Genomic DNA, 57,671 nt, shown 5'->3' with positions numbered 1-57,671 from the left:
CGCGTTGTGGACCCACTGCAACGTCGGCAGCAGCGGCACCAGGGCCGTGCCCGTGCAGTTGTCCGCGCAGTTCGGTCGATCAGTACTTAACATCGCAATCACCGTTGATCCGGCGAGGCCTGTCGCGTTTCGAGACGCCGGCGCCGGTGCGTGTCATGTACTCGCAAGGCCTATGCCGGCCGGGCCGGTTTGGTTCCGCGGGCCTGCGAAACATGGTTTCCAAATTGTTTATGAACTTTGCCTAGAGTCGGAGTCGAATCTGGCCGTATTCTGTGCCGACTCAGGACTCCCTGCTGTCCCGAAACGAGGCGATTTTGACCCCTGCATTGCCGCAAGCCTCCGACATCCTGGCCGCTCTTGGTCAGGCCGTTTTCGCCTGGGACATCGCCAGCGATTCCATCGTGTGGGGTGAGCAGGTCGCCAGCGTCTTTCCCGGCATCCCGGCCGAGCGGCTCGCGACTGGCGCCGAATTCGCCAAGCTGATCGAGCCCGCGCAGACGCTGCGGACCGCCGCGCTGGCGCAGACCTCGCCGGTGCACGGCGCCGACGGCACGCCCTATCGGGTCGAATATGGCGTGCGCATGAGCGCCGCCGATCCCGTGGTCTGGATCGAGGAGACCGGCCGCTGGTTCGCCGGCCCCGATGGCCGCCCGGTGCGCGCGATCGGCTCCATCCGCATCAACAATGAGCGCCACGCCCGCGACGAGGAATTGACCAAGCTGGCTCGGCTCGATCCGCTGACCGGTGAGCTCAATCGTTCCCACCTGATCGCGGCGCTGGCCGAGGCGATCGAGGAGACGACCCGCTTCCGCTCGACCGCAGCCTTCATGCTGGTCGGCATCGATCATCTCGCCCGCGTCAACGACGCTTTCGGCTTCGACGTCGCGGACGCCGTGATCCTCGACGTGGCCAAGCGCATCCGCGCCCGCCTGCGCGGCGGCGACGTGCTCGGCCGTTTCTCCGGCAACAAGTTCGGCCTGATCCTGAAGAACTGCACCGTCGATGACATGAACGTCGCCGCCGAGCGCTTCCTTGCCGGCATCCGCGACGAGGTGGTGCCGACCAAATCCGGCCCGGTCTCGGTCACGGCGTCGATCGGCGCGGTCAGCGTGCCGCGCTATGCCCGCAGCACCGACGAGGCCGTCAATCGCGCCCATGAGACGCTGGACGCGGCAAAACAACGCCGCGTCGGTTCGTTCGCGGCGTGGCGCCCGGATGCTGCGCGCGACGCACAGCGCCGCGTCAACATCCGTGTCACCGACGAGATCGTCACCGCGCTGAACGAGCGCCGCATCAAGCTCGCCTATGAGCCGGTGGTCGCGGCCGCCTCGCGCGAGTGCGCGTTCCACGAATGTCTGGTGCGGATGGACCAGGGCGACGGCCAGGTGCTGCTGGCGCCCGACATCGTGCCGGTTGCCGAACGGCTCGGCTTGATCCGCCTGGTCGATCACCGCGTGCTCGAGCTCGTGGTCGCCGAGCTTGCGGCCGCGCCCGACATCTGCCTCAGCCTCAACATCTCGCCTGATACGACGATGGATCCGGACTGGTGGGCTGGAATTGAGTCGCTGATGCTGGCCCATCCCGGCGTCGCCGAGCGGCTGATCGTCGAGATCACCGAGACGGTCGCGATCCAGGACATCGATGACGTGCGCGGCTTCGTCACGCGGCTGAAGAATTTCGGCAGCCGCATCGCCATCGACGATTTCGGCGCCGGCTACACCTCGTTCCGAAACCTGCGCAAGCTCGGCGTCGACATCGTCAAGATCGACGGCGCCTTCGTGCAGAACATCACCCGTTCCGCCGACGACCGCGCCTTTGTGCAGACCCTGATCGACCTCGCCCGCCGCCTCGACATCAAGACGGTTGCCGAGTGGGTGCAGGACGAAGAGGCCGCCGCCATGCTGCGCGACTGGGGCTGCGACTACATCCAGGGCCGCCTGATCGGGCTCGCCTCAGCCGACCGCCCATGGGGCACGCCGCCGGACAGCGCACTGCCAGCGGCAGGATAGAGCTGCGTCCCTTGCTTCGTCGGATAACGACGAGCTGCGCGGGGCTTTCCGCATGCTCGCTGTCATCGCCCGACTTGATCGGGCGATCCAGTATTCCAGAGACAGTTGTGTTTAAGCCGAGAGGCCGCGGCGTACTGGATGCCCCGGTCAAGCCGGGGCATGACAGCTGAGTGGGAGGCGCGCAGCTACGCGACGCAAATACCGGGCACCGCGATCTTCTGGAACAGATGCGGGCTTGCGACTGCGGATGCGGGGTAGGCGGCGATCTTTGCGCGGAATTCCGGGTGGGTGAAAGCGGCGCGGAAATGCGCGTTGGATTCCCACACTGCGTAATTCAGGTAGGTCGGGCTGTCGCCGACGGCGCGGTGAAGCTGGGTGGAGATGAAACCGGGCTGGCGCTTCATGAAGGCGGCGTCGTCCTGCCACGTCTTGAGGAAGCTCTGCTCATCCTCGGCGTCGAGCGTGAACACGTTGACGAGCACCACGGGGCCGGTTTCGAGCGCGATCTGACGGTCGATCGGGAAGGCAGGGTCGAGGGGACGCATGAGGGGCATGACATTGCTCCGGTCAAGTTGGTGTCATAATGTCAATTCGACAGTCCCGGATATAGGCAATTGACATCATGATGTCAATACGGAGCAGTGGTGCCAAATGACCAAGACCAAGCGGACCCCGGCGGGCGAAGCCCTGACCGGCCTCATCCTCGACCTGTTCCGCGCCAACAGCCTGCTTCTGACCGCTGGCGATCGGCTGGTGACATCGCTCGGCCTCACCAGTGCGCGCTGGCAGATCCTGGGGGCGATCGCCGACGCCGAGCGCCCGGAGCCGGTCGCCTGGCTCGCCCGCAATCTCGGCGCCAATCGCCAGAACGTGCAGCGCATCGTCAACGACCTCGCGCGGGATGGTCTCGTCGTGTTCGAGACCAACCCGCATCACCGCCGGGCGCAGCTCGTGGTGCTCACCGACAAGGGCAGGCAGGTCTACGACGCCGCCGGCCGGTTGCAGGTCCCGTGGGTCAACGGCCTTGCGGATGGATTGTCGGTCAGGGATATCGACGTGGCCCATCGCGTCGTGACCGCACTGCGAGCCGGTCTGAAAGACGCCGGTGAAGCGAACGAGTAAGCAAGCGAGGCGCCGGGGGACACGAGGCGTACATCGTGTGAGCCCATTTCGGACTCAAATCCGCCGCCGACTCAATCGATGTATCCAAATGCGGTTGGAGGCATGTCCTGAGTTGGGGAATTTGCCATGAGTGATGAAGATTTAATGCGTCATAAGCTGATTTCCACTGCCGAAGATATCGTGCGTGATGAGTCTTTCGAACTCTTGTCGCAGCAGCTCTGCGAAGGCGCTAGCTTTTCGGACGATGAATCCCCGTCGAACGACGTTTTTTTGCTTCTTGAGGAGAATGCGCGGCTTCGTGCGCTTGCCATCAGCCTTTCCAGCCTGGTCGGAGACCTCTCCGAACGGGAGTGGAGCAATGCGCTCGCATCGGCCGATCGTGCCACGCTCAATCGCCTGAGGTCGTGTCGGGCGTAACGATAGAGAGAGCGGCGAGGTGAAGCGGAGCGTCACGCCACGCGCCTGACCGCGTTCAGTCGCTCGATCGTGCGTCCGACCTCGGCTGCCGGGCACGGCCTGCCGAAATAGTAGCCCTGGACTGCGGTGCAGCCGCATTCGCGGACGAAGTCGAGCTGCTCGATGGTCTCGACACCTTCCGCCGTGGTCTCGACGCCGAGCACGGAGCCGAGGCTGGCGATGGTGCGGACGATGGCGACGCTCTCCGGGCTTTCGCCGAGCGTGCCGACGAAGGAACGGTCGATCTTGATGCGGTCGAACGGAAACTTGCGCAAATAGCTCAGCGAGGAATAGCCGACGCCGAAATCGTCGAGGCTGACGCGCACGCCAAGAGCGCGGAGCTGGTGCAGGATCTCGATCGTCGCCTCGCTGTCGTCGAGCAGCGCCGTCTCGGTGACCTCGAGCTCGAGCCGCTGGGGCGGCAAACCGGCTTCCGCAAGCGCGCTCGTGACCATCGCGACCAGTCCGCGCGAGCGGAACTGCACCGGCGACAAATTGACCGCGACGGTGACATCGGGCCAGGACGCCGCTGTCGCACAGGCCGTGCGCAGCACCCATTCGCCGATCGGGACGATCAGCCCGTTCTCTTCCGCGAGAGGAATGAATTCGGCCGGCGAGACCAAGCCGCGCGAGGGGTGTTTCCAGCGCAGCAGTGCTTCGAAGCCGGTAAGCTCGGTGGTGTCGAGCCGCACCTGCGGCTGGAACACGAGGTGAAATTCGCGGGCTTCAAGCGCGCTACGCAGATCGTGCTCCAGCGCGTGCCGGCCGCGCGCCTGTTCCTCCATCTCGGGCTCGAACAGCTGGTAGGCGCCGCGGCCCTTTGCCTTGGCCTGGTACAGCGCGAGGTCGGCGCATTTCATCAGCTCGTCGGCATCGAGCCCGTGATCGGGCGCGATCGCGATGCCGACCGAAACGCCGACATGGATCGACTGGCTTTCCAGCGGCGGCGGGTGGCCGATGATCTCGACCAGGCGGCGGGCGAGCCGTTTCGCCGATTGTGGCTGCGGTCCGCGCTGGAGAACGGCGAACTCGTCGCCGCCGAGGCGGGCGACGGTGTCATGCTCGCCGACATTCTCCTTCAGCCGCGCCGCGACCCAGCGCAGAAGCCGATCGCCGGCGGCGTGGCCGAGGCGATCGTTGACGGTCTTGAAATTATCGAGGTCGAAGCACAGCACGGCCATCGCTCCGCCGGCGATCGCGACCTGGTTCAGTCCCTCGCCCATTTTCTCGCGGAACAGCGTGCGGTTGGGCAGGTCGGTGAGTGAATCGTGCTGCGCCATGTGCGCCACGCGGGCCTGGGCCTTGTGGCGCTCGGTGACGTCCTCATAGGTGACAACCCAGCCGCCGTGCTCCATCCGCTTGTGATTGAGCTTGATGATGCGGCCGTCGTTCAGGTGACGGTGCAGCGTGTGTTCGCCCTCGCGCAGCCTTTCGACATAGTCGGCATAGATCCTCGCGGCGGTCGTGTTCGGATGGATGCCGAGGTCGCAGCTATGCTCCATGATCTCGCGCATCGAGACGCCGGGCTTCACGACATCGGGCGACAGCCCATACATCTCGATGTAGCGGCGATTGCAGACGATGACGCGCAGGCTCGCATCGAGCATGCACAGGCCCTGGCTCATGTTGTTCAGCGCCGCGTCGAAGCGGCGGTATTGCTCGCTCAGCTCTTCGATCGCGCGCTCGCGGTCGGTGATGTCCTCGTAGGTGGCGACGAAGCCGCCCTCGGGCAGCGCGCAGTAGCGCACCGAGATCACGGTGTCGTTCGACATGCGCCGGCGCATCGGCGAGGAATCGTGGTTCGCGATCCTCGCGCTGGCGGCTTCCAGCAGCTGTTGCGGACTGTATTCGGAAACGAACGCCCCGTTCACCATCGACCGCTCGATCAGCTCGCCGAGATGCGTGCCAGGCCTGGTTTCCTCCGGCGACAGCCGATAGATCTTGCGGTAGGTGGTGTTGCAGACGCGCAGGCGCATGTCGCTGTCGTAGAAGGCGAGCCCGTGCGCCATGTTCTCCAGCGCCGCATCGAGGATGAAGTTCTGTTGCCGCAGCGCTTCTTCGTACTGCAGCCGCTCGGTGACGTCCTCATGCACCGTCACCCAGCCGCCGTCGGGCAGGAAGCGGGACACCGCCTGCACCATCCGGCCGTCATAGCGCATCACCAGCAGGCTCTTCGCCTTTCTGCTGCGCACATCCTCCAGCCTGGTGTCATGGAACTCGTCGGCCGGCATGCCCGGCAGGTTGCCGCGCGACATCCAGTGTTCGATCACTGAGCAATGCGAGACGCCCGGCTTCACGATATCGGGGTCGAGATTGTAGAGGTTCAGAAACCGCTCATTGCAGACGACGACACGGCTGTCGCCATCGTACATGATGAGGCCGTGCGACATGTTGGCGAGCGCGTGCTGGCTGCGCTCCGTCTGCACGCGTAATTCCGCCTCGAGCCGGGCGAGGCGGCTGACGTCATCGCAGATCGTCATCCAGCCGCCGCCGGGAAGCGGCTTCAGCTCGAGCGCCATGACGAGTCCGCTCGCGAGTATCTGTTCGGTGCGGAACGGTTGACCAGCCGCGATCTGCTTCACGCGCCGGCCATAGAGCGCATCGAGTTCGCTGACAGGAAAGTTGCCGAGCGCCGCGCTGTGGGCGAGCACGTCGCGATAGCTGGTGCCGACCCGCACGATGTCGGCCGACATGTTGAACAGCGTGAGGTAGCGCTGATTGACCAGCACGATCCGGTTGTCGGCGTCGTAGACGCAGACGCCCTGCTCCATGTGATCGAGCGCAAGCTGGCTCAGCCCGACGAGGGCCTGCGGGCCCTCTGCGCGGCGTGCACCAAGCTCGTTATCGCGGATCGGCGTCATGGGATCGACGGGTCTCGGCCGGCAATAGACTTAACGCAACGTAGTTCAGCCACTGAGCGTAGCGAAGAGGCCGGAAAATTCCCTTAAGCGCAGTAGTTTACGGAGGGTGACTGGGGATGCGGAGCGGCGTGCGCCAAGCGCGCGAATGCCGAGATATCTGCAAGCCAGAGTTGGCCGTAAGCGCACGACAAACTCCGCTGTCGTCCCTGCCTAGTGCGCAATTGCGCACGGGCGCAGGGACCCATAACCCCAGGGAGAAATTTGGCGAAGACTGATCCTGAATGGTCTTCCCGCGGTACCGGCGTCTGGGCTCACAGGTAGATCACGCGGTATGGGTCCCTGCGCCCGTGCGCAATTGCGCACTAGGCAGGGACGACAGCGGATGTTTGGGTCGAGTGTCCCCTACGGCCCGTACAGCACGAGTTCCGTGTCCGTGAGGTCGCCGAGCTGCGGCCGGTGCGGACCCTTGAAATACTTGCGCCCGCGCCGCTCGGTGTAGATGCCGGCGAGGCCGGGAATCGGGCCATTGGAATCGATCGCCACCGAGATCTTGCCGAGTCGCAGCAGCAGCCGGCCGATGCGGCCTGCGCAGGCGGCGTATTCGGCGGCGCTGCGGCAATAGATCAGCTTCATCGCCGGCGGTGCGATGAAGCCGCGGCGGATGCGCACCGGCTGCAGGATGAAGGGGAACGTCCCCTTCGGCGTGCGGCAGACCAGGCTGAGGCAATTGTAGCGGGCATGCCGCGTGAGGAGCTGCGTCTCGTCGTCGGTCAGCCCTTCGATCGTCTTGGCGTGCTGCGAGATGACCTCGATCTTGCTCCAGCGCGGAGGGCGCGCGAGTGCAGGCACGGAGAAGAAGATGCCGTGGCAATAGGCACGAAAGCCCTGCGTCTCGATGATCGGCCAGGTCCACGGCGCCGGGCTGATGTTGAGATAGGTGACATCCTTGTGCCGCTGCGCGATCTTGGTCAGCAGCGGGGCGTAGTTGCGGTAGGCCGGATCGACATACCAGCTCGACAAATTGCACTGGATGGCGGCCTCTTCGCCGTGCTTTCGCGCCGTGTAGATCAGCAGCAGCACGCCGACGGGCGCGCCGTCATTGTCGAGCATGTAGCCGAAGCGCGGATAGCCCTCCGGCACGGGCCGGAAGGCCTGCCGGCGCAGACCCTGGATCCAGTAATTGCGCGAGCGGCCGACGAAGCCGCGCGTCAGCAGGTCCGCGACCGCATCGACGTCGGCCTCGGTGATCTCGCGGCATCGGACCTTGGTGTGGATCACGCTCGTTTTACCCGTGGAAATGGGAGGCCTCGTTCGCTCTATCGTTTCAGCACGATCTATTCGGAAAACCGACCCGCACTTTTCCGGATCATGCTCTAGCGCCAGCCTTCACCATGGGCATCGGCCGTGGCTAACGGCTGCATGCCCATGATCTCCCGCACCTTGGCGGGCCAAGCGGCGAGATCCGTGCCGTGGGTGTGGAACATGGCGACGGCCAGGCGGTCCATGCCGAAGGCGACGCAGCCGGTATGCGCGGGTTCGCCATTGGCGTCCTGGATGCCCCAGGTCGTGCCAAAATGTTCGCGGTGATAGTTGAAGCTCATGCAGGCGGTCGGCTGATCCTCCGAGCGGAGCGGGATCAGGAGCTCGAACTTGAGCTGCTGCTGCTTCTGGCTCACCGCCTTGATCTGGCCGACGCGGCCGAAGAAGGGGTCGCTGGCGTAGTCGACGCGGAAGGTCAGGCCGAGGTCGCGGGCGATCGCCTGCGCGCGCACCATCCAGCGCTCGCGGAAATCGGCGACGTCGTCGGGGCTGCCGATGCAGACATATTCGCGCATCCGGAACGATTGCAGCCGGTCGAGATGTTTCGACGGCTCGCGGCGGAAGCAGTCGGCAGCGACGTCGAAGCGCAGGCCGCCCTTCGGCAAAGGTCCGCGGCTCGCCGCGATCGGATAGACCGGGTAGCACGCGGCGGGCGACAGCACGAGGTCGGCCGGCGAGAGCGATGAAGTCCAGTCGCCGCCGGCATCGAAGCGGCTCACCGCCGCGTTGATCTCGCGTTCGGTGCCGTGCAGGCCGCAGACGCAGCCGAGCAGGTTCGGAAAGCTCTTGAGATAGCCGGATTTCTCGAGCTGGGCCCGGCTCATCACCGGCGGAAAGCGCATGACCTCGGTGCCGGTCTCGCGATGGTTCGTGATCAGCGCGGCCAGCCGCTCGACGACGCCCTCATAGAGCGCGGTGCGGGCGTAAACGCCGTCCGAGCCCATGGGGTGGAACAGCTTGTCGGCGAGATGATCGAGCGGATCTGCGATTTGCGGCGCGGTCTCGGGCGAGCTGGGGAGAACAGCAATGTTCATGTTCGACTTCCTGCTATCTGAAATTGTTCTTTTTGGCCGAAAGGCACGTCAGTCGCGAAGGCTTTCTAGTCTCGAAGGCTTGCCGGAATGCCGCTCATCAGCGTCGAAGTGGCGGCGTTGGCGAGAATGCGGTCGTTGTTGATCATGATCGGCGAGGACAGCACGTCGCGCAGGTGGCGGCCCATGGTGAACTCGCCATCGTTGCGGTAGCCGGAGAGGCCCGCGGTGCGCATCGCATGCATCACGGTCTCGACCGCGAGCTCGGAGGCTTGCACCTTCAACAGCGTGATCGAGGACTGGAAATCGAGCGAGCTCAGCGCGCGCTCGTCATGCTCGGCGCGGGCAAAGGTGTCGACATTGGCTGCGATCAGCGCGCGCAGCTTGGCCAGCGACATCTTCGCGGCAGTGAAATGCGCCGCGGCCGGCGGCATCTGGCCGCCCGAGGTGCGGGCCGCCTTGCGAACGAAAGCCTGAGCACGGGTCACGGCCGCGGCGGCGATGCCGGCCCAGGCCGAGGACCAGCACAGATGCGCGAACGGCGTCATGGTCTGGGCATGGATCTTGTCATAGGATTCCGGGAAGATGCGGTCGGCCGGGCAATCGACCTTCAGCTCGAAGCCGGTCGAGCAGGTGCCGCGCATGCCGAGCGTCTCCCAGCCCTGCGTCTGCTTCAGCGAATAATCGTCCTTGGCGAGCGCCAGCAGAACCTGGTCGGAGGCGGCGGCCTCGGTGGCGCGGCGGGCGATGGTGACGAGGCCGTCGGCCTCCGCACCGTAGGAGATCACGGTGGCGTCGCGCACCAGCGAGACTGCGTCGCCGGCGTGGTCGACTGCCGCGGCGCTGGCGCGAATGTTGCCGCCGTTCTGGCCTTCGGTGGTGGAGGAGGCGAGCAGCCACTGGTCGCGGGCGACCCGGCGCATCATCGTTTCCATCCAGGGGATGCCATGGCCGTGCCTGATGACACAGGCGACCTTGGTCGTGTGCATCGCATAGATCATCGCGGTCGAGGCGCAGGCGCGCCCGAGCGTGTAGCAGATATCGGTGACGTCGTAGATCGAGGCACCGAAGCCGCCGAACTCGACCGGGATCATGACGCCGAGCAGTTTCTGCTCACGCGCGACCTCGAAAGCCTTGTGGGGGAAGCGGGCGCCGCGATCGACCTCGTCCGCATCGGCAGCCGCCGCAGCGGCTGTCCGGGTAGCGCGTTCGATGAGGGAGGGGCCGTGTTCGAGAAAGCTCGTTTGCGTTTCGTCGACAGTGAGGACTGCTTCACGCACGTTCATACTCGTCCGCCTCCGGTTTGCCGTTCAGGATCGCCGGCATCATTCGCGATGCCGTGCAAGCGATCCTCCGACCATTTTGCTTGTGAGACGAGGCTACGGATTTAATTCAAATTCGTCGATGAAATAGAGGGTAAACAAAGCCAAATTCCGAACGAACAGTTAAGTTCGGGTTGTTTGCATCACCGACAATTCCGCGGTCGCGTTAGGGATCTGGAAGAACTCGGAATTCCAGACAATCTGAGTCATCGTTTACTAAGAAAGGCGAAGTAATGGTGGCGCCCATTGTGGGATCGGCCCGTCGCGCCCATCGTAGCCGGCAACCGGTCCGACCGTTGAATAGACAGATGGGAATTTACCGATGCAGGCCTTCGATACCGACGTGCGCGATCGCATCATCAAGCTGGTGAAGGGCATCCTCGAGCAGAACTCGCTCACCGCGGACATCACACCACAGGCGAAGCTCGTCGATGCGGGTCTGACCTCGATGGACATGGTCAATCTGATGCTCGGCGTCGAAGCCGAGTTCGACTTCACCATCCCGCAGTCCGAGATCACGCCCGAGAATTTCCAGTCGGTCGAGACGCTGGAGCGGATGGTCGCGACCCAGCTGCAGCTGGCGGCGGCGGCCTAATTAGACGTACCTATCACTCCCCGGGTCGTCCCTGCGAACGTCGGGGACGACACTGAGAGCGAGGCGAGCACTCCAGGCTCCTCACAGCACCGGCATCGCCCCACCGCCCCCGTTTCAAAATCGCCGCAAAACTGGCATAGCTTAACCATGTCGCACATAGCTGACAGGGTGGAGCAGGCATGACGCAGGCGGTATTGGGCATCATTGGTGGCTCCGGCATCTACGATCTGCCGGGTCTCGAGGGCGCGCGCGAAGAAGTGATCAAGAGCCCCTGGGGCGAGCCGTCGGCCCCTCTGCGGCGCGGCTCGATTGCCGGCCTGCCGATCGTGTTCCTGCCGCGGCACGACAAGGGTCACCGGCTCTCGCCCTCCGACATCAATTATCGCGCCAACATCGATGTTCTGAAGCGGGCCGGCGTCACCGACTTGATCTCGCTCTCGGCCTGCGGCTCGTTCAGGGAGGAGCTGTCACCCGGCACCTTCGTTCTCGTCGACCAGTTCGTCGATCGCACCCACAAGCGCGAGAGCTCGTTCTTCGGCAGGGGATGCGTCGCGCATGTGTCGATGGCGCATCCGGTCTCGCCGCGCCTGCGCATCCATCTTGCGGCGGCAGCTGAAGCCGAGGGCATCGCGTTTGCGCGCGGCGGCACCTATGTCTGCATGGAGGGGCCGCAATTCTCCACCTACGCGGAAAGCATGACCTACAAGACATCGGGCTATTCCGTGATCGGCATGACCAACATGCCCGAGGCGAAGCTCGCGCGTGAGGCGGAGATCTGCTACGCCACGGTCGCGATGGTGACGGATTTCGACTGCTGGCATCCCGACCACGACGCCGTCACCGTCCAGGACATCATCCGCGTGCTGACCTCGAACGCCGACAAGGCGAAGGCGCTGGTGGCGCGGCTCGCGACGGATTTTCCGCGCGAGCACGAGCCGTGCCCGATCGGTTCGGACCGCGCGCTCGACACCGCGTTGATCACGGCGCCCGAGGCGCGCGATCCCGAGCTCTTGAAGAAGCTCGATGCGGTGGCCGGGCGCATCCTGCGGGCGTGATACGAAAGGCAGAATGCCATGAAGGTTGACGGCAAGCATTTCCGCAGCATCTGGCGCGAGCGCGATGGCTGGTCGGTCGGCGCGATCGACCAGCGCCGCCTGCCGCATGAGTTCGTCATCGCGAAGCTGACTTCATGCGAAGACGCTGCGGTCGCCATTCGCGACATGCTGGTGCGCGGCGCGCCGCTGATTGGTGCAACCGCGGCCTACGGCATGGCGCTCGCCATGCGCGAGGACTCATCCGACGCTGGCCTCAAGCGCGCCTATGACACGCTGGTCGTGGCGCGGCCGACCGCGATCAATCTGAAATGGGCGCTGGACGAGATGCGCACGGCGCTCGCCCCGGTCGATCCGGTTGAACGGGCGGAGGCGGCCTATGCGCGCGCCGACGAGATCGTCGAGCAGGACGTCGAGATCAACCGCGGCATCGCCGGCAACGGCTTGAAGCTGATCGAGGCGATCGTCGCAAGGAAGAAGCCGGGCGAGACGGTCAACGTGCTGACCCATTGCAATGCCGGCTGGCTTGCCACCGTCGACTGGGGCACCGCGACGGCGCCGATCTATCTGGCGCATGAGCGTGGCATCAAGATCCATGTCTGGGTCGATGAGACCCGTCCGCGCAACCAGGGCGCCTCGCTCACGGCCTGGGAGCTCGGTCATCACGGCGTGCCGCACACGGTGATCCCCGACAACACCGGCGGGCACCTGATGCAGCACGGCATGGTCGACCTCGCCATCGTCGGCACCGACCGCGTCGCCGCCAATGGCGATGTCTGCAACAAGATCGGCACATATCTGAAGGCGCTTGCAGCACACGACAACGGCGTGCCGTTCTATGTCGCACTGCCGTCGCCGACGATCGATTTCGCCGTTGATGACGGCATCCGCGACATTCCGATCGAGCAGCGCAGCGGCACGGAGGTGACCGACATGACCGGCCGCACCGCGGATGGCCGGCTGGAGACGGTGCGCATCGTGCCGGAGGGCTCGCCGGTCGCGAATTACGCGTTCGACGTGACGCCGGCGCGGCTGGTCACTGGTCTCATCACCGAGCGCGGTGTGCTGAAGCCGGATAGAGCATCGCTGGCGGCTGCCTTTCCGGAGCGGATCGCCGCCGCGGCGGAATAGGCTGCCGTAAGGTGGGCAAAGGCGCGAAAGCGCCGTGCCCACCATCTGCTTGTGGTGGGCACGCTCCGCTTTGCCCACCCTACGGCTTCGTGCCTCGCAACGATGAGCCAGCCTACCCCAACTTCAGCCCCGTCGCCGCCTCAAGCTCCGCAATCGCCTGCGCCCCACTCGCCACCTTGATCGTGGTCATGCCCATCTCGCGCGCGGGTTTTAGATTGACGCCGAGATCGTCGAGATAGACGCACTTCTTCGGATCGACCTTCAGCGTCTCGACCATCATCCTGTAGATGCGCGGGTCGGGCTTGCGCAAGCCGATCTTGGCGGATTCGACGACGTGGTCGAACAGAACCATCACCTCGGCGATGTAGAGTGAGCGCCCGGTCATGCTGCCGATCGCGTTGGCAGGCAGATTGTTGGTGATGCAGCCGGTCTTGAATTGCGCCTTGATGCGCTTGAGGGCCTCGACCATCTCGGGACGCAGATCGCCCTGAAGCAGCGGCAGCACGTCGCGGCCGCGCACCTCCGCGCCGAGCGCGCGAGATTCCTCGGCGAAAAGCTTGTCGAAGGTGTCGATATCGACCTCGGCCCGCTCGAACTTGGCCCAGGCGTTTTCCAGATGATTGGCGGCGTTGGTGCGCCGGATGATGTCGACGGGGAGACCGCGCTCGGTCTCGTACCGCGCGAACGCCTCGAACGGCGAGCTCGTCAGCACGCCGCCAAAATCAAAGATCACAGCCTCGATCGTCAAGATCCCGCCCTCGTCAATTCCTTCCCAAGAGCGCTAGCATGCGCTATCGGCAAGGGCCAGTCTGAAGCAATCCCGCCGTCACCGATGCTGACGCCAAGGCGTGTTCCCATGAAGAAGCTTGCAACCCTCATCGCAGCCGCGCTGCTGCTCGCCACGCCCGCACACGCCATCGTCGGCGGCGGCACGCCGCAGGCCGATGGTGTCGCGCGCGCGGTCGTCACCATCGTCGGCTCGCGGGGCAATTTCTGCACCGGCAGCCTGATCGCCCCGAAGGTCGTGCTGACGGTTGCCCACTGTGTGCAGCCCGGCGCGGACTACAAGATCGTCGATCGCGGCGCTGACGGTGCGCCGCAATTGCTGAACGTGCGCACCGTCGCGATCCATCCCAACTTCAACATGCAGGCAATGCAGGCGCACCGCGCCACCGCGGACGTGGCATTGTTGCAACTGGAAATTCCACTCAAGGGAAAATCGACGGTGTCGGTCGGTGCGCCGACTATTCCAATCCAGGTTGGCAGCCGCTTCGTCATCGCCGGTATCGGCGTCACCGTCCGTGGCGACGGCAAGAGCGGCGGCGCGACGCGCGTCGCCGGGCTCGTGGCCACGGGCCAGCCCGGCACGTTCCAGATCCGGCTGGTCGATCCCGTAACCAACGGTGTTCGCGACGGAATTGGCGCCTGCACCGGCGATTCCGGCGGTCCGGTGTTCGAGGACAAGCCGAACGGCCCGGTGCTTGTCGGCGTCATCAGCTGGTCCACGGGGCCGAACGGCGCCGCCGGCTGCGGCGGATTGACCGGCGTCACGCCGCTCACGCTCTATCGCGACTGGATTTTGCAGACCGCGCGGAGCTGGGGTGCGGCGTTATAGTTTGACCGCGAATTGATCTATGTCATTTTGAAGTGGAAGCGCGATGGGTGACCATGCCCGTCGCGGAGGAAACGCGCCGTCCGGTCAAGGGCGGCCACAAAAACAAGCAAGGCATAGAAGCAACAATGAATGTCGCTGTCCGCAGTCACGCCACAACCAAGCAGGCCTCTGAACATTTCGACGTGCTGATCGTCGGTGCCGGCATCTCCGGCATCGGCAGCGCCTATCACATCGAAAAGCAGCTTCCCGGCACGAGCTACGTCATCCTGGAGACGCAGGCGACGTTCGGCGGCACGTGGAGCACGCATCGCTATCCCGGCATTCGCTCGGACAGCGATCTCCATACCTTCGGCTACAGTTTCAAGCCCTGGGTCGGACCGCCGATCGCGACCGCCGAGGAAATCCTCGCCTACATGAACGAGGTGATCGACGACAACGATATCGCCCGACACATCCGCTACAAGCACCAGATCAATTCCGCGAGCTGGTCGAGCGAGCAAAATCTCTGGACCATCGAGGCGACAACGACCGACACCGGCGAGGCGAAAACGTTCACCGCCAACTTCCTCTGGATGTGCCAGGGCTATTATCGCCATTCCGAAGGCTACACGCCGGAATGGAAGGGCATGGACCGCTTCAAGGGCCGCATCGTCCATCCGCAGAGCTGGCCCGACGATATCGACCTCGTGAACAAGAAGGTCGTCGTGATCGGCTCCGGCGCGACCGCGGCGACGCTGGTGCCGAACATCGCCGACGCCTGCGCGCATGTCACCATGTTGCAGCGCTCGCCGACCTATTTCCGGCTCGGCCGCAACGCCATCGAGATCGCCGAGGAGCTGCGCCGGCTTCAGGTCGACGAGGAATGGATCCACGAGATCGTCCGCCGCAAAATATTGTTCGAGCAGGATGCTTTCACAAAGCTCTGCATTGCCAAGCCGGAGCAGGTGAAGAAGGATTTGATCGACCAGATCCGCGCGGTTCTCGGGCCGGACTACGACGTCGAGACGCATTTCACGCCGACCTACCGGCCGTGGCGGCAGCGTATCGCCTTTGTGCCCGACGCCGATCTGTTCAAGGGCATCGCCAGCGGCAAGGCCTCCGTCGTCACCGATGAGATCGAATGTTTCGTCGAGAACGGCATCCAGCTCAAGTCCGGCAAGCTGCTGGAAGCCGACGTCGTCGTCACCGCAACCGGCTTCAATCTTGCGGCGCTCGGTGACATCGCCTTCGAGATCGACGGCAAGCCGCTCGCCTTCGGCGACACCGTGACCTATCGCGGCATGATGTTCACGGGCGTGCCGAACATGGTCTGGGTGTTCGGCTATTTCCGTGCGAGCTGGACGCTGCGCGTCGACGTCGTCGCCGATTTCGTCTGCCGGCTGCTCGGCCACATGAAGGCCAAGGGCACGAAGAAGGTCGAAGTCAGGCTGCGGCCTGAGGACCACAACATGCCGATCCTGCCCTGGATCGATCCGGAAAACTTCAATCCCGGCTACATCATGCGCAACATGGACCTGCTCCCCAAGCGCGGCGACAAGCCGGAATGGCAGCACAGCCAGGATTACTGGACCGAGAAGGACGAGATCCCGAAGACGGATCTGGACGACGGAGCGTTTGTTTACGGGTGAGGGGCCGTCGGAGTAGGGAACGTTAGAAGCCCCCCACACTCGGCTGTCGTCCCGGGGCGCGGAAGCGAGCCCGGGACCCATACTCCCAGGCAGTGGTCATAGGGTTGGCTGGTCACTCCGAGTCTTCACCAAACCACTTCCTGTGGTTATGGGTCCCGGGCTCGCTTCGCGCCCCGGGACGACACTGTTGGTTGGGTGAACGGCGCACCAACTCATCTGCAGTGCTGCTACGAATTCCTTCGCGTCGCATTCGTTGCAATCGCGGCCGCCGCGGTCCGGTTCTCCACGCCGAGCTTGGCGTAGATCTGCTCCAGGTGCTTGTCCACGGTGCGCGGGCTCAAGCCCAGGATCTGCGCGATATCGCGGTTGGTCTTGCCCTTGCTGAGCCAGGCCAGCACTTCGCCCTCGCGGGTGGTGAGGCCGAGCTCGCTGGTGAATTCGGGTGGCAGCGCAGTGCCGGACTCCTTGGACAGCCGCAGCAGGAACTCGTTCGGCGCGGTCTCGCCCATGTAGTAGAGCCGCAGTTGCGGATTGTCGGGCAGGGGAGCCGCCTGCGACTTCGAGCTGCCCTTGTCCTTCGCCTGCTCCAGCCATTGCAGGAGTGATGGCGGCAGGACGAAGTCGTCGGCCTGCGCGCCATGATGATCGGCCAGCAGTTTTTGCGCCTGCGGGGTGGCCCAGAGCACGTGGCCCTGGCGGTTGACCGCGAACAGGAAGCGGCCGGAGACGTCGAGCGCGGCACGCGCGCTCTGGGTCAGGCGGGCGTTGCCGAGATGGACGCGGATGCGCGCCAGCATCTCCTCGATCACAATCGGTTTTGTCACGTAGTCGACGCCGCCGGCCTCCAGCCCGCGCACGATGTGCTCGGTCTCGGCGAGGCCCGTCATGAAGATCACGGGCACGTTGGCAACGCCCGCATCGCGCTTGAGCCGGCGGCAGGTCTCGAATCCGTCCATGCCGGGCATCACGGCGTCCAGCAGCACGATGTCGGGCGTGATCTGGTCGACGATGCGCATCGCGGCCGCGCCGTCGAGCGCCACCATCACCGTCATCCCGGCGCCGTCGAGCGCGTCGGTGAGCAGCCGCAGCGTCTCCGGGGAGTCATCGACAACGAGCGCGACATCGCGCTTCCTCGACTCAATGCTCATGCGCATGCAACGTCTTCAATGTGGCCATGTACCGGTCGAGATCGAAGCGGTCGACCAGCGACCGCATTTCCGCGACGAAGTCGGCATGCTCGGGGTGCTCGCTGCCGATCTCGTCCAGCTTCAACTGGATGCCCTTGACGTAGCCGATCTGGCCCAGCCCCATCAGCGCCTCGATGTGCCGCACCGGTGGCCTTGATCCGCTCTCGAGCCGCCAGAACGGCACCGCGATCTGGTCCGAGCCGTACTGCCATTCGATCTTCAGGAGCTGACGGATCGTCTCCAGCAGCCGCGGGATGTCGATCGGCTTCATCAGATAGCCGTCGTGGAAGGGCTGCGCCAGCGGCGCGCCGTGAGCCTCCAGCGCGCTCGCCGACACCATCAGGATGCGCGCCTGGTGGTGGCCGCTCGTGCGCAAGGCCTCCGCGACGGCCCAGCCGTCCATGGCAGGCATCGAGATGTCGAGCAGGAACAGGTCGGGCCGGCAATGCTGCGCCAGCGCGAGGCATCCTGGCCCATCGGGTGCACTGAGCAGGATGAAGCCGAGCGGCGCCAGCACCTCGCGCAGGAGGTCGCGATGCACGGGGTCGTCGTCGGTGATGAGGATGGTCTTGCGTGCGCCCCGATAGCCGGAGACCGGCGCCTCTACCGGCGCGATGCGCAGCGGATTGGCGACTTCCGATAGCAGGATCTTGACCTTGAAGGTGCTCCCGGCGCCAACCGTGCTCAGGACCTTGATGTCGCCGCCCATGACGCCGGCGAGCAGCCGGCTGATGGTCAGGCCCAGCCCGGTGCCGGTCTGCGGCTGCGAGACGCCGAGCGCGCCACGCTCGAAGGGCGCAAAGATGCGTTCGAGGTCGTCGCCCTGGATGCCGGGGCCGGTGTCGATCACTTCGAACTCGGCAACGGGGCTGCGATAGTGCACGACGAACTGCACGCTGCCGGTCTGGGTGAACTTGATCGCGTTGGAGAGCAGGTTGATCAGCACCTGGCGGAGCCGCTTCTCGTCGGCGTAGACCACGACCGGCAAATGCGCCGGCCGCCTGAACACGAAGTCGATGCCCTTGGCGGCGGCCTGGAGACGGAACATGCCGACGAGCTGGTCGAGGAATTCGCTCAGGCGCACTTCGTCGCGCGACAGATACAGCCGTCCCGCCTCGATCTTGGAAATATCAAGAATGCCGTCGATCAGGCCGGAGAGGTGATCGGCACTGCGGCGAACCACGCGGACCTGGTCGCGCGGCTTGGTGTTGAGCGTTGCGTCCTGCTCCAGGAGCTGGGCATAGCCGCTGATCGCATTCAGCGGCGAGCGCAGCTCGTGGCTCAGCCCCACCACGTAGCGACTCTTGGCGAGGTTGGCAGATTCGGCGACCTCCTTGGCGCGCTGAAGCTCGGCGTCGGTGCGCTTGTGCGCGTCGATCTCCTGGATCAGCAGCGTCGTCTGCCGCCGCGTCTCGGCCTCGGCGGCGCGACGGCTCTGCTGCGCCAGCACGAACAGCCAGGCCACAACGCCGATGATGATGCTGAGCGAGAAGAACACCTTCCAGAGCACGTTCGAGACGAGCAAATTCTCGCCCGGCACGCTCGCCGAGGTCTGAAGATAGATCAGTCCCAGCACCAGCGCGACGAGGCCGGCGGAGACCACGAAGACGCCGATATAGTGGCCGAACTGCGAGTTGATCCGCCGGTAGATCGGTTCGGGAAGAATCTTGCCGAGCGCGTCGGCGAACTGCACCTGCGCCCGCGCATGCGGCTTGCAGAGGTCGTGGCAGCGTGCATCGAGCGAGCAGCACAGCGAGCAGATCGGGCCGGCGTAAGCGGGGCAGGACGTCATGTCCTCCGGCTCGAAACTGTGCTCGCAGATACAGCACTGGATCGACTCGATGTTGGCCCAGCTCCGCTTCGGCTTGCGCGCGATGTAGTACTTTCCGTCGGTGAGCCAGGCGATGACAGGCGCGGTGACGAAGGCGACCGTCAGCGCGACGAAGGCGGCGAGCGCCTTCATGGTCGGGCCGAACAGGCCGTAGAACGCCGCGATCGAGACGATGGTCGCGATCGTCATGGCGCCGACACCGACCGGATTGATGTCGTAGAGATGGGCGCGCTTGAACTCCATCTGCGGCGGGCGCAGGCCGAGCGGCTTGTTGACGACGAGATCGGCGACGAGCGCGCCGACCCAGGCGATCGCGACATTGGAATAGAGCGCCAGCGTCTGCTCCAGCGCCTTGTAGACGCCGATCTCCATCAACAGCAGCGCCACCATCACGTTGAACACCAGCCAGACCACCCGGCCGGGATGGCTGTGCGTCAGACGCGAGAAGAAGTTCGACCAGGCGATCGAGCCGGCATAGGCGTTGGTGACGTTGATCTTGAGCTGCGACAGGATCACGAACATGCCGGTGAGCGCCAGCGCCAGGTCCGGCTGCGACAGCACGTAGCGAAACGCTTCGAGATACATGTGCGCGGGCTCGGCCGCCAGCTCGCCCGAGAGGCCGTGGCTCAGCGCGAAGAAGGCGAGAAAGGAGCCCAGTAACAATTTCAGTGCGCCGAAGATGATCCAGCCCGGGCCCGCGATCAGCAGGGCGATCCACCACGACGTTCGCGACGTGCGGCGGTCGCGCGGCAGAAACCGGAGGAAGTCGACCTGCTCGCCGACCTGCGCCACCAGCGAGAACACCACGGAGGATGCGACACCGAACAGCAGCAGATCGAAATGCCCGCTCGGGTCGCCATGCTCGCCGGCGAACTTGCGCCACTCCGTAAACGAGTAAGGGTTGGCCCAGGCGATCGCGGCGAAGGGCAGGATGTGCAGGATGATCCAGATCGGCTGCGTCCAGAGCTGGAAGCGGCTGATCAGCGTGATGCCGTAGGTCACGAGCGGAATGATCGCCACTGCGCTGATGAGGTAGCCGATCGGGCGCGGAATGCCGAAGCACATCTCCAGCGCCGTTGCCAGGATCACCGCCTCGATGGCGAAGAAGATGAAGGTGAAGGAGGCGTAGATCAACGAGGTGACGGTCGAGCCGATATAGCCGAAGCCGGCGCCGCGGGTGAGCAGGTCAATGTCGATGCCGCATTTGGCTGCGTAATAGGCAATCGGCACGCCGCAGAAGAAGATGATGGTGGAGACAACGAGGATCGCGGCGCTGGCGTTGGTGACGCCGTAGTTCAGCGTGATGGTGCCGCCGATCGCTTCCAGCGCCAGAAAGGAGATGGCGCCGAGTGCAGTGTTGGCGACACGGGCGGCAGACCAGCGGCGCGCGCTCTTGGCGGTGAAGCGCAGCGCGTAGTCTTCCAGCGTCTGGTTGGCGACCCACTGGTTGTACTGGCGCCTGACGCGGTCTATTCGCTGCCGCCCTGCCACTCGTTACCCCACTCCCGATACGTCCCAGAGCCCTCGCAAATTCCGTACCAGAAGCCTACGTCGGTATTTTGCGGTGCAGTATACGCGATCTTGCGTATGCTTGCGCTGCACAAATTCGAGCCATCCTAACGGCACCAATCGCGTGTCCTCGAACAAAAGTGGGGTGCTCATGTCAGACGAAGCAAACAAGGGCCTGTTGTCGCCGCTCCGGCGCAAACTATTGATGGGAATGGCCGTCGTGCCGGCCATCACGATGCTGCCGCGGGCGTCTTTCGCGCAGGCTCCGGCGACCTCGGCGGTCAACACCACGGGCCTCGCGGTCACCGACACCGAGGTGACGGTCGGCATCCTGCACTCGGCGACCGGCACCATGGCCATCTCCGAGACCGGCTCGATCGAGGCCGAAAAGCTCGCCATCGAGCAGATCAACGCCATGGGCGGCGTGCTCGGGCGCAAGATCAAGTTCATCCAGGAAGACGGCGCCAGCGATTGGCCGACCTTTGCGGAGAAGGCCAAGAAGCTGCTCGTCAACGACAAGGTCGCGGCGATCATGGGCTGCTGGACCTCGGCATCCCGCAAGGCGGTGCTGCCGGTCATGGAGCAGTACAACGGCATGCTCTATTACCCGACCTTCTATGAGGGCCTCGAGCAGTCCAAGAACGTGATCTACACCGGCCAGGAAGCGACCCAGCAGATTCTCGCCGGCCTGAACTGGATCGCCAAGGAAAAGGGCGCCAAGTCGTTCTTCTTCATCGGCTCCGACTACATCTGGCCGCGCACCTCGAACAAGATCGCGCGCAAGCACGTCGAGAACGTGCTGAAGGGCAAGGTCGTCGGCGAGGAGTATTATCCGCTCGGCAACACCCAGTTCAACTCGGTGATCAACAAGATCAAGCTGACCAAGCCCGACGTGATCTTCACCGACGTCGTCGGCGGCTCGAACGTCGCGTTCTACAAGCAGCTCAAGGCCGCCGGCATCGACCTCTCCAAGCAGGCGCTGCTGACGATCTCGGTGACCGAGGACGAGATCGACGGCATCGGCGGCGAGAACATCGCGGGCGCCTATGCCTGCATGAAGTACTTCCAGTCGCTCGACAATCCGAACAACAAGACCTTCGTGCCGGCGTTCAAGAAGATGTGGGGCGAGAAGACCGTGATCGGAGACGTCACCCAGGCTGCCTATCTCGGCCCGTGGCTGTGGAAGTTGACGGTGGAGAAGGCGGGCTCCTTCGACGTCGACAAGATCGCGGCGGCCTCGCCCGGCGTCGAGTTCAAGGGTGCGCCGGAAGGCTATGTGCGCATCCACGAAAACCATCACCTCTGGTCGAAGACCCGGGTGGGGCGCGCCAAGCTCGATGGTCAGTTCGAGCTGATCTACGAGACCGCCGATCTCGTCGAGCCGGATCCGTTCCCCAAGGGTTACCAGTAAGTCGCGACGTCGCTCGCGCCTTTCCTCAACACCAAGCCTCTCCCTGGCGTGGACAGCAAATCCACGCCCAAGACCCCCGCGTCGCGAACCTGCTCGCGACGCGGGACCTTATCCCTGACGGAGGACATCGATGTTCGGCGACTATTCGCTTGGTGATCTTGGCTCCATCTTCGTCATGCAGGGGTTTGCAGGACTGATCCTGTTCTCAGTCTACGTCCTGATGGCGCTTGGGCTTGCGATCATCTTCGGCCAGATGGGCGTCATCAACATGGCTCATGGCGAGTTCATGATCCTCGGGGCCTACGTCACTTGGATGACCTCGAATTTCTTCCAGGCCTATCTGCCGAGCCTGTTCAGCGGCTACTTCTTCCTGGCGATGATCCTGGCCTTCGTCGCATCCGGCGCGCTGGGAATGCTGGTGGAGTGGGTGCTGATACGGCATCTCTACAAGCGCCCGCTCGATACGTTGCTTGCGACCTGGGGCCTCAGCCTGATGCTGCAGCAGGCCTATCGTTCCGTGTTCGGCGCGCGCGAGGTCGGCGTCGAGCTGCCGCAATGGATGCTCGGCTCGCTGCACGTCACCGACAGCATCGAGGTGCCGATCAACGGCGTCTTCGTGATGTGCCTCACTTTGCTGATCACCATCGGCGTCGCCTATGTCATGTACAAGTCGCGCTGGGGCCGCCAGGTCCGCGCCGTCGTGCAGAACCGCATCATGGCCGGAGCCGTCGGCATCAACACCGAAAAGGTCGATCGCTACACCTTCGGTCTCGGTTGCGGCATCGCCGGTGTCGCCGGCAGCGCCTTTACGATGATTGGCTCCACCGGGCCAACCTCCGGACAGCTCTACATCGTCGATACGTTCCTGGTGGTCGTGTTCGGCGGCGCCGCCAGTTTGATCGGCACCATCGCCTCGGCCTTCTCGATCTCGCAGACGCAATCGACCCTCGAGTTCTTCATGTCGGGCTCGATGGCGAAAGTGCTGACGCTGCTCGCGGTTGTCGGAATCCTGATGCTGCGGCCGCAAGGGCTGTTCGCCCTCAAGGTCCGCAAGTGAGAAACTGGGGCTGATGCAATGACCGACAATCGTTTCTGCAATCGATCGGAGTTCATCGGAATTCTGGTGCTCGCGGTCTTCCTGGTGGTGGTCCTGCCGCTCACACTTGATGTCTTCAGGCTCAATCTGGTCGCGAAATACCTGACCTATGCCTTCGTCGCGCTGGGGCTGGTGATCTGCTGGGGCTACGGCGGCATTCTCAGCCTCGGTCAGGGCGTGTTCTTCGGGCTCGGCGGCTACTGCATGGCGATGTTCCTCAAGCTCGAGGCATCGAGCGTGGAGAACACCAAGATCCAGTCGACGCCCGGCATTCCCGATTTCATGGACTGGAATCAGATCACTGCGCTGCCGCTGTTCTGGAAGCCATTCAGCAGCCTCACCTTCACGATCGCCGCCATCATTCTCGTGCCTGGCATCTTCGCCCTCATCATCGGCACCGCGATGTTCAAGCGCCGGGTCGGCGGCACCTACTTCGCCATCATTACCCAGGCGGTCGCGGCCATCCTCACGATCCTGATCGTGGGACAGCAGGGCTATACCGGCGGCATCAACGGCATGACCGACCTGCGGACGCTCAAAGGTTGGGACATCCGGCCCGACCATGCCAAGATCGTGCTGTACTTCTTCGAAGTGGGATTGCTGTTCGCCTGCATCATGATCGCGCAGTTCGTCCGGCACTCCAAGCTGGGACGCATCCTGGTCGCGATGCGCGAGAAGGAGGACCGCGTCCGCTTCTCCGGCTACAGCGTCGCGAATTTCAAGATCTTCGCCTTCTGCATTGCCGCCGTGTTCGCCGCGATCGGCGGCGCCATGTTCGCGCTCAATGTCGGCTTCATGTCACCGTCCTTCGTCGGCATCGTGCCGTCGATCGAAATGGTGATCTACACGGCGGTCGGCGGCCGGCTCTCGATCCTCGGCGCGGTCTACGGCACGCTGCTGGTCAACTTCGCCAAGACCAGCCTGTCGGAAACCTTTCCCGAATTGTGGCTGTTTGGCCTCGGCGGATTGTTCATCGCCGTGGTCCTGGCCTTCCCGAACGGTCTCGCCGGGATCTGGGGCGACTACGTGCAGCCGCGCATCGATCGCCTGATCTCGTCGCGCAAACCGAAACCCGAAGGTTGGACCGACAGCTCCGTCGCTGACGGCGCCCCGGCGGAGTGAGGAGATCGTCATGCTCGTAGGTCGCCACGATGCCGATGCCACGCTGGCAGTGAGGAGATAGATCATGCTCGTCGGTCACCAGCCCAAGGAATTCCTGCTCGCCGTCGAAGCGCTGACCGTGTCGTTCGACGGGTTCAAGGCGGTCAACGACCTCTCGTTCTACGTCGACGAGAACGAGATCCGCGTCATCATCGGTCCCAACGGCGCCGGCAAGACCACCGTGCTCGACCTGATCTGCGGCAAGACCAAAGCAACCTCAGGCTCGATCCAGTTCCGCGGCAAGGAGCTGACCCGGATGAAGGAGAACGAGATCGTCAAGACGGGCGTCGGCCGCAAATTCCAGAACCCCTCGATCTACGACGATCTCACGGTGTTCGAGAATCTGGAGATCTCCTATCCGCGCGGCCGCTCGGTATTCGGCGCACTGACCTTCACCCGCGACGCCGCCGTGCGCGACCGGGTGCACGAAGTCGCCGAAATGATCTTCCTGAAGGATCGGCTCAACGTGAACGCCGATCTGCTCAGCCACGGCCAGAAGCAGTGGCTCGAGATCGGCATGCTGCTGATCCAGGATCCGGATCTGCTGATGCTGGACGAGCCCGTTGCCGGCATGAGTGTGTCCGAGCGCACCAAGACCGCCGAGCTGCTCAACCGCATCATCAAGAACCGTTCAGTGCTGGTGATCGAGCACGACATGAAATTCGTCGAGGACATCGCGCACAAGGTCACCGTGCTTCACCAGGGGCAGATCCTCTCCGAGGGCACCATGGAAAAGGTGAAGAACGACCCCAAGGTCGTCGAAGTCTATCTGGGCCATTAGCACATGATCCCGGAAAGTGGCGTCCGGTTTCCGGACAAGATCATGTGCAAGAAGTAAGGAGCGCGCGACGATGCTGGCAATTTCCGATCTTCACGTCGCCTACGGCCAGAGCGAGGTGCTGCACGGGCTCAACGTCAAGGTCGCGCCCAACGAGATCGTTGCGATCATGGGCCGCAACGGCATGGGCAAGACCACGCTGATGAAGTCGCTGATGGGCATCCTGCCGGCGAAGAGCGGTTCGGTGACAATGGACGGCGCCGAGCTCGGCAGTCTGCCGAGCTACGAGCGCGTCGCCAAGGGCCTCGCCTATGTGCCGCAGGGCCGCATGATCTTCTCGACCATGACCGTGAAGGAGAACATCGAGACCGGCCTCGTCGTCTCCGGCGGGACCGAGGTGCCGGCCGACATCTACGAATTGTTCCCGGTGCTGCTGGAAATGAAGGGCCGCCGCGGCGGCAATCTCTCCGGCGGACAGCAGCAACAGCTCGCGATTGCGCGTGCGCTCGCGACCAAGCCGAAAGTGTTGCTGCTGGACGAACCGACCGAAGGCATCCAGCCGTCGATCATCAAGGAGATGGCGCGCACCTTGAAGCGCATCCGCGACGAAAAGGGGCTCTCGATCGTGGTGTCGGAGCAGGTCCTGAGCTTCGCGCTCGATATCGCCGACCGCGTGCTGGTGATCGAGAACGGCGAGATCGTGCGCGACGATCCGCGCGACGCCGTCGATGCCGCGCAGGTCTCGAAATATCTATCCGTCTAACCAACCGCAGTAAAAGGGGAGCATCTCGATGCCAGAGACACTGATCAAGGTCGATCTCACCAAATCGGCTTACGATAATGACATGGTGCACAACCGCTGGCACCCCGACATCCCGATCGTGGCCTGGGTCAATCCCGGCGACGATTTCATCATCGAGACCTATGACTGGACCGGCGGCTTCATCAAGAACAACGATTCCGCCGACGATGTGCGCGACATCGATCTGTCGATCGTGCACTTCCTGTCCGGCCCGATCGGCGTCAAGGGCGCCGAGCCCGGCGACCTCCTCGTCGTCGACCTACTCGATGTCGGCCCGATGAAGGAGAGCCTGTGGGGCTTCAACGGCTTCTTCTCCAAGCAGAACGGCGGCGGCTTCCTGACCGACCATTTCCCGCTGGCGCAGAAGTCGATCTGGGACATCAAGGGTCTCTACACCTCGTCGCGTCACGTGCCCGGCGTCAACTTCGCCGGCCTGATCCATCCTGGCCTGATTGGCTGCCTGCCCGATCCGAAGATGCTGGAGACCTGGAACAAGCGTGAGGCCGAGCTGATCGCGACCAACCCGACCCGCGTGCCCGGCCTCGCCAATCCGCCATTCGCGCCGACCGCCCATGGCGGCCGCGCCAAGGGTGACATCAAGGCCAAGATCGGCGCCGAGGGTGCGCGCACCGTGCCGCCGCGCGAGCACGGCGGCAATTGCGACATCAAGGATCTCTCGCGCGGCTCGAAGATCTACTTCCCGGTCTATGTGCCCGGTGCGGGTCTCTCGATGGGCGATCTGCATTTCAGCCAGGGCGACGGCGAGATCACCTTCTGCGGCGCCATCGAGATGGCCGGCTGGCTGCATCTGAAGGTCGAGGTGATCAAGGACGGCATGGCGAAGTACGGCATCAAGAACCCGATCTTCAAACCGTCGCCGATCACGCCGAACTACAAGGACTATCTGATCTTCGAGGGCATCTCGGTCGACGAGCAGGGCAAGCAGCACTATCTCGACGTCCACATCGCCTATCGCCAGGCCTGCCTCAACGCGATCGAGTATCTGAAGAAGTTCGGCTACTCCGGCGCCCAGGCTTATTCGATCCTCGGCACCGCGCCGTGCCAAGGCCACATCTCCGGCGTGGTCGACGTTCCCAATGCCTGCGCCACGCTATGGCTGCCGACCGAAATCTTCGACTTCGACGTGATGCCGTCGGCGGCAGGACCGATCAAGCACATCACCGGCGATATCCAGATGCCGATCTCGCCGGACAAATAGTCTCCCTGCGCGACGGGATGCGGGACGGCGCGACTTTGCAGCCCCGCATCCGCCGCGGGAATTCTCTCACAGGCAACAGCGTAGGGATGATGCGATGCCGGTCTATGAATATCTCTGTGACGATTGCGGGCCGTTCAAGGACCTGCGCCCGATGGCGGAATGCGACGATCCGCAAAGCTGTCCGCACTGCGAGACGATGGCGCCGCGGGTGATCCTGACCGCGCCGAATTTCTTCTGCATGCCGGCGGAGAAGCGCAAGGCGCACGCCGTCAACGAGCGCAGCACGCATGCGCCGCAGACGCTCGCGCAATACAAGGCCTCGCACGGTCCCGGCTGCGGCTGCTGCTCGTCGGGCAAGACCGTGAAGGACAAGAGCTCGACGGACAAGACAAAGCCCGCGCGGCTGATGACCAAGACCAGGAGTGGCGCCAAGGGCTTTCCGACCGCGCGGCCCTGGATGATCAGCCACTAACGCCACGCGCCAACATCAAACGAACAAAAGACAGGAGCGGCCCAAATGCTTCACGGTGACATTTCCAGCAGCAACGACACCGTCGGCGTCGCAGTGGTCAACTACAAGATGCCTCGCCTGCACACCAAGGCCGAGGTGCTCGACAACGCCCGCAAGATCGCCGACATGCTGGTGGGCATGAAGGCGGGCCTGCCCGGCATGGATCTCGTGATCTTCCCGGAATACTCGACCCAGGGCATCATGTACGACTCCAAGGAGATGTACGAGACGGCCTCGGCGGTGCCAGGTGAAGAGACCGCGATCTTCGCGGAGGCCTGCCGCAAGGCCAAGGTCTGGGGCGTGTTCTCGCTGACCGGCGAACGCCACGAGGAGCATCCGCACAAGGCGCCCTACAACACCCTGATCCTGATGAACGACAAGGGTGAGATCGTCCAGAAGTACCGCAAGATCATGCCATGGGTGCCGATCGAGGGCTGGTATCCCGGCAATTGCACCTATGTCTCAGACGGCCCGAAAGGGATGAAGGTCAGCCTGATCATCTGCGACGACGGCAACTTTCCGGAGATCTGGCGCGACTGTGCCATGAAGGGCGCCGAATTGATCGTGCGTTGCCAGGGCTACATGTATCCGGCCAAAGAGCAGCAGGTCATGATCTCCAAGGCGATGGCGTGGGCCAACAACGTCTATGTCGCCGTCGCCAACGCCGCCGGCTTCGACGGCGTCTATTCCTACTTCGGTCACTCCGCGATCATCGGCTTCGACGGCCGGACGCTCGGCGAGTGCGGCGAGGAGGACTACGGCATCCAATATGCCCAGCTGTCGAAACATCTGATCCGCGATGCGCGCCGCAACGGCCAGTCGCAGAACCATCTCTACAAGCTGGTCCACCGCGGCTACACCGGCATGATCAATTCCGGCGAAAGCCCGCGCGGCGTCGCGGCCTGCCCCTATGATTTCTACAAGAACTGGATCGCCGACCCGGAAGGGACGCGGGACATGGTCGAGGCGATGACCCGCTCGACGCCGGGGACGGAGGAATGTCCGATCGACGGCATCCCGAATGGGTCGGCCCCGAGCAATTACTGAGCTATTGCGGACGGCGCGCTTGCCATTCATGCGAATGCACCGAGGAATGGGGGCACGGGGCGCGGCCCTGGATGATCAGCCAAGATGTGAACAGCCGTACATGGAACGGACATTCTGACGCATGGGCGCATGCGCGGGGTAGGAATTGAGCCCGGCAAAACCGTGGCTCGGTTGCAACATGAGTTGTTGAATCTGCCCAAGTTGCGGTCCCGTTGGCTGATTCTCGAGGAACCGTAGTTCTACCGGCCAGCCTCATGGCCTAAGTTCCTCGCGGCGCCGCTGGGGAGCGCCGCGGGTGAGGGGAAGAGCGTGGGGGCTTGGTTGCCATCGAGCGGGCGGGGTTGCTCGCGTCGTGCCACCGCTGTTCGCGCGGCATTCTGGATCGGCCTCGCCTTGAGCGCGGCGGCGGCGGCGAGCCCCGCAGCAGCGCAGCAAATCTTCAACGGGTCGCAGACCACGCCGAACGGCGCCGTCAACGGCGGAGGCGGCGTCTGGGACACCACCACCACGAATTGGACGGACGTCTTCGGTTCGACCAGCACTGCTTACGATCCCTCGTCAGTCGGCACGGTGTTCGGCTACTCGGGAGTCTCGACGCCGGCAAGCGGTGGCACGGTGACGGTTACGCCAGGCGGCGTGCAGCTCACCAGCCTCGTGGGCTTCGACCTCACCGGCGACGGTTCTGTCTACACCATTCAGGGCGGCGATCTCAGGCTAGCCTCCGGGGGGACGACGTTCTTCACCAACGATGTCACCGGCACGACAGACCCATCGGCCGTCATCGCCTCGCGCATCACCGGCAGTGGTGGCATCTCCGTGCAGGGACCCGGCATCCTGGCGCTGCTCGGCGCCAACACCTATACCGGCGACACTTTCATCTGTTCGTGCGCAGCGCTGCAACTCGGTGACGCCACCCACACCGCGAGCATCATTGGCGCCGTCAACAACGAGGGCCTCTTCAATATCGTCAATGCCGATACGTCGGGAATTACATCGCTCCTGAACGCTATCTCCGGAACGACGATGTTCCTCAACGCGACCTCCGCCAGCTCTATGGTGATCACCAATAACGGCCAGCTGTACTTCGGTGATCCGCTCGGGGGCGGCACCGACACCGCCACGGCCGGCCGGGCGACCATCATCAATGACGGCGGCTTGACCGGCTTCTTTGGCCGGACCAATGCGGGCACGGCCAACATCACCAACCAGAATGGCGGCGGCACCGCGTTCCTCGATCAATCCTCGGCGGGCTCCGCGACCATCGTGAACAAGGATTTCAGCGGGACCGTGTTTGGTACGCTGTCCGGGTCCGATACTGCGACCGCCGGCAATGCAACCATTATCAACGAGGCCGATGGCCTGACCAATTTCGGTGCGTTCACGACGGCCGGCAACGCCACGATCGTCACCAAGGACGGTGGCAAGACCGAGTTCTTCGATAATTCCACCGGCGGCAATGCGCGCTTCATCACCACCGGCACAGGCGTCGTCGATTTCGGGATCAGCCTCGGCCCGAACGGCGACGGCCGCATCACGGCCGGTTCGATCGAAGGCAATGGCACCTACTATATCGGTGGCGGCAACACGCTCGTCGTCGGCAGCAATAACCGCTCCGCGCTGGTCGATGGCGTCATCGGCGACTACGATCCCTGCGGGTGTGGTTTCATCGGCTCCGGCTCGCTGGAAAAGGTCGGCAGCGGAACGCTGATCCTCTCCGGCACAAACACTTACACCGGTACGACGACGGTGAATGGCGGCATCCTGCGGGTTGATGGCGACATCTCGCAATCGAGCCTGACCACCGTGAATGCCGGCGGTGCGTTGTTCGGCGCCGGGATTGTCGGCAACACCGTTATCGCCACCGGTGGCATCTATGCGCCCGGCGACGGCGGCCCGGGCTCAAGCATGCAGGTCCAGGGCGGTCTCACCTTGCAGCCCGGCTCGGTCTATGTTGTGCAGGCCGGTAGTGGATTCAGCACGAGCCATGCGCTCGTCAGCGGCAACGTCACGCTGGACGGGACCGTGGGTGTCGCGCTGTATCCCGGCAGCAAGATAATGCAGCACTACTCGATCATGCAGTTTTTCGGCAGCGCCACCGGTAATTTCGCCGGCGTTGCCGCGCCGGGTGGCCTAGTCGGCACGACGACGGTCGGGTCAAACGAAGTGTTCCTCGATTTCACGCTGAACTATGGCGCGAAATACGCGCTCAACATCAACCAGCAGAACGTCGCCACGACGCTTCAGAATTTCTTCAACGCCAATGGCTTCCTTCAAGCCGAATTCGCGGGCCTCGGCCCCAACGGCCTGACCCAGGCCTCCGGCGAACCGGCAACGGGGTCGCAGCAGACGACCTTCAATGCGATGAACCTGTTCCTCGGCCTCTTGACCGATGTCTTCGGCTCGGGACGTAGCGGCACATCAGGTCCGACGCCCTATGCCGACGAGCCGGGCGCGAATGCCTATGCCGCGACCGGCAAGGGCGCGCGTGACAAGAACGCGCGCGACGCCTTCGCCTCGATCTACCGCAAGGCACCGGCCGCAACCTTCGAGCAGCGCTGGGATGTGTGGGCGGCCGGCTATGGTGGCTCGCAGACCACCGACGGCAATGTCGCGCTCGGTTCGAACAACACCACCAGCAGCGTCTATGGCACTGCCGTCGGCCTCGACTATCGCTTCTCGCCGTCGACGATCGCGGGCTTTGCGCTTGCCGGCGGTGGGACCGGCTTCAACGTCAACGGGCTCGGCTGGGGCCGCTCCGACCTGTTCCAGGCCGGCGCCTTCGTTCGTCACACGGCCGGACCTGCCTATATCACGGCCGCACTGGCCTATGGCTGGCAGGACGTCACGACCAACCGCATCGTCACGGCCGCCGGCGTCGATCAGCTGCGGGCGCAGTTCAACGCAAATGCGCTCTCGGGCCGTGTCGAGGGCGGTTACCGCTACGCTACGCAGTGGATCGGCCTCACGCCCTATGCGGCGGCCCAGGCCACCATGTTCAGCCTTCCGAACTATTCGGAGTTCGCGGTGGTCGGCAACAGCACCTTCGCGCTCAACTATGCCGCCAAGGACGTGACCAGCACCCGTACCGAGCTCGGCCTGCGCGCCGACAAATCATTCGCCGCGGCCGGTGGCCTGATGACCCTGCGCGGCCGCGTCGCCTGGGCGCATGATTACAATCCGGACCGCACCGTCGGCGCGGTGTTCCAGACCCTGCCGGGCTCGGCCTTCGTCGTGAACGGTGCAGCGCTGGCGCGCGATTCCGCGCTGACCACGGCGGCGGTGCAGATGAACTGGATGAACGGCTGGTCTGCGTCGGCGACCTTCGAGGGCGAGTTCTCGAACGTCACCCGCTCCTACGCCGGCAAGGGCGTTGTGCGCTACGCGTGGTAGGGCGTTGCTGGGGCGATCGCGCGAAGCGCGAGCGGGGTGGGGTGATCTCTCCACTCGGGCACTGCATGCTGGGAAGCACTTTCGCCTCACCTCGGATCGCATTTCGCTTTGCTGCATGCGATCCGATCCTCCCCCTCCAGGGGAGGATAAGAAAGAGCGTCACTGCTTCTTCTGCGGAGGCTTGCGCGGCGGGCGCGGGGCGGCGGCGGGCGAGGGCGTGCCAGCCATCTTGTTGGCGGCGTCACTGACGTCGAGCAGCGAGCGCCGGATGTCCTCGACGTAGGCAGCCGACTTCTTCTTCATGGCATCGGCGAGCTCGTGCAGTCCCCTGATCTTCTCGAACAGCTCGTCGGCCTTGCCGTCGACGAAGCCGGGGACCACGCCTTCGATCTTGGTGACCGCCTTGTCGAAGCCTGCGAAGGCGCTGTCGACCTTGGCCATGACGGAGTCGATTTCGCCGCCCTTGCTTCTGAGATCGGCGGTGTAGTTCTCGAACGTGCGCAGGCCGTCCTTGATCGCAGGGGCATTGCTGACGATCGTGCGATCGACGCTGTGCAGAGTGTCGACGATGGATTCGGCGTCGCTGAGATCGGCGATCAGCATGGGGACGCCGTCCGTATCCAGCGGCACCGGCGGCGCGGAGGGCGCGCCGCCGATCAACGAGATCGCGGCGACGCCGGTGAGACCCTGGAACTCGATGCCCGCAACCGTGTCCTTGCGGATCGGCGCGGTGTTGTCGAGCATCACCAGCGCCACGATCTTGCGCGGATTATCCAGCTTGATCGACAGGATCTGGCCCGCGGGAACACCGTCGAAATTGACCGGCCCGCCGCGGCGCAGGCCGCTGGCGGAGCCGCCCTCGAACACCACGCGCAACTGGCTCCGGCTCTGGGCGGTGCGCCATTTCTGCACGCCGAGCACGCCGCCGAACGCCACGGCGATGACCGCCAGCGTCGCCGTTCCGATTACGAGGTTGCTCGCGCGTGCCATGCAGGGCGATTTTACGGCCAAAGCGGGGTGGTTGGAAGGACGATGCTGCGGCCGCAATACTAGAGCGGGCGGGTTAACGACTTGTCCGCCGTAGCTCGAAGAGAAGGCGGAAGCGTAACCCGCCAATCCGCCTTAGGCGACATCAATGCCCGGCCGCGCGTTTTGCAGCAGCATTGTTCAATACGATCAGCGCGTCGACGGCGACGCCCGTTTTGGTGTTGATCAGGAACGGGTTGACGTCGATCGAGGCGATCCGGTCGCCGGCATCTGCGATCAGGTTGGACAAGCCGACCAGCGCTTTCACCGCGGAGGCCTCGTGCAAGGCCGGCTTGCCGCGATAACCGCGCATCTTGATACCGGCCTTGGTGCGGCCGATCAGGAGCCGGGCCTCGGCCTCGTCCAGCGGTGCGCCGGCGAGCGCGACGTCCTTCATCAGCTCGATGTCGATGCCGCCGGTGCCGAACAGCACGACCGGCCCCATCTCGGCATCGAGCGAGGCGCCGACCACGAGCTCGAGATCGGCCTTGACCTGCTGCGCGATCAGGATGCCGTCGAGCTTCGGCTTGCCCTTCAGCTTCGCCACCCGCGCGGTGATGTCGGCGAATGCCTGCTTCACCTCCGCGGCGCTGTTGAGATTCAGCACCACGCCGCCGATGTCGGATTTGTGCAGGATCTCGGCGCTGACGACTTTTGCCACGACCGGGAAACCGATCTGCTTCGCGATCTTCGCGGCGTCCGCCGCCGTCTGCGCAATCGCTTCCTTCGAGACTGGAATGCCATAGGCCTTCAGCAGCTTCTTCGAGGCGACCTCGTCGAGCGCGGCACCGCTCGCCGATTTCAGCGCCTTCTCCAGCACGGCGCGGGCGGCAGGCTTCGAGCTCGAGGCGATGTCGGGCACTGCCTTGCGCAGCTTCGCATAGTCGAGCAGCGATTTGATCGCGGTCACCGCGCGGTCCATGCCCTGCATGACCGCGAGATGCGGCAGCGATTTGCGCAAGCCTTTGGTGAATTCGGTGAAGCCGACCGACATCGCGCTGATGTAGATCACCGGCTTGCCGGCCCGGCTCGCCATCCCATCGACGATGCGCAGATTGCGCTCGCGCAACTCGTGCGGCGCCTTGGGCAGTTCGGCATCGATGATGACGATGTCGATATCGGGGTCGTCGATCATCAGCTCGATCGACTTCATGTAGACGGAGGGATCGACCACCGCGGCAAAGCCGGCATCGAGCGGATTGCCCACGATCGAGCCCGGCCCGAGCATCTTCGCCAGTTCGGAGCCGACGTGCGGGCTCAGCGGCGCAAAGTTCAGGCCTTCCGCATAGAAGGCGTCAAGCAGCATGCCGCGCTTGCCGCCCGATAGTGTGACCGCGGCGAGCCGGTCGCCCTTGGGCACGGCCGCGTGAACGAAGCATTCGGTGGTCTCGATCAGCTCGTCGAGCCCGCCAACCCGGATCACGCCTTCACGGGTCGCGATGGCGTCGAACGTCTCGATCGAGCCTGCGAGCGCACCGGTGTGCGCCATCGCCGCCGCGCGGCCGCCCTCGGACGAACCGAGCTTGAGTGCGATGACCGGCTTGCTTGCGGCGCGCGCGGCCTTGCAGGCGTCGCGAAACGCCTTGGTGTTGCGCACGCCTTCGAGGTAGACCACGATCACCTTGATGCTCGGATCCTCGGCGAAATAGCGCATCAGGTCCGGCGTCTCGAGCCCGGCCTCGTTGCCGGTCGTCACCATGTAGCCGACCCCGACGCCGCGATCGTCCAGCGCCTGCCGGATCGCCATGACGATGGCGCCGGATTGCCCGGCGATCGCCACCGCACCCTGTTCCATGGTGACGACGCGGTCGTCGATATTGGTGAAGAGCTTTTCGCCCGCGCTCAGATTGCCGAGGCAGTTCGGGCCGGTGACGGCGAGCCCCGTTTCGCGTATCGCGGCTTGCAATTCGGCAGCGAGCTTCTGGCTCTCCTCATCCTGTAACTCGCTGAAGCCCGAGGTGACGATGGTGGCCGAGCGCGCGCCGGCCGCGGCGGCGTCGCGGATCACCTGCACGGCAAAGCGCGCGGGCACCAGCACCAGCACGTGATCGGGCTTTTCCGGGAGGCTCGCAAAATCCTTGTAGCAGGGCACGCCCCAGACGGTGTCGCGCTTGGCGTTGACCGGATAGAGCCCGCCCTCGTAGCCGTACTTGACGAGGTTGTTCCAGATGCGCTCGGCATAATTGCCGGGCTTGTCGGTCGCGCCCACCAGCACGATGTTGTGCGGGTGCAGCATGGCGTGGATGCCCTTGACGACATCGCTGGCATCGGGCGCTGGAGACCATGGACGCGGAGAAACAGACGCAGCAGGTACCTGGGCTTCCATGGCGCTTTACCTCTTGTTCTTGTTGCAGCGCCCTGTCTTGCGCCGGCGTCTGGCGGGGCTGATCGTGATGGCTCCATGCCGCGTGGCGGAATGCTGCGTGCTTCGCGACAAGGCTAGCATCACCAGACTTTTGGCGAAAGTGCGAACGATCGGACGACGTGCCACGACTGCGTGACGCATTCTTTCAAATGGTGATCACGCCTCTGCTATCGTTCAGTAATGCAGCAGGCGCAGCTTGTAGGCGTAGTGATACGCCAACTGCTTCGCGAGATAGGAAGCGATGGCGCGCCGGATCTGCATCTGCGTCGGATCGAAGCCGAGAACGCGGCGCCGCAGGATGCCCATCTCCCTGACGCCGAGCGCGTAGGTCGAAGCCGTCTTCTGTGCATCATGGATGCGGAAGCAGGCGAGAAATCGCGGCAGGCGCACGAACTTGAATTCCGCGGCTTGCGCGCGCAGGATGAAATCCCAGTCCATCGCGTAGTGGAAGCTCTCGTCGATGGGCCCGATCCTCTCCCACACGCGCTTGCGCCAGAACATCGTCTCCTGCGGGATGTAGTCGGCATATTGCAAAGCCTTGCCGTCATGAGGCGGCAGCACGGCGCGTCCGACCTCGAGCCCCTCGCGATCGACGAAAACGCGATGGCCGTAGACGATGTCGACATCGGGATGCGACATGAAGTAGTCGGCGACATAGGCGAGCGCTCCGGGCAGCAGCATGTCATCGCTGTTGAGGTAAGCCATGATCTCGCAATCGGCACCGGCGAAGCCGAGATTGATGGCGTTCGACTGCCCCTTGTCCGGCTCGCTCGTCCAGCTGATGCTCTCACCTCGGCTCTTCAGGAGATCGATCGTGCCGTCGATCGAGGCGCCGTCCTGCACGTGATAAGTCAGCTTCGGATAGTTCTGACTGACGATGCTCTCGATCGTGGCGTCGAGATATTGCGCATGATTGTAGCTTGGCGTGACCATCGTGATCCGCGGCGCATTCGCCGGGATCGCAGGCGCAGGCGGGAAGACAGTCAGGTTGAGCAGGCGCGGCGGATATTGCTCGAAGGTCCACATCGGCGGTCGTCGCCAGAGGCTCCGCAGCGAGGATCGTCTCTGTCCGGCAGCAATGAGGTCCTGATTCCGTTCCAGGAGCGCGACACGATTTTCGAGTTGCTCCAGCCGCTGTTCGAGGCGCTGCCTAAACTCGTCGTCCATTACAGGTTGTCCTGAAAATTACAGCGTCAAAAGATCAATCGGCTGTTCTTACAGGTCTATGGGAGACGACGCCAGTTCAGCGGCCCGATCAAGCGCGGTTCCCCGGCTGTTCGGCGCGGTCTCTATCGATCCCCGATGGCCGATTGCGAACCGCTATTCACCTGTTTCGATCAAGGTGGCATGCAGGGTGTAGCGCTCGGGTCCGGGCGTGACGGCGTCGAAGGGCCAGCAGGTTGTGAGCACCAGTTCGACATCCTGCGTCGCGGGATCGATGCCGGACTCATCGAAGCGAACCACAGCGGAGGAATCCGCCCGATAGCGAAAGTGCTTTCCGTCACGGCGTGTGACATCGATTACGTCACCAATGGCGACATTCCGCAGGAAGCGGAAATGTGTATCGCGGTGCGCGGCATATACCGCAACGCCGCGCTCGCCGGCATCAGCCGTTTGGTGGATATGGCCGGGTCCGAACGCGAGGGCCTGGCCGCTGGTACCTTCCAGCACGATCGCGCTGGCCCCGATTCGCTTCACCTCGATCCGCGCGACCGGCCAGGTGTCGGCCCAAGACCATGGCTTGACCACGCCGCCGGTCGTAACGCTCCTGTCGAACGCGCGCTCCAGCAGCACCTGGGCGAGCCATGCCTTGGCATGGATGTAGGCGCCGTCGCCGAACAGGATGAGGCCGACAAGTGCAACAGCGAGGGGGGAGATGAAGCGGGGCATAATGGTCCTTCCCCCGTCATTGCGAGCGAAGCGAAGCAATCCAGACCGTCTCCGTGGCGGCAGTCTGGATTGCTTCGTCGCTTCGCTCCTCGCAATGACGGCTGATAAAAAGACGCGCGCGGCCGTTGGTATGGGACGGGCAGCCGCGCGCGCTAACAGAGGAGTTCGGGGGGCTCCTCTCTCAAGCGGCGTCAGTGAGCAAGGGCTGACGCCGGTTGAACACGTACAGGATCAGGGCGAGCACGATCAGGATGAAACCTGCGATCATCTTGAGCTCGGCTGAGGTCGCGGTCTTCGGTAGGCGGATCGCATCCGGCGCGGCGGGCGTCGGCCGCCTCGTCGCCGGCTGGTTGCGCGCATCCGCATGGCGTTCGCGCAATTGTGTGGGCGTCAGATGCGGTCGCTCGCCAAAGACCTTCTCGAAATCCCAACCGGCCGGCAGGTTGAGCGGCAGCTCGCTGAGCTTGAGCGGCGCGCCCTCGTGGCGGCTCGGCGTCTTATCGACCGCGACCAGGCTGGTGAGCCGCGTGACGATCTGATGGTCGAGCGCCAGCGCGAGGATCGCCTTGTCGGAGTCTTCGGGCGTCATCTCGCGCATGGTGCGCGCAACCTCGGCGTCGCCGATCTTGCGCTTGGCCCAGAGTTTTGACAGGCCCTTGCCTTCGGCGGCGTTTTGCAGCGGCAGCGTCACCGACCACGGGCGGTCGCCGACACGTCCCTTGATCTCGAGCGAGCCGGCGAGCTTGTCGAGCTTTGCCGCCAGCACCAGCGGTTCGTCGCGATAGACGTCGGGAATGATCGCAGGCGTCACGTCTGCCTTGGCATCGGAGAACTTTACGCTGAGCCCGGTCACCGCGGGGTTCTCCAGCTTGGCGAACAGGCCGCGCATGCGCTCCTCGACCTGCTCGACGGAGCCGATATGGGTGAAGGCCCCACGGCCGAGCTCGGCGGCGCGTGTCATCAGATAGGTGTTGGGCGCGGATCCGATGCCGACCATGAACACGCGCGAGCGGCCCCGCATCGCAGTGACCGTTTCGAACAATTGCTGTTCGTTGCCGATCGCGCCGTCGGTCAGGAACACCACCTGGCGGACCATGCTGGTGTCGCCAGCCTTGTCGGTCAGCGCGGCGCGCATCGCCGGCACCATCTCGGTGCCGCCGCGGGCCTGTAATCCATTCACGAAACCGAGTGCTTCGCCGAGATGCGCGGGGTCGGCCGGCACGGAGGTCGAGAACAGCACGTCCATGGTGTCGTCGAAACGGATCACATTGAAACGGTCATTCGGCTGGAGGCGGCCGAGGGCATAGAGTAGGCTCGCCTTGGCCTGAACGATCGACGTACCGCCCATCGAGCCGGAATTGTCGATCACGAACACGACCTCGCGCGGCAGCGGCTTTTGCGTCGCCTGCTCGGCGCTGGGCGGGGAGACGAAGGCGAGCAAATAATCGGCATCGCCGATACGCTCGCGGAACAGCCCAACGGACGGTGCCTTCTCCGCGGCCGGCTTCCAGGTCAGCTCGAAATCGCGGTCGGCGGCCACCGCGCCGTCAGCGAGCGTGACGATTCGCGTCGCATTGTCCGGGCTCTCGACCTTGACGTTATGGTGGTGACTCCTGACCTCGCCAAGCGCGAAGCCTGCCTTCAGGCGCACCGTGATGCTGGTCGGATTGACCGGCACGTTTCTGGCGGGATCCAGCACCGGCGGCGAGATACGGTCGCGGTCCGGCACCGGCTCCGAATTGGTCGCGCCCCAGCCCGAGCCGTCCTTGCGGAAGTCGACGCTCTGCACGATCGGTGCCGGATTGTAGCGCGGCCCGACCACCAGCGGCAGCCGCAGCGAATATTCATTGCCGGATTGATGCACCGGCTCCTGATATTCGATCTGCACCAGCACGGTTTCGCCGGGACCGATATTGGCGACCGAATTGGTGAAGATGTTCGGCCGCTCCTGCTCCGTGAGCGCGGCCTTCTGGCCGGCACGGCGCGCCTGCTCGTAGATCACCCGTGCCTGCTGCCGTTCCTTGATGTCGCCGATGATGACGCGGTCGCCGACCACCAACTTCAGCGTGTCGACGGCGCCGCCGGTGGGAAGCGGATAAACGTAGGTCGCCTCGACCCAGTCCTTGGTCGGATTGCGGAAGACCTGGGTGACGCGGGCGCGCAGCGTCGGGCCTGACACCGTGATGTCGACGTCGATGCCGAGGCGGATCGCCTCCGTGTAGGCGCCGTCCTCCTTCAGGAGAAGGGTGCCGGATTTGGCATCGCCGGGCTGGAGCAGGCTGGCCTGCTCCGTCGTCGCCGACCATCCGGGCTCAAGACTCACGAGCAGGGCCACGAAGGCAACCAGCATCACCGCGATGCCCTGCACCAGCAGAAACAATCCGAGCTTGATCAGCCGCCCCAACATGGGGTGCTCGTCGCCGTCGGCTGTGTCGTAGCTATCCATTTCGCCTGCTCCCGAAGGGTGTTCGCTGGCTCGGAGCATCCGTCGGGAGCGCCTGAATGCGCGAGCAGAATGATCGGCAATGTTCCGCCGCGGCCGGCCCCGGCAGGCCAAGGCCGGGATCGCCAAGTACGGTTTTGTGCTGGCTTGTCCGCCCTGCTAGACTTGCGTCCGTGGAGCAGGGTTGACGATGCAGACGCAGGATAAAGTCACCGACAGGCAGCTTTCGGACGAGCAGAGCCGCGAGATCGCGGAGACCATTCGCGAGGAACTCGCCAGGCGCCGGATGTCCCGGCAGGCGTTGGCCGAGCAGGCCAAGCTCAGCCTGTCGACGCTGGAGAAGGTGCTCGGCGGCCGGCGGCCGTTCACGCTGGCAACGACCGTGCGGCTGGAGCAGGCGCTGGGCGTCTCCTTGCGCAAAAGCGCCGCCGTGGTGACGCCTCCGGCCGCAAACGATGTCGCGCCCGACAGCCTCGGCTCCTATGCGCATCGCGCGGTGACCTGGCTCGAGGACGTCTACATCACGCTGCGGCCGTCCTTCGGCGACAAGGATGCGATCTTCGCCTATCGCACCGAGATCGTCTGGGAGCCGAAGGTGTCCTCACTGGTGTTCCGCGAGGGCGAGCGAACCGACGCCGCCTATGAGCACACCGGCGAGGTTGCGGTGCCGCATCAGTCCGGCTTCATCTATCTCGTCATCATCAAGCACGGCCAGCATCGCGTGATCACGGTGTCGCGGCCGACGGTTGCCGGCGAGATGTACGGCATCATCTCGACGCTCCGCGCCGGACCCGGCTCGCAACTGACGCCGATCGCAGCGCCGATCGCCTATGTGCCGCTCCGCAATGTCGCGAAGCCGTCCCTGGGACGGGTCGGCCCCGACGATGCCAACCACGCATTGTATGGAAAGCATCTGCGCCGCACGGTGGAGGAATCGTTCGCGTTGTTTCTGTCGGTATAGTCCGCGAGAAAGAGTCCGGAATGGCGTCGCGTGCGTCTATAAGGGAACATGCAGGACGTGCCCGCACCATACGGCGGTGAATCTCCGCTGTTCTCCATCATCATCCCGCTGGAACATCACCGCGGGCAGTGGGAGCTGTCCTGGCTCGGCTGGACGTCGCAGACCGCCGACAAATCGCTTTACGAAATCATTCTGGTGGTGCCGCCTGATTTCGAGGCACTCAACGAGCTGAAGGCGCTGGCCGGCGGCAAAGCGCGCCTCGAATTCACCAATTCGGACCATGACATCGGGCTCTGCGCCTTCGGCGCCGCCAAGGCCCGCGGCAAATATCTGTTCTTTACGGAGTCGCATTGCCGGCCCGAGCCTGACGTGATGGAGGCCTGCATCCGCGCGATCGACGCGCGTCCCGACTGGGCGGGGTTCTCCTGTCAGTCGGTGCCGATCTGCCATAACCGGCTGTCCGTGGCGGAGGCCGCCATGTACCAGGCCGACATCGAGTTCGGCATGAAGCAGCATCCCTGGCGCAAGGTACTGGACCAGTGCTTCGTGACGCGGCGCGACGTCTATTGGGAATGCGGCGGCCTGCGCGAGGAGCTCGGCCATTTCGCCGAATGGGTGCTCGCCGCCGCGTATCACGCGAGGGGCCATACGATCGGCTATCTCGAGGAGGCGCGCTTCCATCACTACTATATCGGCGAAATCGGCGAGCTGAAGACATTCACGCTCGATTTCGTGCAGGGCGAGATCCGCTATCTCAGCGAAGCACGCGATGATCCCGGCAGCGAGCTGCTCGAAACTCCGATCGAGTGGAGCAGCCGCGGCGATTTCAACGTCGCGCTGGCGCGCAGCGCCCTTGCTGCACGGATGCGCGCCGGCCGCGTGACAAGCGAAGGCCTGCAGGCGATCGGGCGTTGGTGCGCGATCGCACTGGCCGGCGACCGCCTTGCGCTTGGTCTTGCACGTTTGGCGGCAGGCTATGCGCGCTGCAGCCTGACCCTGCTCACCATGGGCGGCTCTCGCGGCAGCATCGCGCGCTGGCTGAAGCGTTATATCGCCGCGCTGATCCACTATCAGCGCCTCTATTGCATCCGTGGCATTCGGGGGAGCCTTGGCGGAGCTGCGCAGAGTCTCGGCGATCAGATGGTCGCACAGGCCGGCTTCCATGCCTGGGAGGTCTGGCAGGGCCGCAGCTTCCGCTGGAGCGAGCCGGAAGCCGCCTTGCGGATCGAGGCGCCGCCGGGGCGCACCATCATTCGGATCGCGTCGCCGGAGATTCGCGGGCCGCTGGATCGGATCGGCGTGCAGTTCTATCTCGACGGCGTGCGCGTTGCGGATGCCGCGACCGCGATCGACGCGGATGCCTTCGTTCTTCAGCTCGATCTGCCGCCATCGGGCGGGGCGATGCTGGCATGGGCATGTCCGCGTTTTGCGGCCATCGATGACCCGCGCCGGCTCGGCCTGCCGGTCGCGGGGATCGACGTCAGTGCAGGCGAAGACGTCAGCTGCACGTCTCCGCCCGTTGCTGCGATGCGTGGCTAGCCGCCCGTTTCGGCGCTGATGATGTCGCCGAACAGCTCCCACTGGCCCTTCTTGAACCGCCACATCTTGAGCTGCTCGATCGGCGCGAAGTCCGTGGCCGAGGTGTTGATCTTGATCCCCGGGATCAGCGTGTCAGGGACGAAGTCCTTGAGGCTCGAGGCCTGCTTCATCACGTTCTCACGGGTCAGATTGTCACCCGACTGCTTCAGCACCTGCACCATCGTCTGGGCCGCGGCATAGGCGTACACCAGATTGGCATCCGAGATGTTCGCGCCGGGCATGTACTTGTCGATGAAGGTCATGAACTTCTTCATGCCCTCGTCGTCCTTCCACTGCGGGTCCGACGCATCCTTCAGATAGCCGGCCGACAACACGCCTTCGGATGCCTCGAGGCCGGCCGGCTTCATCACCGCGCCGATCGACACCGAGACGTCGGTCATCAGGTGCATCGGCCTCCACTCCAGCTCCGCGATCTTCTTGATGGCCTGCGCCGCGAATTTCGGGGTCGCGATGTTCACGAAGACATCGGCGCCGGTGCCCTTGAGTTTGACGATATGGGCGTCGATCGACGGCTCCGAGGTCTCGTAGCTCTCCTCGGCCACGATCAGCTTCGATGCCTTGTCGCCGAACACGTCCTTGATGCCGGCGAGGTAGTCCTTGCCGAAATCGTCGTTGGCATAGAAGATCGCGACCTTCGCGTCCGGCTTCTCCTTCAGAATGTATTTTGCGAAGATCTGTGCCTCGACCCGGTAGCTCGGCTGGAAGCCCATGGTCCAGGGAAAGTTCTTCGGGTCGTTCCACTTGCTCGCGCCGGTGGCGAGGAAGAGCTGCGGCACTTTCTTGGAATTGTGATATTTCTGCACGGCGGTCTGGGTCGGCGTGCCCAGCGCGTTGAACACCAGGAAGACCTCGTCGCTCTCGATCAGCTTGCGGATCTGCTCCACGGTCTTCGGCGGCGAGTAGCCGTCGTCATAGGAGATCCAGTTGATCTTGCGGCCGTTGATGCCGCCCTGGTCGTTGATCATCTTGAAATAGGCTTCCTCGGTCTTGCCGATGATGCCGTAAGCGGAGGCGGGACCGGAATAGGCCTCGACATTGCCGATCTTGATCTCGGTGTCGGTGACGCCGGTGTCGTACGCCTTCTGCGCATACGCGGACGGGGTCGCAAGCAGCGTCAACGCCGTTGCTGCGGCAAGCAGGGGGAGTTTCTTGTTCATGAAAATTCCTTGGGGTTTTCTTTGCGGTTTCTTCTGGGTTGGAGCAGGCACGTCAGAAACGAAGAAGCGCCCGCAAGGGGCGCTTTGATCAGGTGTTGGCGACTTTCTTGTCGACTTCGGACGCCACCGAGAATTCTTTCCGCAACGTCGGCTTGTGGATCTTGCCGGTGGCGTTGCGCGGCAGCGCATCGACGAAGCGCACCTGTCGCGGGCATTTGAAGCGCGCGAGATTGGCCGCGCAGTGCGCAAAGACAGCCGCCTCGGTCAGCCGCTGACCGGGCTTGGCTGCGACGATGGCGAGGCCTACCTCGCCCCATTGCGGATCGGGAATGCCGATCACGGCGGCTTCCGCGATCGCGGTGAGCTGATGCAGGATGTTCTCGACCTCGGCCGGATAGACGTTCTCGCCGCCCGAGATGTACATGTCCTTCCAGCGGTCGACGATATAGTAGAAGCCTTCCTCGTCGACGCGCGTCGCATCGCCGGTGTGCAGCCAGCCGTCGGTGAAGGATGTCTTGTTCGCCTCAGGCCTGTTCCAGTAGCCCGGCGTGATGTTCGGGCCCTTGACCCAGAGCTCGCCGAGTTCGCCGACATCGGCATCGCTGCCGTCGGGTCGCACGATCCGCACCTCGGTGTGCAGCACCGGCTTGCCGGCCGAGCCCGCCTTGCGCGCCGCATCCTCGCGATCAAGCACCAGCACGGCGGGCGAGGTCTCGGTCATGCCGTAGCCCTGCTGGAGCGCGACGCCGCGCGCCTCCCAGACTTTGAGCAGCGGCACCGGCATCGGCGCGCCGCCGACACCGCAGACGATCAGCCGGGTCAGGTCAGTTGTCGCGAAGGCCGGATGCTGCGCCATGAACTGGTAGATCGCGGGCACGCCGAAGAACACGTTGATGCCCTGCGCGGGATCGTTGATCAGGCCGAGCGCCGTGCCGGGATCGAAGGCGCGCATGATCATCACGGTGCCGCCGGCATGCAGCACCGGGTTGGTGTAGCAATTGAGCCCGCCGGTGTGGAACAGCGGCAGCACGGTCAGCAGCACCGAGGCCGGCCCGATGCAGGCGGGGCCGCCGAGATTGACGCAATTCCAGAAGGTCATGCCATGGGTGATGGTCGCGCCCTTGGGATGGCCCGTGGTGCCCGACGTGTACATGATGGTCGAGACGTCATCGAGCGTGACCTCCTCGGCGCGGGCGAGCGGCTTGGCGGACGCGATGCCGGTCTCGTAAGCGCCGCCGGGGCCGAGCAGCAGGCTGCTCGCGACGTTGCAGAGTTTTGCGACGCTCAGCGCGGTCTCGGCCAGGTCAGTGTCGTGGATCATCACCTTCGGCGCGCAATCGCCGGTGATGAACTGAAGCTCGGGAACGGTGAGGCGGGTGTTCAGCGGCACGAAGACGGCGCCGAGCCGTCCGCAGGCGAACTGCACCTCCAGCGTATCGGTCGTGTTCAGCGCCAGCACGGCGACGCGGTCACCGCGCGACACCTTGAGAGTGTCACGGAGAAATCCGGCCAGGCGCGAGACGCGGGCATCGAGCTGCGAATAGGTGAAGCGGCGCTCGCTCGCGAGGTCGATGACCGCGACCTTGTCAGGCGTACGGCGGCCGTGATGGACGATCCAGTCGTAATAACGAACGGCCAAAATCCCTCCCTCGGCGGTCTTGTGCCGCCTGCGTCCCTATTTGCCGGGCACCATGCCCGGCGTGGCCCTGGGGCCAGCCGGAGTTTGTGCGCACGTCTTTTTTTGCCCCGGAGTTGGCCTGCGGGGGGCGAAAATCGTCTTGCGTTGAGTTGCTAGGCATGGCTGCGCGTGGAGTGGTTCCCCCGGTCAGCCACTCTGCGCAAGTGAACGGCAGATGTTCCGGCCATGGTGGCCAACACGAATCCGCCAGCAGGGCGAGACGACGATGAAGAGCCCGTTCTATACCACCGAGCATGACGCCTTCCGCGAGGTGATGCGCCGCTTTGTCGACAAGGAGATCACGCCCTTTGCCCATGAATGGGACGAGGCCGGCGAATTTCCCCGCGTGCTCTATCGCAAGGCGGCCGAGATTGGCCTGTTGGGGCTCGGATTCCCCGAGGAATATGGCGGGATCGCCGCCGACCAGTTTATGAAGATCGTGGCGAGCCAGGAATTGGCGCGTGCCGGGGCCGGCGGGGTCAGCGCCAGCCTGATGAGCCACACCATCGGCTCGCCGCCGATCGCGCGGGCGGCGCGCCCGGAGGTCAAGGCACGCGTGCTGCCGCAGGTGCTGTCGGGCGAGAAGATCTCCGCGTTGGCGATCACCGAGCCGGGCGGCGGCTCCGACGTCGCGAACCTCCGCACCAGGGCGCGGCGCGATGGCGATCACTACGTCGTGACCGGCGAGAAGACCTTCATCACCTCAGGGATGCGCGCCGATTATCTGACCGTTGCGGTGCGTACCGGCGGCGAGGGCGCCGGCGGCGTCAGCCTGCTCCTGATCGAGGGTGACACGCCCGGCCTGTCACGGACGAAACTGAAGAAGATGGGCTGGTGGGCCTCCGACACCGCGACGCTGCATTTCGACGAGTGCCGCGTGCCGGCCGAAAACCTGATCGGCGAGGAGGGCCAGGGCTTCAAGATCATCATGCGGAATTTCAATAGCGAGCGCATGGGCATGGCGGCGGGCTGCACCGCCTTTGCGCGGGTCTGCCTCGACGAGGCGATCGCCTACGCCAAGGAGCGCAAGACTTTTGGCAAGCCGCTCGCCCAGCACCAGGTCATCCGTCACAAGATCGTCGACATGGCGCAGAAGGTCGCGGCATCCCAGTCGATGCTGGAAATGCTGGCCTGGCGGCTGGAGCAGGGCGAGAGCCCGATCGCCGAGATCTGCATGATGAAGAACCAGGCCACGCAAACCATGGCGTTCTGCGCCTCGGAAGCCGTGCAGATCTTCGGCGGCGCCGGCTTCATGCGCGGCATCAAGGCCGAGCGCATCTACCGCGAGGTCAAGGTCAACGCCATCGGCGGCGGCACCGAGGAGATCATGAAGGATCTGGCCTCAAGGCAGATGGGGTTGTGAACGCCCCACCGTCATACCCGGGCATAGCCGTCCGCAGGACGGCGTCGCTTCCGCTCGCCTATGTCCCGGGCATCCACGTTCTTGCTGCCGGCTGACGAAGACGTGGATGGCCGGGACAAGCCCGGCCATGACGAGCACATTAGAGATACCGAGAGCTGAGCTGACAAAAATGCTATTCACCGCCGACCACGACGACATCCGCCGTTCCCTGCAAAAATTCATCGCCAACGAGATCAATCCTCATGTCGATGACTGGGAGAAGGCCGACATCTTCCCGGCGCATGAGCTGTTCAAGAAGATGGGCAGCCTCGGTTTCCTCGGCTTGAACAAGCCGGTCGAGTTCGGCGGCTCCGGCCTCGACTATTCCTATGCGCTGATGATGGCGGAGGAGCTTGGCGCCATCACCTGCGGCGGCGTGCCGATGGCGATCGGGGTGCAGACCGACATGGCGACGCCGGCGCTGGCGCGGTTCGGTTCGGACGAGGTGCGGCGCGAATTCCTCAGTCCGTCGATATCAGGCGATTACGTCGCCTGCATCGGCGTTTCCGAGCCCGGTGCGGGTTCGGACGTTGCCTCGATCAAGACAAATGCACGCTCCGACGGCGACGACTACGTCATCAATGGCGGCAAGATGTGGATCACCAACGGCACCCAGGCCGACTGGATCTGTCTGCTCGCCAACACCGGCGATGGGCCGGTTCATCGCAACAAGTCGTTGATCTGCGTGCCCATGAAGAGCAAGGGCGTCACGGTGGCACGAAAGCTCGACAAGATGGGCATGCGCTCCTCGGACACCGCGCAGATCTTTTTCGACAATGTCCGCGTGCCCAAGCGCAACCGGATCGGCGAGGAAGGCAAGGGCTTTACCTACCAGATGATCCAGTTCCAGGAGGAACGGCTCTGGGGCGCGGCGGCCTGCCTGAAGGCGCACGAATACATCATCGATCAGACCATCGAATACACCCGCAACCGCAAGGCCTTCGGGAAGTCGATCCTCGACAACCAGGTCGTGCACTTCAAGCTCGCGGAGATGCAGACCGAAGTCGAGCTGTTGCGCGCGCTGATCTATCGCGCCGCCGAGCAACTCGTGGCCGGCGAGGACGTGACCAAGCTTGCGACCATGGCCAAGCTCAAAGCCGGCCGGCTCGGCCGCGAGCTCACCGACGCCTGCTTGCAATATTGGGGCGGAATGGGCTTTACCAACGAGACGCCGGTCAGCCGTGCCTATCGCGACAGCCGCCTGACCTCGATCGGCGGCGGTGCTGACGAGGTCATGCTGATGGTCCTGTGCAAGATGATGGGCACGCTGCCCGGCAGTAAAGGTATTTCCTGATGATCACGCTCTATCACTGCGACGCCGCGCGCTCGTTCCGTCCGCTCTGGATGCTGGAGGAGATGGGGCTTCCGTATGAATTGAAGATGCTGCCGTTCCCGCCGCGGGTCTTCGCCAAGGAGTACCTTGCGCTCAATCCGCTCGGCACCATTCCCTTCATGGTCGACGGCGAGACGAAGATGACCGAGTCCTCCGGCATCTGCCATTACCTCGGCATCAGGCACGGACCGACGCCGTTGATGGTCGGACCCGAAGATCCCGCCTATGGCGCGTTCCTGAACTGGATGTATTTCAGCGATGCCACGTTAACCTTCCCGCAGACGCTGGTGCTCCGATACACCCAGCTCGAGCCGGAGGAGCGCCGCAATCCGCAGGTCGCAGGCGACTATGCGAAATGGTTCTTGGGGCGCCTGCGCGCGGTCGAGGCAGCGACGGCCAATGCCGAAACATTGTGCGCAGGCCGCTTCACCGCCGCTGACATTGTCATCGGCTACGCGCTCCGGCTCGCCAACAATGTCGGGCTCGCCAAGGATTTCGGGCCAAATGTCGCAGCCTATTGGGCGCGGCTGCAGCAGCGCGACGGATTCAAGCGCGCGGTTGCCGCGGAGCTGAAGGCCGGCGTCGAGCAGAATGTTGCGCCGCGCGTGAGGGCGTAAGGGAGGCTGTCATTCCGGGCGATGCGAGGCGTCGAACCCGGAATCTCGCGCAGCAATCTCCAGGTTCCGGTTTCGGTCCGGCGGACCGCCCCGGAACAATAACGCATGTCTCCATGACAGCGCTATCGCGCCGTGACAGCGCCCAAATTTCCGCTAAGGTGACCTCCGTCCGCAGCGGCCAAAGAGCCGCGCGAGGAGGATCCCAATGGAAGATAACGGTCGCGAATCCGACCATCTGATGCTGATCACGCCGGAGCGGGTATTCTATGCCGGCCTGCTCGGCCGCCCGCGCAAGCGCACCCCCGGCTGCTGCCACGTCTATGTCGCGGTGAAGGGCAGCCTGCATCTGACGATCGACGACGTTCTCGCCACCGGCGAGCTGTTCGTGACCCTGCCGAACCAGCGGCATTCCATCGCCAGCGACTACCGCACTGCAATCAGCGTGACGCTCGAGCCGGAAAGCATGCCGGACGGCGTAATCGAGGCCCTGGCCGAGCGGCTGACCGGACCTGACCGGGCCGTCTATGCCCGCAAGATCCTCGCCGCCTACACGCTGCTGCGCCAGCGCCGCTATGGCGACATCACCACCGCCGAATTCGACGAGATGTGCTTTGGCGAGGCGTTGCCGCGTCGCGTGCTCGATCCGCGCGTGATGCGCGCCGTCGCCCGCATCGGCCGCTTCTCCGGCGAGCCGGTGACGGCGGATACGTGCGCCACCGAAGCGGGGCTCTCGGCCTCGCGCTTCCTGCATCTGTTCAAGGAGGAGACCGGCATCTCGTTCCGCTCCTTCCGCGCCTGGAAGCGTGCGCGGCATTTGCTGCACTTCGCCAACCAGGACCTCAATCTCGCCCACCTCGCGCAGGACATCGGCTATCCCGACTCCACCCATTTCAGCCATTCGATCCGCCGCTTCTATGGATTGAAACCGCGCGCGATCTTCGTCGGCTCGCGCGACCTCGCGATCTACCGCAGCACCGAGACGGTGAGGCTCGCGGAGGCGAGTTAGGCGCGCTCTCGTAGGGTGGGCAAAGCGAAAGCGTGCCCACCATCTTCGTTCAGCGCCAAGATATGGTGGGCACGGCGCGAGAGCGCCTTTGCCCACCCTACGATAGCCGTGCCTTCCAGCTTCTCCGCGCAAGAAGCCGCATGCCGCTCATCACATGATCGCAAGCGTTGAATTCTCAACGTGCGAGACATTTTTGGCATGAGCGACAAGGCCGTCATCACCTGCGCGCTGAACGGCGTGCTCACCGACCCGAAGCAGCACAACGTGCCTGTGACGCCCGAGCAGATGGCACGCGAAGCCAAGGCTGCGTTCGATGCCGGCGCCAGCATCATGCACATCCATCTGCGCCAGCAGGCGCCGGACAAGGGACATCTGCCGTCCTGGGACGTGAGTGTCAGCAAGGAGATTCAGCAGGCAATCCGCGAGGCCTGCCCCGGCGTCATCATCAATCACACCTCGGGCGTCTCAGGGCCGAACTACAGCGGCGCGCTCGACTGCATCCGCGAGACCAGGCCGGAGATCGCGGCCTGCAATGCCGGCTCGCTGAACTATCTGAAGGTGAAAGCCGACAACACCTGGGCCTGGCCGCCGATGATGTTCGACAACGCGGTCGAGAAGGTGAAGGACTATCTCGACGTGATGAACGCGGTCGGGACCATCCCCGAGTTCGAATGTTTCGACGTCGGCATCGTCCGCTGTGTCGGCATGTATCACCAGGTCGGCATGTACAAGGGCCCGCTCGAATATAACTTCGTGATGGGCGTTGCCTCCGGCATGCCGTCCGATCCTGATCTGCTGCCGATCCTGATCAAGCTGAAACGGCCCGAGGCGCATTTCCAGGTCACCGCGATCGGTCGCGAAGAGATCTGGCCGCTGCACCAGCGCTGCGCCGAGCTCGGCGGCCACCTGCGCACGGGTTTGGAGGATGCCTTCTATCTCGCCGACGGCAAGAAGGTGACGTCGAACGGCCAGTTGATCGAGGCCATCGCCGCCTGCGCCCGCCGTGCGGGCCGCGAGATCGCAAGCCCCGCCGAGGCGCGGAAGATCTTTGGGACGAATAGGTAAGGTATCGCCTCAACCGTCATTGCGAGTGAAGCGAAGCAATCCAGGGTCTTTCCGCGGTGACGGTCTGGATTGCTTCGTCGCTTCGCTCCTCGCAGTGACGAGCAGGATAGAGTTATGTCCATTCTCGACAACACTATTTCTCCCGGCAGCGCCAGCTACCACGCCAATCGCGACGGCATGCTCGCGCTGATCGACCGCATGCGCGCGCTGGAAGAGCGCACGCGTGAGGCGTCGGCGGCGGCAAAGGATCGCTTCCACAAGCGCGGCCAGCTGCTGCCGCGCGAACGCGTCGCGCTGGTGCTCGATCCCGGCGCGCCCTTCATCGAGCTGTCGACGCTCGCCGGTTACATGTTCGACGTATCAGATGCGAACAAGAGCGTGCCCGGCGGCGGCGTCATCGCCGGCATCGGCTTCGTCTCCGGCGTCCGCTGCATGGTCAGCGCCAATGACGCCGGCATCGATGCCGGTGCGCTCCAGCCTTACGGCCTCGACAAGACGCTGCGGGTGCAGGAGCTCGCGCTGGAGAACAAGCTGCCCTACGTCCAGCTCGTCGAAAGCGCCGGGGCCAATCTGCTGCGCTACCGCGTCGAGGACTTTGTCCGTGGCGGCAACATCTTTCGCAATCTCGCGCGGCTCTCGGCGGCGGGGCTGCCGGTCGTCACCGTCACGCACGGCTCGTCCACCGCGGGCGGCGCCTACCAGACCGGCCTGTCCGATTACATCGTCATGGTCCGCGGCCGCACCCGCGCCTTCCTTGCCGGGCCGCCGCTGCTGAAGGCCGCGACAGGCGAGATCGCGACCGAGGAAGAGCTTGGCGGTGCCGAGATGCACACGCAGGTCTCCGGCCTCGGCGATTATCTCGCGGAGGACGACCGCGATGCGCTGCGCATCGCGCGCGAGATCATGGCGGCGCTGGAATGGGAGCGGCCGGGCCGAGCGGTTTCACAGTTCAAACCGCCGCGCTACGACCAGGACGAGCTGCTCGGTATCATGCCGATGGACCACAAGCGCACCGTCGACATGAAGCAGGTGATCGCGCGTATCGTCGACGATTCCGACTTCACCGAGATGGCGCCCAATTACGGCCCCGCCACCGTCTGCGGTCACGCCCGCATCGAAGGCCAGGCGATCGGCATCATCACCAACAACGGCCCGCTCGATCCCGCCGGCGCCAACAAGGCGACGCATTTCATCCAGGCCTGCTGCCAGACCCGCACGCCGATCCTCTATCTCAACAACACCACCGGCTACATGGTGGGCAAGGCCTATGAAGAAGCCGGCATGATCAAGCACGGCTCCAAGATGATCCAGGCGGTGACCTCGGCGACGGTGCCGCAGATCACCATCTACTGCGGCGCCTCGTTCGGCGCCGGCAATTACGGCATGTGTGGCCGCGGCTTCCATCCGCGCTTCTGCTTCTCCTGGCCAAACGCCAAGACAGCAGTGATGGGCGGCGAGCAGGCCGCCGAGACCATGGCGATCGTGACCGAGGCCGCCGCAGCACGGCGCGGCAAGCCGGTCGAGAAAGAAAAGCTCGACGCGATGAAGGCGCAGATCATCGGCGTGTTCGACGGCCAGATGGACGTGTTCTCGACCAGCGCGCGCGTGCTCGACGACGGCGTGATCGATCCGCGCGACACCCGTGCGGTGCTGTCCGAGGTGCTCGCGATCTGCCGCGAGGGCGATGCGCGCACCCCTCAGCGCATGCAATTCTCGGTGGCCCGCCCATGAGGAACGGATCAGTGCAGCACCGGCCGTTCTTCAGGGTTTTGGTTGCCAATCGCGGCGAGATCGCGCTGCGCGTGATGCGCAGTGCGCGGCAGCTCGGCCTCGGCGTCGTTGCGGTCTATTCGGATGCCGATCGCGATGCGCTCCATGTACGGCAGGCCGACCAGGCCGTGCGCATCGGCGAAGCCCTGCCGGCGCAATCCTATCTCAACATTCCCGCGATCATCGCCGCGGCCAAGGCGAGCGGCGCGGATGCCGTGCATCCCGGCTATGGCTTCCTCGCCGAGAACGAGGAGTTTGCACAAGCGTGCAAGGATGCGGGCCTCGTCTTCATCGGTCCCTCGCCGCAGGCGATCGAGGCCATGGGTAACAAGGCCGGCGCCAAGGAGATCATGAAGAAGGCCGGCGTGCCCTGCGTGCCCGGCTATCAGGGCGCCGACCAAACCGACGAGGTCATGCTCGCGGAAGCCAGGAAGATTGGCTTCCCCGTGATGATCAAGGCGGTTGCGGGCGGCGGCGGACGCGGCATGCGGCTCGTTACCGATGCCGCATCCTTCCCCGATGCGCTGCGCAGTGCGCGGTCGGAGGCGAAGGCCGCGTTCGGAGATCCCACGGTCATCCTCGAACGTGCCATCCAGAATCCCCGACACATCGAGATCCAGGTGTTCGGCGACAGCCACGGCAACGCCATCCATCTCGGCGAGCGCGACTGCTCGGTGCAGCGGCGACATCAAAAGCTGATCGAGGAGGCACCATCGCCGGCGGTCACGCCGGAGCTGCGCGCGAAAATGGGCGAGGTCGCTGTCGCCGCGGTGAGGGCATTGCGTTACGAGGGCGCCGGCACGCTGGAGTTCCTGCTCGACGCCAGCGGCGAATTCTACTTCATGGAGATGAACACGCGCCTCCAGGTCGAGCATCCCGTCACCGAGGCGATCACCGGGCTCGATCTCGTCGAGCTGCAGCTGCGTGTCGCGCGTGGCGAGCCTCTGCCGGTGAAGCAGCAGGACATCCGATTCTCGGGCCATGCCATCGAGGTGCGGCTGTGCTCGGAAGATGCCGCGCAGGATTTCATGCCGCAGTCCGGCCGCATGGCGCGCTGGCAGGTGCCTGACAGCATCCGCGTCGAGCACGCGCTGCAATCGGGCGCGGAGATCCCGCCGTTCTACGATTCCATGATCGCAAAGGTGATCAGCCATGGCGCGACACGCGAGGAGGCGAGGGGGCGGCTGATCGTCGGCCTGGAGCAACTCACTGCGTTTGGCGTGACCACCAACCAAGCATTTCTGATGTCCTGCCTGCGCCATCCCGGATTTGCCAGGGGCGAGGCGACGACAGCCTTCATCGGCGCACATCGCGCCGAACTGTTGGCGCCGCCGGCGAATGCTGCATTCGATACGGCGCTGGCGGGCCTGCTGCTCTATGTCACCAATCCGCGCGCGCCGTCATGGCAAGGTGGCCGGAGCCTGGCGGCAACATTTCCGTTAACGGCGAAAGTCGAGATCGCCAGCCACACCCACGAGCTCGAAGTCACGCGTGAGCGCAGTGGCGGCTACATCGTCGCCGCCGACGGCCGTCAGGACAAGTTCGAGATCGACCAGCTCGATCCCGACGCCATCCGCTTCCGCCACGACGGCGTGATGGACAGCGCAAAATTCCTGCGCGACGGCGACCGGCTCTACCTCCAGCATCGCGGCATCCCGCTTGCGGTCACCGACCTCACCCTCGCCGCACCGAAGGCGGCCGCAACCAACGGCGGCGATGGCAAAGTCCGCGCCGCCATGAACGGCCGCGTCGTCGCCGTGCTGGTCAAGCCCGGCGACCGCGTCACCGCCGGTCAAGCGGTGATGACCCTGGAAGCAATGAAGATGGAGCACGTCCACAAGGCCGGCATCGACGGCGTGGTCGCCGCGATCGACGTCGCCGAAGGCGAGCAGGTCACGACGGGCAGGATCGTCGCGGAGATTGCGGCGGGGTAGCCTCTCTCCGTCATTGCGAGCGAAGCGAAGCAATCCAGTCTGCATCCGCAGAAGCACTCTGGATTGCTTCGCTGCGCTCGCAATGACGATGGGGAGAGATGCCGTCTCAAACGCGACTCGCCGCCGTGGCTGCACGCGGGCGTCCCAATAAATCCAAATAATTCCAATATGATATTGCCTGTTTGATCTCGCTCAAGATTTTTATTGAACATTGTTCAATTTAGGGCTACTAATATTGAGCGATGTCAAATCATGTGGAGGCCTGCATGTTGCGCGCAAATCACCACGCCCGAGAGACCGATGCCCTGCTGCCGTCAGTGTCCCGCCGGTTCTCGTTCGCCCCGCCGCAAGTTCGCGAAAAATATCTGATCGGCGCACTCTTCGTCCTGACGCTCGTGGCGCTCCTCGCACCCGCGATGCCCGCCTCCGCCTGGCACATCCCGCATTTCGTCGACACCCGCACCTGGCTGGGCGTGCCCAACGCCGGCGACGTGCTGAGCAATCTTGCCTTCCTGGCGATGGGCGCTTGGGGCTTGCTGCGCCTGCGTGCCCACCCTGATGCGCCCGCGGGTGCAGGTTGCCTCTTCGTGGGTCTGATCCTCACTTGCCTAGGATCGTGCATCTATCATCTGGATCCCGACGCGCCGCAGCGGCTGGTGGCCGATCGTCTCGGTATGGCGGTGGCGTTCGCGGGCTTTCTGGGCATCGCGGCCAGCGAGCGCATCAGCGTGCGTGCCGGTCAGGCGGTGGTGGTGCTGGTGACGGTTGCGGGCCTGCTCGCGGCCTGGGTGGCACGCGAGAATCTCACGCCATGGGTGGTCGTGCAGTTCGGCGGCATGGCGTTGGCCGTGGGACTGGCGTTGACACGGCCCCGGCCCGGTGCGCTTGGCGTGTCTCTGGGCGGCGTGATCTTCTTTTACGCGCTGGCCAAGCTTTTCGAGCTGGGTGACGTGACCATATTTGAAGCGACAGGCCACATTGTCTCGGGCCACACGCTCAAGCATCTGGCCGCCGCGCTGGCGGCCTGGCCGGTGATCCGGGCTTTGCGGCCTACTGGCTCCGTCCGGTCCCCTCGTTGAGCAGACACGCCACCTGATGTCCGCCGCCCGCGTCCACCAGCGCCGGCCGCTCCGTCCTGCACCGCCCGATCGCAAACCGGCAGCGGGTGTGAAACGCGCAGCCCGGCGGCGGATTGACCGGGCTCGGCACGTCGCCGTCGACCAGCGGCGCGAGCTTCTTGGCAAACGGGTTCGCAACCGGCACTGACGCGAGCAGGGCTTGCGTATAGGGATGGCGGGGATTGCGGAACAGCTCGTCCTTGTCGGCGATCTCGACGATGCGGCCGAGATACATCACGGCGACGCGATGGCTGATATGGGCGACCACGGCGAGGTCATGCGCGATGAAGAGATAGGAGAAGCCGTGCTGCTTCTGCAGGTCGATCAGGAGATTGATCACCTGCGCCTGGATCGAGACGTCGAGCGCGGAGACCGGTTCGTCGCAGACGATCAGGCGCGGCCCCAGTGCCAGCGCGCGTGCGATGCAGATGCGCTGGCGCTGGCCGCCGGAGAATTGATGCGGGAAGTTGCGCATCTGATCAGGCCGCAGGCCCACCTGCTCGAACAGTCTTGCGGTACGCGCTTCCAGCTCCTTGCCGCTTGCGAGCCCATGCACGGCGAGCGGCTCGCCGACGATGTCGCCGGCGGTCATGCGCGGATTGAGCGAAGCAAAGGGATCTTGAAACACGATCTGCATTGAGCGGCGATGCGGCCGCAGCGCGGTCTTGGAGAGACGGGTGATGTCCTCTCCATCAAGGCGGATCTGACCCGAGGTCGGCTCGACCAGCCGCAGCACGCTGCGCGCCACCGTCGACTTGCCGCAGCCGGATTCACCGACCAGGCCGAGCGTCTCGCCGGTATGAACCGAGAACGAGACGCCGTCGACCGCATGCACGGTGCCGACCTGCCGCCGCAACACGCCGGCGCGCACCGCGTAGTGCTTCTTGAGATCGGTGACTTCGAGCAGCGCTTCGGTCATGCCACCTCCGCCACTTCGGCCGCGCGCCAGCACGCCGCGAGATGGCCGCCGCCCCAGTCCTCCAGCGGCGGATATTCGGCCTCGCAACGCTTGATCGCGAGCTTGCAGCGCGGCGCGAAGGCGCAGCCTTTCGGCAGCCGCACCAGCGACGGCACGGTGCCGGGAATTTCGTTGAGCCGCGCCTGCGCCGGAACACCTGACGCCGGCACGGCCGGGATCGAGGCCATCAGCCCGCGGGTGTAGGGGTGCTTGGGATCGGCGAACAGCGCTTCCACCGTTGCCTCCTCCACCTTCTTCCCCGCATACATCACGATCACCCGCTGCGCGGTCTGCGCGACGACGCCGAGATCATGCGTGATCAGCACGAGGCCGGTGCCGAGCTCCTTCTGAAGGTCGAGGATCAGCGCCAGGATCTGTGCCTGGATGGTGACGTCGAGCGCGGTGGTCGGCTCGTCCGCGATCAGCAGCGCCGGACGGCAGGCCAGCGCCATCGCGATCATCGCGCGCTGGCGCATGCCGCCGGAAAGCTGATGCGGATACTCCCGCGCGCGCCGCGCCGGTTCGGGAATGCGGACCAGCCGCAGCATCTCGACCGCGATGTCGCGCGCTTCTCTGGCCGGCATCGCCCGGTGCAGCCGCACCGCCTCGACGATCTGGTCACCGATCCGCATCACCGGATTGAGCGAGGTCATCGGCTCCTGGAAGATCATGGAGATGCGATTGCCCCTGACGGCGCGCATCTCGGATTCATCCAGCGCCAGCAGCTCGGTGCCTTCGAGCGAGACCGACCCGCCGACGATGCGGCCGGGCGGATCGGGCACCAGCCGCATCAGCGACAGCGCGGTGACGCTCTTGCCGCAGCCGGATTCGCCGACGATCGCGAGCGTCTCGCCACGTTTCACGGTGAACGAGACGTCGTCGACGGCTTTGAACAGGCCGGAATTGGTGAAGAACACCGTCTTCAGGTTCTTCACATCGAGCACGAGATCGGATTTTTCTGCCATCAGCCGCGCTGCCGGGGATCGAGGATGTCGCGCAGGGCGTCGCCGAACAGATTGGCGCCGAACACGGCGAGGCTGATCGCGATGCCGGGGAAGATCACCAGCCACGGTGCGGTGCGGACATATTCGGCGGCGGATTCCGAGAGCATCCGACCCCATGACGGATAGGGCTCGGGAATGCCGAGGCCGAGGAAGGAGAGCGAGGCTTCGGTGAGGATGGTCGAGCCGAGCTGCGCGGTCGCGAGCACGATCAGCGGCGCCAGCGTGTTCGGCAGCACGTGGCGCAGCGCGATCCGCACCTCG

General features: G+C 64.4%; 46 protein-coding genes (2 of these 46 only partly in view). 27 read left to right on the top strand and 19 right to left on the bottom strand.

Going from position 1 to position 57,671, the window contains the following annotated elements; translation table 11 throughout:
- A protein-coding gene (locus tag AB7290_RS41980) for a hypothetical protein (RefSeq protein ID WP_085404037.1) crosses the window boundary here: on the bottom strand, nucleotides 1–93 show its beginning. Its footprint begins 168 nt before the window's first position; only the first 93 of its 261 coding nucleotides appear in the window; its start codon is at nucleotides 91–93; its stop codon lies beyond the left edge, outside the window.
- Between the two features lie 221 nt (nucleotides 94–314).
- On the opposite strand from AB7290_RS41980, the gene AB7290_RS41975 reads away from it, so the two are divergent.
- Nucleotides 315–2,009 (top strand): bifunctional diguanylate cyclase/phosphodiesterase, encoded by a 1,695-nt coding sequence (locus tag AB7290_RS41975; protein ID WP_085404092.1) that lies wholly within the window; start codon nucleotides 315–317, stop codon nucleotides 2,007–2,009.
- A gap of 185 nt (nucleotides 2,010–2,194) precedes the next feature.
- Here the strand turns inward: AB7290_RS41975 and AB7290_RS41970 are convergent, their stop codons facing one another.
- Nucleotides 2,195–2,563, bottom strand: a complete 369-nt coding sequence (locus tag AB7290_RS41970; protein WP_085404036.1) for an antibiotic biosynthesis monooxygenase family protein — start codon at nucleotides 2,561–2,563, stop codon at nucleotides 2,195–2,197.
- Nucleotides 2,564–2,660: 97 nt separating this feature from the next.
- Here AB7290_RS41970 and AB7290_RS41965 point away from each other — a divergent pair, with 97 nt between their 5' ends.
- The gene (locus AB7290_RS41965) at nucleotides 2,661–3,131 is read left to right on the top strand and encodes a MarR family winged helix-turn-helix transcriptional regulator (RefSeq protein WP_085404035.1); all 471 of its coding nucleotides are present in this window, start codon (nucleotides 2,661–2,663) and stop codon (nucleotides 3,129–3,131) included.
- Nucleotides 3,132–3,257: 126 nt separating this feature from the next.
- A complete protein-coding gene (locus tag AB7290_RS41960; RefSeq protein WP_085404034.1) occupies nucleotides 3,258–3,548 on the top strand; it encodes a hypothetical protein in 291 nt (96 codons plus the stop codon).
- A gap of 32 nt (nucleotides 3,549–3,580) precedes the next feature.
- On the opposite strand, the gene AB7290_RS41955 is transcribed toward AB7290_RS41960, so the two are convergent.
- From AB7290_RS41955 to AB7290_RS41940, 4 genes are all read right to left on the bottom strand, one after another.
- Nucleotides 3,581–6,448 carry a PAS-domain containing protein gene (locus AB7290_RS41955; protein WP_085404033.1) on the bottom strand — a complete coding sequence of 956 codons (2,868 nt, stop codon included), beginning with the start codon at nucleotides 6,446–6,448 and terminating at the stop codon, nucleotides 3,581–3,583.
- Between the two features lie 402 nt (nucleotides 6,449–6,850).
- Complete coding sequence (locus tag AB7290_RS41950; RefSeq protein WP_085404032.1) at nucleotides 6,851–7,726, bottom strand: acyl-CoA acyltransferase; 876 nt, start codon at nucleotides 7,724–7,726, stop codon at nucleotides 6,851–6,853.
- A 95-nt stretch (nucleotides 7,727–7,821) separates the two neighbouring features.
- The gene (locus AB7290_RS41945; protein WP_028155272.1) at nucleotides 7,822–8,802 is read right to left on the bottom strand and encodes an amino acid--[acyl-carrier-protein] ligase; all 981 of its coding nucleotides are present in this window, start codon (nucleotides 8,800–8,802) and stop codon (nucleotides 7,822–7,824) included.
- 65 nt (nucleotides 8,803–8,867) lie between these two features.
- Nucleotides 8,868–10,085, bottom strand: a complete 1,218-nt coding sequence (locus AB7290_RS41940) for an acyl-CoA dehydrogenase family protein (protein ID WP_085404031.1) — start codon at nucleotides 10,083–10,085, stop codon at nucleotides 8,868–8,870.
- Nucleotides 10,086–10,443: 358 nt separating this feature from the next.
- On the opposite strand from AB7290_RS41940, the gene AB7290_RS41935 reads away from it, so the two are divergent.
- From AB7290_RS41935 to mtnA, 3 genes are all read left to right on the top strand, one after another.
- Complete coding sequence (locus AB7290_RS41935; RefSeq protein ID WP_014491153.1) at nucleotides 10,444–10,716, top strand: phosphopantetheine-binding protein; 273 nt, start codon at nucleotides 10,444–10,446, stop codon at nucleotides 10,714–10,716.
- Nucleotides 10,717–10,895: 179 nt separating this feature from the next.
- Nucleotides 10,896–11,771, top strand: a complete 876-nt coding sequence (locus AB7290_RS41930) for an S-methyl-5'-thioadenosine phosphorylase (RefSeq protein ID WP_085404030.1) — start codon at nucleotides 10,896–10,898, stop codon at nucleotides 11,769–11,771.
- Nucleotides 11,772–11,789: 18 nt separating this feature from the next.
- Complete coding sequence (gene mtnA, locus AB7290_RS41925) at nucleotides 11,790–12,899, top strand: S-methyl-5-thioribose-1-phosphate isomerase (RefSeq protein WP_085404029.1); 1,110 nt, start codon at nucleotides 11,790–11,792, stop codon at nucleotides 12,897–12,899.
- A 112-nt stretch (nucleotides 12,900–13,011) separates the two neighbouring features.
- On the opposite strand, the gene AB7290_RS41920 is transcribed toward mtnA, so the two are convergent.
- Complete coding sequence (locus AB7290_RS41920; RefSeq protein WP_085404028.1) at nucleotides 13,012–13,647, bottom strand: HAD-IA family hydrolase; 636 nt, start codon at nucleotides 13,645–13,647, stop codon at nucleotides 13,012–13,014.
- 108 nt (nucleotides 13,648–13,755) lie between these two features.
- On the opposite strand from AB7290_RS41920, the gene AB7290_RS41915 reads away from it, so the two are divergent.
- Together AB7290_RS41915 and AB7290_RS41910 are read left to right on the top strand one after the other, a co-directional pair.
- Nucleotides 13,756–14,514: a S1 family peptidase gene (locus AB7290_RS41915; protein ID WP_063980005.1), complete on the top strand. Its 759-nt coding sequence runs from the start codon at nucleotides 13,756–13,758 to the stop codon at nucleotides 14,512–14,514.
- Nucleotides 14,515–14,639: 125 nt separating this feature from the next.
- The gene (locus AB7290_RS41910; protein ID WP_085404091.1) at nucleotides 14,640–16,142 is read left to right on the top strand and encodes a flavin-containing monooxygenase; all 1,503 of its coding nucleotides are present in this window, start codon (nucleotides 14,640–14,642) and stop codon (nucleotides 16,140–16,142) included.
- Nucleotides 16,143–16,369: 227 nt separating this feature from the next.
- On the opposite strand, the gene AB7290_RS41905 is transcribed toward AB7290_RS41910, so the two are convergent.
- Nucleotides 16,370–17,296 (bottom strand): response regulator, encoded by a 927-nt coding sequence (locus tag AB7290_RS41905; protein WP_014491159.1) that lies wholly within the window; start codon nucleotides 17,294–17,296, stop codon nucleotides 16,370–16,372.
- Nucleotides 17,280–20,651 (bottom strand): hybrid sensor histidine kinase/response regulator, encoded by a 3,372-nt coding sequence (locus AB7290_RS41900; protein WP_085404027.1) that lies wholly within the window; start codon nucleotides 20,649–20,651, stop codon nucleotides 17,280–17,282. The genes AB7290_RS41905 and AB7290_RS41900 overlap by 17 nt, the downstream gene beginning before the upstream one ends.
- A gap of 169 nt (nucleotides 20,652–20,820) precedes the next feature.
- On the opposite strand from AB7290_RS41900, the gene urtA reads away from it, so the two are divergent.
- From urtA to AB7290_RS41855, 9 genes are all read left to right on the top strand, one after another.
- Complete coding sequence (gene urtA / locus AB7290_RS41895) at nucleotides 20,821–22,080, top strand: urea ABC transporter substrate-binding protein (RefSeq protein WP_135215591.1); 1,260 nt, start codon at nucleotides 20,821–20,823, stop codon at nucleotides 22,078–22,080.
- Between the two features lie 130 nt (nucleotides 22,081–22,210).
- The gene (urtB, locus tag AB7290_RS41890) at nucleotides 22,211–23,137 is read left to right on the top strand and encodes an urea ABC transporter permease subunit UrtB (protein WP_085404025.1); all 927 of its coding nucleotides are present in this window, start codon (nucleotides 22,211–22,213) and stop codon (nucleotides 23,135–23,137) included.
- Nucleotides 23,138–23,155: 18 nt separating this feature from the next.
- Complete coding sequence (urtC, locus tag AB7290_RS41885) at nucleotides 23,156–24,298, top strand: urea ABC transporter permease subunit UrtC (protein WP_085404024.1); 1,143 nt, start codon at nucleotides 23,156–23,158, stop codon at nucleotides 24,296–24,298.
- A 64-nt stretch (nucleotides 24,299–24,362) separates the two neighbouring features.
- Nucleotides 24,363–25,118, top strand: a complete 756-nt coding sequence (gene urtD, locus AB7290_RS41880) for an urea ABC transporter ATP-binding protein UrtD (RefSeq protein WP_085404023.1) — start codon at nucleotides 24,363–24,365, stop codon at nucleotides 25,116–25,118.
- Nucleotides 25,119–25,188: 70 nt separating this feature from the next.
- A complete protein-coding gene (gene urtE / locus AB7290_RS41875; protein ID WP_085404022.1) occupies nucleotides 25,189–25,878 on the top strand; it encodes an urea ABC transporter ATP-binding subunit UrtE in 690 nt (229 codons plus the stop codon).
- A 28-nt stretch (nucleotides 25,879–25,906) separates the two neighbouring features.
- Nucleotides 25,907–27,136 (top strand): formamidase, encoded by a 1,230-nt coding sequence (gene fmdA, locus AB7290_RS41870; protein WP_085404021.1) that lies wholly within the window; start codon nucleotides 25,907–25,909, stop codon nucleotides 27,134–27,136.
- Nucleotides 27,137–27,230: 94 nt separating this feature from the next.
- Nucleotides 27,231–27,608: an FmdB family zinc ribbon protein gene (locus AB7290_RS41865; protein ID WP_085404020.1), complete on the top strand. Its 378-nt coding sequence runs from the start codon at nucleotides 27,231–27,233 to the stop codon at nucleotides 27,606–27,608.
- Between the two features lie 45 nt (nucleotides 27,609–27,653).
- Nucleotides 27,654–28,694, top strand: coding sequence for an aliphatic amidase (locus tag AB7290_RS41860; RefSeq protein WP_028155256.1), 1,041 nt, complete (start codon nucleotides 27,654–27,656; stop codon nucleotides 28,692–28,694).
- Between the two features lie 393 nt (nucleotides 28,695–29,087).
- Complete coding sequence (locus AB7290_RS41855; RefSeq protein ID WP_085404019.1) at nucleotides 29,088–32,084, top strand: autotransporter outer membrane beta-barrel domain-containing protein; 2,997 nt, start codon at nucleotides 29,088–29,090, stop codon at nucleotides 32,082–32,084.
- 159 nt (nucleotides 32,085–32,243) lie between these two features.
- On the opposite strand, the gene AB7290_RS41850 is transcribed toward AB7290_RS41855, so the two are convergent.
- The 5 genes from AB7290_RS41850 to AB7290_RS41830 form a co-directional block, all read right to left on the bottom strand.
- Nucleotides 32,244–33,074, bottom strand: coding sequence for an MlaD family protein (locus tag AB7290_RS41850; RefSeq protein ID WP_085404018.1), 831 nt, complete (start codon nucleotides 33,072–33,074; stop codon nucleotides 32,244–32,246).
- A 142-nt stretch (nucleotides 33,075–33,216) separates the two neighbouring features.
- Nucleotides 33,217–35,436, bottom strand: coding sequence for an acetate--CoA ligase family protein (locus tag AB7290_RS41845; RefSeq protein WP_085404017.1), 2,220 nt, complete (start codon nucleotides 35,434–35,436; stop codon nucleotides 33,217–33,219).
- A gap of 213 nt (nucleotides 35,437–35,649) precedes the next feature.
- The gene (locus AB7290_RS41840) at nucleotides 35,650–36,642 is read right to left on the bottom strand and encodes a glycosyltransferase family 2 protein (RefSeq protein ID WP_085404016.1); all 993 of its coding nucleotides are present in this window, start codon (nucleotides 36,640–36,642) and stop codon (nucleotides 35,650–35,652) included.
- 153 nt (nucleotides 36,643–36,795) lie between these two features.
- Entirely contained in the window at nucleotides 36,796–37,365 is a 570-nt protein-coding gene (locus AB7290_RS41835) for a class GN sortase (RefSeq protein ID WP_085404015.1), read from the bottom strand.
- Between the two features lie 181 nt (nucleotides 37,366–37,546).
- A complete protein-coding gene (locus AB7290_RS41830; RefSeq protein ID WP_085404014.1) occupies nucleotides 37,547–39,811 on the bottom strand; it encodes a marine proteobacterial sortase target protein in 2,265 nt (754 codons plus the stop codon).
- 187 nt (nucleotides 39,812–39,998) lie between these two features.
- Here AB7290_RS41830 and AB7290_RS41825 point away from each other — a divergent pair, with 187 nt between their 5' ends.
- Together AB7290_RS41825 and AB7290_RS41820 are read left to right on the top strand one after the other, a co-directional pair.
- Nucleotides 39,999–40,769, top strand: a complete 771-nt coding sequence (locus AB7290_RS41825; RefSeq protein WP_085404013.1) for a helix-turn-helix domain-containing protein — start codon at nucleotides 39,999–40,001, stop codon at nucleotides 40,767–40,769.
- A gap of 48 nt (nucleotides 40,770–40,817) precedes the next feature.
- Nucleotides 40,818–42,308 (top strand): glycosyltransferase family 2 protein, encoded by a 1,491-nt coding sequence (locus AB7290_RS41820; protein WP_085404012.1) that lies wholly within the window; start codon nucleotides 40,818–40,820, stop codon nucleotides 42,306–42,308.
- On the opposite strand, the gene AB7290_RS41815 is transcribed toward AB7290_RS41820, so the two are convergent.
- Both AB7290_RS41815 and AB7290_RS41810 read right to left on the bottom strand, forming a co-directional pair.
- Complete coding sequence (locus AB7290_RS41815) at nucleotides 42,305–43,525, bottom strand: ABC transporter substrate-binding protein (RefSeq protein ID WP_085404011.1); 1,221 nt, start codon at nucleotides 43,523–43,525, stop codon at nucleotides 42,305–42,307. The two genes, AB7290_RS41820 and AB7290_RS41815, sit on opposite strands and share 4 nt — an antisense overlap.
- Nucleotides 43,526–43,613: 88 nt before the next feature.
- Nucleotides 43,614–45,164 carry an acyl-CoA synthetase gene (locus AB7290_RS41810; protein ID WP_085404010.1) on the bottom strand — a complete coding sequence of 517 codons (1,551 nt, stop codon included), beginning with the start codon at nucleotides 45,162–45,164 and terminating at the stop codon, nucleotides 43,614–43,616.
- A 265-nt stretch (nucleotides 45,165–45,429) separates the two neighbouring features.
- On the opposite strand from AB7290_RS41810, the gene AB7290_RS41805 reads away from it, so the two are divergent.
- The 8 genes from AB7290_RS41805 to AB7290_RS41770 all read left to right on the top strand — a co-directional run bounded on the left by AB7290_RS41805 (nucleotide 45,430) and on the right by AB7290_RS41770 (nucleotide 55,409).
- A complete protein-coding gene (locus AB7290_RS41805) occupies nucleotides 45,430–46,566 on the top strand; it encodes an acyl-CoA dehydrogenase family protein (protein ID WP_085404009.1) in 1,137 nt (378 codons plus the stop codon).
- A 169-nt stretch (nucleotides 46,567–46,735) separates the two neighbouring features.
- Nucleotides 46,736–47,899, top strand: a complete 1,164-nt coding sequence (locus tag AB7290_RS41800) for an acyl-CoA dehydrogenase family protein (RefSeq protein WP_085404008.1) — start codon at nucleotides 46,736–46,738, stop codon at nucleotides 47,897–47,899.
- The gene (locus tag AB7290_RS41795) at nucleotides 47,899–48,555 is read left to right on the top strand and encodes a glutathione S-transferase family protein (protein ID WP_085404007.1); all 657 of its coding nucleotides are present in this window, start codon (nucleotides 47,899–47,901) and stop codon (nucleotides 48,553–48,555) included. The genes AB7290_RS41800 and AB7290_RS41795 overlap by 1 nt, the downstream gene beginning before the upstream one ends.
- Nucleotides 48,556–48,760: 205 nt before the next feature.
- A complete protein-coding gene (locus tag AB7290_RS41790; RefSeq protein ID WP_085404006.1) occupies nucleotides 48,761–49,561 on the top strand; it encodes a helix-turn-helix domain-containing protein in 801 nt (266 codons plus the stop codon).
- Nucleotides 49,562–49,759: 198 nt separating this feature from the next.
- Complete coding sequence (locus tag AB7290_RS41785; protein WP_028155241.1) at nucleotides 49,760–50,626, top strand: 3-keto-5-aminohexanoate cleavage protein; 867 nt, start codon at nucleotides 49,760–49,762, stop codon at nucleotides 50,624–50,626.
- A gap of 114 nt (nucleotides 50,627–50,740) precedes the next feature.
- Nucleotides 50,741–52,357 carry an acyl-CoA carboxylase subunit beta gene (locus AB7290_RS41780; protein ID WP_085404005.1) on the top strand — a complete coding sequence of 539 codons (1,617 nt, stop codon included), beginning with the start codon at nucleotides 50,741–50,743 and terminating at the stop codon, nucleotides 52,355–52,357.
- The gene (locus AB7290_RS41775; protein WP_085404004.1) at nucleotides 52,354–54,330 is read left to right on the top strand and encodes an acetyl/propionyl/methylcrotonyl-CoA carboxylase subunit alpha; all 1,977 of its coding nucleotides are present in this window, start codon (nucleotides 52,354–52,356) and stop codon (nucleotides 54,328–54,330) included. The genes AB7290_RS41780 and AB7290_RS41775 overlap by 4 nt, the downstream gene beginning before the upstream one ends.
- A 266-nt stretch (nucleotides 54,331–54,596) precedes the next feature.
- On the top strand, nucleotides 54,597–55,409 hold the full coding sequence (locus AB7290_RS41770; RefSeq protein ID WP_085404090.1) for a hypothetical protein: 813 nt from the start codon (nucleotides 54,597–54,599) through the stop codon (nucleotides 55,407–55,409).
- Here the strand turns inward: AB7290_RS41770 and AB7290_RS41765 are convergent.
- The 3 genes in view from AB7290_RS41765 to AB7290_RS41755 are tightly spaced (each overlapping or abutting the next) and all read right to left on the bottom strand, a layout consistent with a single transcriptional unit that may run on beyond the window.
- Complete coding sequence (locus tag AB7290_RS41765; protein WP_085404089.1) at nucleotides 55,381–56,367, bottom strand: ABC transporter ATP-binding protein; 987 nt, start codon at nucleotides 56,365–56,367, stop codon at nucleotides 55,381–55,383. The two genes, AB7290_RS41770 and AB7290_RS41765, sit on opposite strands and share 29 nt — an antisense overlap.
- Nucleotides 56,364–57,371 (bottom strand): ABC transporter ATP-binding protein, encoded by a 1,008-nt coding sequence (locus AB7290_RS41760; RefSeq protein ID WP_085404003.1) that lies wholly within the window; start codon nucleotides 57,369–57,371, stop codon nucleotides 56,364–56,366. The genes AB7290_RS41765 and AB7290_RS41760 overlap by 4 nt, the downstream gene beginning before the upstream one ends.
- Nucleotides 57,371–57,671, bottom strand: partial view of an ABC transporter permease gene (locus AB7290_RS41755; RefSeq protein ID WP_071909067.1) — the 3' portion only. Its footprint extends 593 nt past the window's final position; the window shows 301 of its 894 coding nt (coding positions 594–894); the start codon falls outside the window, past its right edge; its stop codon occupies nucleotides 57,371–57,373. Before AB7290_RS41755 ends, AB7290_RS41760 begins: the two co-directional genes overlap by 1 nt.

Source organism: Bradyrhizobium sp. 613_E4_N2_2, from assembly GCF_052075995.1.
GTDB lineage: Bacteria > Pseudomonadota > Alphaproteobacteria > Rhizobiales > Xanthobacteraceae > Bradyrhizobium > Bradyrhizobium barranii.
The sequence above is the reverse complement of the archived record's forward strand: the minus strand, read 5'-3'. Positions and strand labels throughout refer to the sequence as shown.

Excerpts from the sequence above, each read along its gene's own strand:
- AB7290_RS41970 (WP_085404036.1), bottom strand. The coding sequence starts at position 2,563 with ATGCCCCTCATGCGTCCCCTCGACCCTGCCTTCCCGATCGACCGTCAG.
- AB7290_RS41765 (WP_085404089.1), bottom strand. The coding sequence starts at position 56,367 with ATGACCGAAGCGCTGCTCGAAGTCACCGATCTCAAGAAGCACTACGCG.
- AB7290_RS41825 (WP_085404013.1), top strand. The coding sequence starts at position 39,999 with ATGCAGACGCAGGATAAAGTCACCGACAGGCAGCTTTCGGACGAGCAG.
- urtA (WP_135215591.1), top strand. The coding sequence starts at position 20,821 with ATGTCAGACGAAGCAAACAAGGGCCTGTTGTCGCCGCTCCGGCGCAAA.
- AB7290_RS41965 (WP_085404035.1), top strand. The coding sequence starts at position 2,661 with ATGACCAAGACCAAGCGGACCCCGGCGGGCGAAGCCCTGACCGGCCTC.
- AB7290_RS41820 (WP_085404012.1), top strand. The coding sequence starts at position 40,818 with ATGCAGGACGTGCCCGCACCATACGGCGGTGAATCTCCGCTGTTCTCC.
- AB7290_RS41905 (WP_014491159.1), bottom strand. The coding sequence starts at position 17,296 with ATGCGCATGAGCATTGAGTCGAGGAAGCGCGATGTCGCGCTCGTTGTC.
- AB7290_RS41770 (WP_085404090.1), top strand. The coding sequence starts at position 54,597 with ATGTTGCGCGCAAATCACCACGCCCGAGAGACCGATGCCCTGCTGCCG.
- AB7290_RS41805 (WP_085404009.1), top strand. The coding sequence starts at position 45,430 with ATGAAGAGCCCGTTCTATACCACCGAGCATGACGCCTTCCGCGAGGTG.
- AB7290_RS41800 (WP_085404008.1), top strand. The coding sequence starts at position 46,736 with ATGCTATTCACCGCCGACCACGACGACATCCGCCGTTCCCTGCAAAAA.
- urtC (WP_085404024.1), top strand. The coding sequence starts at position 23,156 with ATGACCGACAATCGTTTCTGCAATCGATCGGAGTTCATCGGAATTCTG.
- AB7290_RS41780 (WP_085404005.1), top strand. The coding sequence starts at position 50,741 with ATGTCCATTCTCGACAACACTATTTCTCCCGGCAGCGCCAGCTACCAC.
- AB7290_RS41935 (WP_014491153.1), top strand. The coding sequence starts at position 10,444 with ATGCAGGCCTTCGATACCGACGTGCGCGATCGCATCATCAAGCTGGTG.
- AB7290_RS41775 (WP_085404004.1), top strand. The coding sequence starts at position 52,354 with ATGAGGAACGGATCAGTGCAGCACCGGCCGTTCTTCAGGGTTTTGGTT.
- AB7290_RS41845 (WP_085404017.1), bottom strand. The coding sequence starts at position 35,436 with ATGGAAGCCCAGGTACCTGCTGCGTCTGTTTCTCCGCGTCCATGGTCT.
- urtD (WP_085404023.1), top strand. The coding sequence starts at position 24,363 with ATGCTCGTCGGTCACCAGCCCAAGGAATTCCTGCTCGCCGTCGAAGCG.
- AB7290_RS41760 (WP_085404003.1), bottom strand. The coding sequence starts at position 57,371 with ATGGCAGAAAAATCCGATCTCGTGCTCGATGTGAAGAACCTGAAGACG.
- AB7290_RS41930 (WP_085404030.1), top strand. The coding sequence starts at position 10,896 with ATGACGCAGGCGGTATTGGGCATCATTGGTGGCTCCGGCATCTACGAT.
- AB7290_RS41945 (WP_028155272.1), bottom strand. The coding sequence starts at position 8,802 with ATGAACATTGCTGTTCTCCCCAGCTCGCCCGAGACCGCGCCGCAAATC.
- AB7290_RS41960 (WP_085404034.1), top strand. The coding sequence starts at position 3,258 with ATGAGTGATGAAGATTTAATGCGTCATAAGCTGATTTCCACTGCCGAA.
- AB7290_RS41940 (WP_085404031.1), bottom strand. The coding sequence starts at position 10,085 with ATGAACGTGCGTGAAGCAGTCCTCACTGTCGACGAAACGCAAACGAGC.
- AB7290_RS41915 (WP_063980005.1), top strand. The coding sequence starts at position 13,756 with ATGAAGAAGCTTGCAACCCTCATCGCAGCCGCGCTGCTGCTCGCCACG.
- AB7290_RS41865 (WP_085404020.1), top strand. The coding sequence starts at position 27,231 with ATGCCGGTCTATGAATATCTCTGTGACGATTGCGGGCCGTTCAAGGAC.
- AB7290_RS41860 (WP_028155256.1), top strand. The coding sequence starts at position 27,654 with ATGCTTCACGGTGACATTTCCAGCAGCAACGACACCGTCGGCGTCGCA.
- AB7290_RS41840 (WP_085404016.1), bottom strand. The coding sequence starts at position 36,642 with ATGGACGACGAGTTTAGGCAGCGCCTCGAACAGCGGCTGGAGCAACTC.
- AB7290_RS41830 (WP_085404014.1), bottom strand. The coding sequence starts at position 39,811 with ATGGATAGCTACGACACAGCCGACGGCGACGAGCACCCCATGTTGGGG.
- AB7290_RS41815 (WP_085404011.1), bottom strand. The coding sequence starts at position 43,525 with ATGAACAAGAAACTCCCCCTGCTTGCCGCAGCAACGGCGTTGACGCTG.
- AB7290_RS41850 (WP_085404018.1), bottom strand. The coding sequence starts at position 33,074 with ATGGCACGCGCGAGCAACCTCGTAATCGGAACGGCGACGCTGGCGGTC.
- AB7290_RS41795 (WP_085404007.1), top strand. The coding sequence starts at position 47,899 with ATGATCACGCTCTATCACTGCGACGCCGCGCGCTCGTTCCGTCCGCTC.
- AB7290_RS41790 (WP_085404006.1), top strand. The coding sequence starts at position 48,761 with ATGGAAGATAACGGTCGCGAATCCGACCATCTGATGCTGATCACGCCG.
- urtE (WP_085404022.1), top strand. The coding sequence starts at position 25,189 with ATGCTGGCAATTTCCGATCTTCACGTCGCCTACGGCCAGAGCGAGGTG.
- AB7290_RS41955 (WP_085404033.1), bottom strand. The coding sequence starts at position 6,448 with ATGACGCCGATCCGCGATAACGAGCTTGGTGCACGCCGCGCAGAGGGC.
- AB7290_RS41910 (WP_085404091.1), top strand. The coding sequence starts at position 14,640 with ATGAATGTCGCTGTCCGCAGTCACGCCACAACCAAGCAGGCCTCTGAA.
- mtnA (WP_085404029.1), top strand. The coding sequence starts at position 11,790 with ATGAAGGTTGACGGCAAGCATTTCCGCAGCATCTGGCGCGAGCGCGAT.
- urtB (WP_085404025.1), top strand. The coding sequence starts at position 22,211 with ATGTTCGGCGACTATTCGCTTGGTGATCTTGGCTCCATCTTCGTCATG.
- AB7290_RS41835 (WP_085404015.1), bottom strand. The coding sequence starts at position 37,365 with ATGCCCCGCTTCATCTCCCCCCTCGCTGTTGCACTTGTCGGCCTCATC.
- AB7290_RS41785 (WP_028155241.1), top strand. The coding sequence starts at position 49,760 with ATGAGCGACAAGGCCGTCATCACCTGCGCGCTGAACGGCGTGCTCACC.
- fmdA (WP_085404021.1), top strand. The coding sequence starts at position 25,907 with ATGCCAGAGACACTGATCAAGGTCGATCTCACCAAATCGGCTTACGAT.